At 43.5% G+C, this 42978-nt stretch carries 41 protein-coding genes, 1 pseudogene and 2 riboswitches (1 of these 44 only partly in view); of the genes and pseudogenes, 15 read left to right on the top strand and 27 right to left on the bottom strand.

Annotated features, from left to right (window positions below; translation table 11 throughout):
* Positions 1–55 precede the first annotated feature (55 nt).
* Complete coding sequence (locus J0K78_RS11805; RefSeq protein ID WP_206947216.1) at positions 56–1501, bottom strand: carbon starvation CstA family protein; 1446 nt, start codon at positions 1499–1501, stop codon at positions 56–58.
* A gap of 367 nt (positions 1502–1868) precedes the next feature.
* Entirely contained in the window at positions 1869–2036 is a 168-nt protein-coding gene (locus J0K78_RS11800) for an aspartyl-phosphate phosphatase Spo0E family protein (protein ID WP_206947214.1), read from the bottom strand.
* A 277-nt stretch (positions 2037–2313) separates the two neighbouring features.
* Here J0K78_RS11800 and J0K78_RS11795 point away from each other — a divergent pair, with 277 nt between their 5' ends.
* Positions 2314–2694 carry a RidA family protein gene (locus J0K78_RS11795; RefSeq protein WP_206947212.1) on the top strand — a complete coding sequence of 127 codons (381 nt, stop codon included), beginning with the start codon at positions 2314–2316 and terminating at the stop codon, positions 2692–2694.
* A 100-nt stretch (positions 2695–2794) separates the two neighbouring features.
* Here J0K78_RS11795 and J0K78_RS20095 read toward each other — a convergent pair.
* Positions 2795–3025, bottom strand: a pseudogene (locus J0K78_RS20095) (excisionase family DNA-binding protein).
* A gap of 115 nt (positions 3026–3140) precedes the next feature.
* On the opposite strand from J0K78_RS20095, the gene J0K78_RS11790 reads away from it, so the two are divergent.
* The 5 genes from J0K78_RS11790 (at position 3141) to J0K78_RS11770 (ending at position 7529) form a co-directional block, all read left to right on the top strand.
* Positions 3141–3989: a DUF1206 domain-containing protein gene (locus J0K78_RS11790; RefSeq protein ID WP_206947210.1), complete on the top strand. Its 849-nt coding sequence runs from the start codon at positions 3141–3143 to the stop codon at positions 3987–3989.
* Positions 3990–4218: 229 nt separating this feature from the next.
* Entirely contained in the window at positions 4219–4674 is a 456-nt protein-coding gene (locus J0K78_RS11785) for a hypothetical protein (protein WP_206947209.1), read from the top strand.
* 99 nt (positions 4675–4773) lie between these two features.
* Positions 4774–5523: a VCBS repeat-containing protein gene (locus J0K78_RS11780; protein ID WP_206947207.1), complete on the top strand. Its 750-nt coding sequence runs from the start codon at positions 4774–4776 to the stop codon at positions 5521–5523.
* 179 nt (positions 5524–5702) lie between these two features.
* Positions 5703–6524 carry an STAS domain-containing protein gene (locus J0K78_RS11775; protein WP_160914148.1) on the top strand — a complete coding sequence of 274 codons (822 nt, stop codon included), beginning with the start codon at positions 5703–5705 and terminating at the stop codon, positions 6522–6524.
* Positions 6525–6536: 12 nt separating this feature from the next.
* Entirely contained in the window at positions 6537–7529 is a 993-nt protein-coding gene (locus J0K78_RS11770; protein WP_206947205.1) for a Gfo/Idh/MocA family protein, read from the top strand.
* Between the two features lie 38 nt (positions 7530–7567).
* Here J0K78_RS11770 and J0K78_RS11765 read toward each other — a convergent pair whose 3' ends face one another.
* The 4 genes from J0K78_RS11765 to J0K78_RS11750 form a co-directional block, all read right to left on the bottom strand.
* On the bottom strand, positions 7568–8050 hold the full coding sequence (locus J0K78_RS11765) for a GNAT family N-acetyltransferase (protein ID WP_206947203.1): 483 nt from the start codon (positions 8048–8050) through the stop codon (positions 7568–7570).
* Between the two features lie 102 nt (positions 8051–8152).
* Positions 8153–9454 carry a Na+/H+ antiporter NhaC family protein gene (locus tag J0K78_RS11760; RefSeq protein ID WP_206947201.1) on the bottom strand — a complete coding sequence of 434 codons (1302 nt, stop codon included), beginning with the start codon at positions 9452–9454 and terminating at the stop codon, positions 8153–8155.
* Positions 9455–9804: 350 nt separating this feature from the next.
* Positions 9805–11133, bottom strand: a complete 1329-nt coding sequence (locus J0K78_RS11755; RefSeq protein WP_206947199.1) for an aspartate aminotransferase family protein — start codon at positions 11131–11133, stop codon at positions 9805–9807.
* A 117-nt stretch (positions 11134–11250) separates the two neighbouring features.
* Positions 11251–12633 (bottom strand): YjiH family protein, encoded by a 1383-nt coding sequence (locus tag J0K78_RS11750; protein ID WP_206947197.1) that lies wholly within the window; start codon positions 12631–12633, stop codon positions 11251–11253.
* Between the two features lie 188 nt (positions 12634–12821).
* Between J0K78_RS11750 and cypC the strand changes: the two genes are divergently transcribed.
* Positions 12822–14072 (top strand): CYP152 family fatty-acid peroxygenase CypC, encoded by a 1251-nt coding sequence (gene cypC / locus J0K78_RS11745; protein WP_206947195.1) that lies wholly within the window; start codon positions 12822–12824, stop codon positions 14070–14072.
* Positions 14073–14116: 44 nt separating this feature from the next.
* Here the strand turns inward: cypC and J0K78_RS11740 are convergent, their stop codons facing one another.
* Both J0K78_RS11740 and J0K78_RS11735 read right to left on the bottom strand, forming a co-directional pair.
* Complete coding sequence (locus tag J0K78_RS11740; RefSeq protein ID WP_206947193.1) at positions 14117–15178, bottom strand: AI-2E family transporter; 1062 nt, start codon at positions 15176–15178, stop codon at positions 14117–14119.
* Positions 15179–15329: 151 nt separating this feature from the next.
* A complete protein-coding gene (locus tag J0K78_RS11735) occupies positions 15330–16079 on the bottom strand; it encodes an STAS domain-containing protein (protein WP_206947192.1) in 750 nt (249 codons plus the stop codon).
* Between the two features lie 275 nt (positions 16080–16354).
* On the opposite strand from J0K78_RS11735, the gene J0K78_RS11730 reads away from it, so the two are divergent.
* From J0K78_RS11730 to J0K78_RS11720, 3 genes are all read left to right on the top strand, one after another.
* On the top strand, positions 16355–16510 hold the full coding sequence (locus tag J0K78_RS11730; RefSeq protein ID WP_160914131.1) for a Fur-regulated basic protein FbpA: 156 nt from the start codon (positions 16355–16357) through the stop codon (positions 16508–16510).
* Positions 16511–16538: 28 nt separating this feature from the next.
* On the top strand, positions 16539–16841 hold the full coding sequence (locus J0K78_RS11725; RefSeq protein WP_206947190.1) for a MerR family transcriptional regulator: 303 nt from the start codon (positions 16539–16541) through the stop codon (positions 16839–16841).
* Between the two features lie 152 nt (positions 16842–16993).
* On the top strand, positions 16994–17524 hold the full coding sequence (locus J0K78_RS11720; RefSeq protein WP_206947188.1) for a YceI family protein: 531 nt from the start codon (positions 16994–16996) through the stop codon (positions 17522–17524).
* A 161-nt stretch (positions 17525–17685) separates the two neighbouring features.
* Here the strand turns inward: J0K78_RS11720 and J0K78_RS11715 are convergent, their stop codons facing one another.
* The 14 genes from J0K78_RS11715 to J0K78_RS11650 all read right to left on the bottom strand — a co-directional run bounded on the left by J0K78_RS11715 (position 17686) and on the right by J0K78_RS11650 (position 32463).
* A complete protein-coding gene (locus J0K78_RS11715) occupies positions 17686–18009 on the bottom strand; it encodes a CHY zinc finger protein (protein WP_206947186.1) in 324 nt (107 codons plus the stop codon).
* Between the two features lie 22 nt (positions 18010–18031).
* Positions 18032–18205, bottom strand: a complete 174-nt coding sequence (locus tag J0K78_RS11710; protein WP_206947184.1) for a hypothetical protein — start codon at positions 18203–18205, stop codon at positions 18032–18034.
* 95 nt (positions 18206–18300) lie between these two features.
* Complete coding sequence (locus J0K78_RS11705; protein ID WP_206947182.1) at positions 18301–19494, bottom strand: MFS transporter; 1194 nt, start codon at positions 19492–19494, stop codon at positions 18301–18303.
* Between the two features lie 15 nt (positions 19495–19509).
* On the bottom strand, positions 19510–21156 hold the full coding sequence (locus tag J0K78_RS11700) for an SLC13 family permease (RefSeq protein ID WP_242517840.1): 1647 nt from the start codon (positions 21154–21156) through the stop codon (positions 19510–19512).
* 197 nt (positions 21157–21353) lie between these two features.
* Positions 21354–22634, bottom strand: coding sequence for an exo-beta-N-acetylmuramidase NamZ family protein (locus tag J0K78_RS11695; RefSeq protein WP_206947180.1), 1281 nt, complete (start codon positions 22632–22634; stop codon positions 21354–21356).
* A gap of 67 nt (positions 22635–22701) precedes the next feature.
* The gene (locus J0K78_RS11690; RefSeq protein ID WP_206947178.1) at positions 22702–24804 is read right to left on the bottom strand and encodes a glycoside hydrolase family 3 protein; all 2103 of its coding nucleotides are present in this window, start codon (positions 24802–24804) and stop codon (positions 22702–22704) included.
* 332 nt (positions 24805–25136) lie between these two features.
* On the bottom strand, positions 25137–26540 hold the full coding sequence (locus tag J0K78_RS11685) for a Na+/H+ antiporter NhaC family protein (RefSeq protein ID WP_242517855.1): 1404 nt from the start codon (positions 26538–26540) through the stop codon (positions 25137–25139).
* A gap of 54 nt (positions 26541–26594) precedes the next feature.
* Positions 26595–26702, bottom strand: a riboswitch (SAM riboswitch).
* A 70-nt stretch (positions 26703–26772) separates the two neighbouring features.
* Complete coding sequence (locus J0K78_RS11680; RefSeq protein ID WP_160914321.1) at positions 26773–27846, bottom strand: ABC transporter substrate-binding protein; 1074 nt, start codon at positions 27844–27846, stop codon at positions 26773–26775.
* Positions 27847–27873: 27 nt separating this feature from the next.
* Positions 27874–28647: an ABC transporter ATP-binding protein gene (locus J0K78_RS11675; RefSeq protein WP_160914114.1), complete on the bottom strand. Its 774-nt coding sequence runs from the start codon at positions 28645–28647 to the stop codon at positions 27874–27876.
* 22 nt (positions 28648–28669) lie between these two features.
* Positions 28670–29491 carry an ABC transporter permease gene (locus tag J0K78_RS11670; RefSeq protein WP_206947174.1) on the bottom strand — a complete coding sequence of 274 codons (822 nt, stop codon included), beginning with the start codon at positions 29489–29491 and terminating at the stop codon, positions 28670–28672.
* Between the two features lie 255 nt (positions 29492–29746).
* Positions 29747–30457, bottom strand: a complete 711-nt coding sequence (locus tag J0K78_RS11665; RefSeq protein ID WP_206947172.1) for a hypothetical protein — start codon at positions 30455–30457, stop codon at positions 29747–29749.
* Entirely contained in the window at positions 30454–31200 is a 747-nt protein-coding gene (locus J0K78_RS11660; protein WP_206947170.1) for a hypothetical protein, read from the bottom strand. Before J0K78_RS11660 ends, J0K78_RS11665 begins: the two co-directional genes overlap by 4 nt.
* Positions 31187–32089, bottom strand: coding sequence for an ATP-binding cassette domain-containing protein (locus J0K78_RS11655; protein WP_206947168.1), 903 nt, complete (start codon positions 32087–32089; stop codon positions 31187–31189). The genes J0K78_RS11660 and J0K78_RS11655 overlap by 14 nt, the downstream gene beginning before the upstream one ends.
* The gene (locus J0K78_RS11650) at positions 32086–32463 is read right to left on the bottom strand and encodes a GntR family transcriptional regulator (protein WP_160914098.1); all 378 of its coding nucleotides are present in this window, start codon (positions 32461–32463) and stop codon (positions 32086–32088) included. Before J0K78_RS11650 ends, J0K78_RS11655 begins: the two co-directional genes overlap by 4 nt.
* A 169-nt stretch (positions 32464–32632) precedes the next feature.
* On the opposite strand from J0K78_RS11650, the gene J0K78_RS11645 reads away from it, so the two are divergent.
* Positions 32633–33967, top strand: a complete 1335-nt coding sequence (locus J0K78_RS11645; RefSeq protein ID WP_206947166.1) for a short-chain fatty acid transporter — start codon at positions 32633–32635, stop codon at positions 33965–33967.
* A 132-nt stretch (positions 33968–34099) separates the two neighbouring features.
* On the opposite strand, the gene J0K78_RS11640 is transcribed toward J0K78_RS11645, so the two are convergent.
* Positions 34100–34879, bottom strand: coding sequence for an ion transporter (locus J0K78_RS11640; protein ID WP_206947261.1), 780 nt, complete (start codon positions 34877–34879; stop codon positions 34100–34102).
* Between the two features lie 76 nt (positions 34880–34955).
* Positions 34956–36314 carry a hypothetical protein gene (locus J0K78_RS11635; protein ID WP_206947148.1) on the bottom strand — a complete coding sequence of 453 codons (1359 nt, stop codon included), beginning with the start codon at positions 36312–36314 and terminating at the stop codon, positions 34956–34958.
* A gap of 447 nt (positions 36315–36761) precedes the next feature.
* Here J0K78_RS11635 and J0K78_RS11630 point away from each other — a divergent pair, with 447 nt between their 5' ends.
* Both J0K78_RS11630 and J0K78_RS11625 read left to right on the top strand, forming a co-directional pair.
* Entirely contained in the window at positions 36762–37553 is a 792-nt protein-coding gene (locus J0K78_RS11630) for a CAP domain-containing protein (RefSeq protein WP_206947260.1), read from the top strand.
* Positions 37554–37854: 301 nt separating this feature from the next.
* Positions 37855–38118: a hypothetical protein gene (locus J0K78_RS11625; RefSeq protein ID WP_160914093.1), complete on the top strand. Its 264-nt coding sequence runs from the start codon at positions 37855–37857 to the stop codon at positions 38116–38118.
* A 180-nt stretch (positions 38119–38298) separates the two neighbouring features.
* On the opposite strand, the gene J0K78_RS11620 is transcribed toward J0K78_RS11625, so the two are convergent.
* Positions 38299–38565, bottom strand: a complete 267-nt coding sequence (locus J0K78_RS11620; RefSeq protein ID WP_206947146.1) for a hypothetical protein — start codon at positions 38563–38565, stop codon at positions 38299–38301.
* Positions 38566–38944: 379 nt separating this feature from the next.
* Between J0K78_RS11620 and J0K78_RS11615 the strand changes: the two genes are divergently transcribed.
* Positions 38945–40042 (top strand): oxidoreductase, encoded by a 1098-nt coding sequence (locus tag J0K78_RS11615; protein WP_206947144.1) that lies wholly within the window; start codon positions 38945–38947, stop codon positions 40040–40042.
* 58 nt (positions 40043–40100) lie between these two features.
* Here J0K78_RS11615 and J0K78_RS11610 read toward each other — a convergent pair whose 3' ends face one another.
* Positions 40101–41321 carry a hemolysin family protein gene (locus tag J0K78_RS11610; RefSeq protein ID WP_206947141.1) on the bottom strand — a complete coding sequence of 407 codons (1221 nt, stop codon included), beginning with the start codon at positions 41319–41321 and terminating at the stop codon, positions 40101–40103.
* 351 nt (positions 41322–41672) lie between these two features.
* A riboswitch (purine riboswitch) is annotated at positions 41673–41774 on the top strand.
* A 130-nt stretch (positions 41775–41904) separates the two neighbouring features.
* On the opposite strand from J0K78_RS11610, the gene J0K78_RS11605 reads away from it, so the two are divergent.
* Positions 41905–42978 carry the 5' portion of a NupC/NupG family nucleoside CNT transporter gene (locus tag J0K78_RS11605; protein ID WP_206947139.1) on the top strand. It continues 117 nt past the right edge of the window, so only the first 1074 of its 1191 coding nucleotides appear in the window; it begins with the start codon at positions 41905–41907; the stop codon falls past the right edge of the window.

Below are 42978 nucleotides of genomic sequence, written 5' to 3'. Positions count from 1 at the left end.
TATCTTTAATAAATGGTTAAAAGCCGGTTAACCCATGGGTTAACCGGCTTTAGAATTATCCTGCTTTTGATGTAATGATCGGATCTTCTTTTCTTACTTTTTGTTTAATGACTTGCCATACAAACCATGTTGCGACGACAAGCCAGATGATGGAACCTAAGATCATGGACGTAGAATACTCCAATCCAAAACCTTCAGGAGCGTAGAAAATATAAGAACTTACTACAGCTGTCATGAAAAGAGCTGGAACACTGCAGATCCAGTGGAACTTGTGGTTCTTCAATAAATACATAGCTCCTGTCCAAAGCATGACTGTCGCAACCACCTGATTGGACCAACCTACATATCTCCAAAGGAAGCTGTAATCCATTTGTGTTAACAGGAATGTTGGAATCGCAACCGGAATCGCGAAGAATAGCGGTGTCCACTTTCCTTCAAATTTCTTTTTACTGACCTGACGCGCAAAGTCCACAAGCATCATACGTGAAGATCGCAATGCCGTATCGCCCGTAGTAATAGGCAGGATAATGACACCTAGAACGGCAAGAATACCACCAAGCGTGCCCAGGGTAGTACTGCTGATTTCATTGATAACTCCGGCTGGCCCTCCCTCAGCTAGTGCTGTTTGAAGTCCACCTGTATTACCGAAGAACGTCATGCCGGCAGCGGCCCAGATCAAGGCGATAATTCCTTCAGCAATCATCGCGCCATAGAATACTTTTCTTCCTTCACTCTCTTTTTTCAACGTTCGAGCAAGAATTGGACTTTGAGTACTGTGGAAGCCGGATATAGCTCCGCAGGAAATCGTCACCATCAGCATCGGCCAGATCGGTAATTCATCTGGATGCAGGTTGCTGACCGTCAAATTAGGAATCGGATGCTCAAAGAAGAACATTCCTACTCCGATGGAGACAGCCATGAAAATTAAGATTGCCCCAAAAATCGGGTACACTTTCCCAATAATTTTGTTTATGGGTAAAAGGGTTGCAATAAGAAAATATGAAAAAATAATTAAAACAGATGTGAAAAATCCCAGGGGTGTGATTTCTGCCATTAATTGAGCCGGGCCGGCAGTAAATGCTGCTGCAACCAAGACCATAAGCCCAATAGATAGTAGATTGATCACAGACCGGGCAGGGCGGCCTAAGTATTTTCCGACAAGCGTTGGGTATTGGGCGCCATCGTGACGAAGGGAGAGCATCCCTGAGAAATAGTCATGGACAGCACCTGCAAAAATGGAGCCAACAACGATCCAGATAAAAGCCACAGGGCCGTATAACGCTCCCATTACTGCTCCGAATATAGGTCCAAGCCCAGCGATATTTAATAGCTGGATAAGACTCGCCTTCCACCAGCTCATCGGCACATAGTCAAAACCATCGTTCTTTTCATATGCAGGTGTGTTTGTTCGATCATTGATCCCAAAAATTCGTTCAACCACCTTTGCATAAAAAAGATATCCGACGACAAGTAAAACAATAGATGCGATAAACGTAATCATCGCTGAGCCTCCTTTCAAATTTGAATGTAAGGAGTATTCTAGCGATGATTTTGTCGAATCACAACCCTTTTTCTGAATATTTATATTTTTATCTTTTTTTTCTTAAATATAAAGCGATTGCATGAGGAATTCTTTACTTATATGAATAATTCAAACTCCAATGCGAGGCATAGAAAGGTCAATTGAGCATAAAAAAACTCCTGCGATATACGCAGAAGTTTTCAAGTTTATTATGTAACCTGCCACCCTATAGAAATGGTTAAGTTTCCCGCAGTCGTTTCGATTGCAAGGGTGGCATTGATTTAAAGATACCATAGTGGCTGCAGCGTTTCAAACACCTATGGCCCTATGTACTTTTTATCTCATTTTAATTAGAGCATTGGTATTGTCTGTGTTCACTAAAACGATTCAATAAATCATCTAACTCTTGTGAAATTCTCAATAGTTCAGCATCCGTTGGATTATTGTTGTAAATCTCATACATGCGCGTTCTTAATTCTTCAATTTGCTGTTCTAAACGTTCTTTATAAGGCATGTTTTCAGCTCCTTCACTCGTACCTTACCCTAAATAAACTACTTTAAACTACTATTTCATTATATTTTCTTAAAATAATGATTCTTCCTATTTATCACCTTGTTCTCTACGTATAATATCGGACAAAAATATTCCTGGATAAGTCTTTTTCGCCATTTTTCAGTACTACCACAGAGATTTTTAGATATATTGTCGACATTTCCCGGGGAATGATTCTATTTCTCTATCACAAAAATCATGATAGGATGAATGAAACCTACATAAAGGAGTGGCAGTCATGTTTAAAGCTGTTTCTACAAATCAAGCACCAAGTGCGATTGGTCCATATTCTCAGGCCACAGACCTTGGACATATCGTATTTATTTCTGGGCAGATTCCACTAGACCCTGAGACAATGGAATTTGTTTCTAGTGATATTACAGAACAGACACACCAGGTTATGAAAAACATTCGTGCAATACTGGAAGAAGCAGACCTCTCATTCAAAAATGTTGTAAAAATGAACATATTCTTGGATTCCATGGATAATTTTTCAGTGGTCAACGATGTGTATGCGAGTTATTTGGCTGAGCCGTATCCTGCCCGTGCAGCTGTAGAAGTTAGCAAACTCCCTAAAGGAGCAAAAGTGGAAATAGAAGCCATTGCTACGCGAGAGTGAATATGTATTCATAATATTCGAACATCAACATGTTTTTGTGTCCACTTTATTCCAAAAGAAGCAGAGCTCAAACGGCTCTGCTTCTTTTTTGTTTCATTCATTAATCTTCATCTTTAACATCCGGATCCTCAGGGAGTGGTTCACTTAAATATTCTTGAATCATTTTTCGGTAGTTCTCTATCTGTTCCAAATGATTGTGGAATTGATTCTTATTAATCAAATACTGATGTCCATCATAAATGGCTTTAATTTTATGATTCTAAATCAGATGCCTGAGGTAGTCTTCAGGAAGATCGAGATATTCTGCTGTTTCTTCAACTGTTAAGTACATAACCTGTCACCTTTCTTTCCCTTGCATTATATCACTTCTTTTTTTTGGAAAGTTTCTTTTTCTATAAATGCGGGAAATACATTAGAAAATATATTAACGAAATGAGAGGGATACTATGGCTTCTACGATGGCCACAAACAAAAGCAAGCGTTCAGAAGCAAGTGAAGAAATCAAACCTTGGGTAAGGAGGTTCGGAAGGGTCGGTTACATGGCCAAGGGGATTGTTTATGCCCTGATAGGCATATTAACTCTGATGGCCGCTATTGGCGTGGGTGGAAAAACCACCGGAACGAACGGGTTGTTCCGCTCCCTTGCCGGTGTCGCTTTTGGAGAAATATTACTTTGGATCATTGGTATTGGTTTGGTCGGATATATTTCCTGGCTCGCTACAAAATCCATCATGGACCCCAATAACGAAGGAACGGATGGGAAAGGGTTGATTACTCGGTTCGGTTACATTGTTGGTGCCATCATTTATGGTTCTCTGGCATTCAATGCCATTAAAATCGCGCTCAATGCTGGTTCCAGCAGCGGTAATTCAGAACAGACGCTATCAGCTAAACTCTTATCCCAACCTTTTGGTCAATGGCTTGTCGGACTTCTTGGAGCTATTGTTATCGGGTATGGCCTTTATGAAATTTATCAAGGTAGCACAGGGAAATTTATGAAAAAGATGAATACAGGTGAAATGGACCGTCATAAAAGGAATGTAGCCGAAAAATCCGGGAAATTCGGATTATCCGCACGGGGCATCGTACTCGGGCTCATCGGATTCTTTTTCATTCAAACCGCCTTGACTGCAAACCCTGACGAGGCCAAAGGGCTGGACGGCGCACTTTCTGAAATTGCCCAGCAGCCTTTCGGGCAAATATTACTGGGAATTGCTGCGGTTGGATTAATTTTATATGGCGTCTACCAAATGGTGCGTGGACGTTACGCACGCATGAACTTCGGAAAAAAATAAATACCATTAGAAAAAGCCTTTCCTCAGTGAGGAAAGGCTTTCGATTTTTGTCGCGAATATACCGACGACCACATTCGTCGTTTAGCTTTATAAAAAGCATGTACTTCGTCTTACACAAACAGCTCATCGCTCAAATAATATACCATTATTTTTATCTGAAAGCAACAAAGCGTTTGCGCCTCTCCTTATGCTATACTAGGGCTACTAAAAAACACCTCAGGAGGAGCTTATGCTTACATTTGAAGAAAAACTGAACATCATTGAGGAATTTCCTGAACTTGATAAGAAAGAGATTTCCCTCGGAAGAGTGAATTACCATTATGAAGAGAGCGTCTATGATAAAAAAATTGTCGTCTACCGCCTCCACCCGAATGGCAACGGTTTTGTTTATGCAGGTGAAATGGATGGTTATGATACAGACGACAAAGGGATGGTCAATATAAAGGAGATCGGCCGCGATGAACTCCGCACGTTGATCCGGGATGCGATCGAATCCTTGTCCCTCTCCCCTGCTGAAAAAAATCCAGTCATGGAGGAATGGCTGAACGACAACGACCAGTCCCTGGTTCTTATGCGTGAAGAAGATGGCTTTCATGTGTACGCGGAAGAACAGCTGGAAGGCACGTTCAATTCCTATGAAGAAGCAGTAAACTTCCTTGAACAGGAAGGCTTCAACCGCCTTTAATGATTCCCGAGCCGTTATAAACGGCTCTTTTTTTATATCTTGCAGAATTGTCACATTGCGCCCATTTTGCATAAAGTATTAAAAAAAGGTGGCAGTTTTATGTACACGTACCCCTATTTCTACAGGCAGCAGCAACCCTCTGCAACTTCAAACATTCTTTCCTATGCTAAGGGTGATGTAAATGGAGACTTTATCGAAGATCAAGTTTATCTAGTCGGTGAAAAAACACCGGACAGTCCTTATATTATAAACATCACTCTGATCATTCAGGATGGCCAAACAAACCTTTTTTATAGCGTCCCGTTACAAACGAACATGGCCTATCAACCACGACTTTTTCTTGGGGACTTCACAGGGGATGGCGTCGATGACATCTTGATTAGCATGGACTCTGGCGGAAGCGGCGGTTATGGATTCTATTATTTGTATTCTTTTTTAAACAACCAAGCACTAGTCCTTTTCGACTACGAAACATTTGATGAAACATACGAATATGAAGTCAACTATCAAGACCAGTATAAAGTTGAAGTCCTGAACAAAACTCTTGGTCTTTCTTTCATTATCAACCTTAGCAACAGAGACTCAGACTATCTATCAGAACTTTATAATAAGGACGGAACATTAAAAGCACCGCTCCAGGGCTCCGTCTCCGGATTGAATACCCTTTACCCTGTTGATTTCGACGGTGACGGGGTTTATGAGTTGTTCGCCTTCCAACGAATTATAGGGCAATATAATGCAGATGGATTGGGTTTGGTTCAAACCCCGCTGACGTGGAAAGACAATGGTTTTGTCCCTCTTTTTGATAATCAATATGTGGCAGTTTTAGGAATGAGCACGGACGCCTAAACCTGGCACTAATCCCCCTTGTACCTGGTCCTGCATTCAATCATTCTGGTACCAGGTACATGATTGATTTCCCCGCACTTCAATAACTGAAGAAATTTATGATGAAAATTTCACATTCATCGTTATACTAAGATAAAATGGGGTATAAGAAAAACTAACGTTAATGGAAGGAGAACGATATGGAACGATTAAATGAACGTTTAGCCCAATATTTTAATGATAACCAAACCACATTGGTGAACGAATTACTCCCAAAAACCTTGGACAAGCTTCAAATCAACTATACAGATCAAGATCTGAATTACCATTTTGAAATGCTGCGTCTACTTCTTGACCGCGTAGCCAAAAGTCTTCTGCAGCACCCGGATGAAGCGAATGCAGCTGCCATTGGCTACGACACCGAAAATTACCTCTACTCTAAAGGGGTCCTTTTAAAACAAACCGTAGATGTGTTGAGTGTTTTCCGTCTTTCTCTTATGAAGCACATGAGGAGTTCCAACCTCATTCAGGAGGCAAAAATAGAAGAAGGCTTTGTTGTGGCGGAAGAAGTTGTGAACGCCTTTGATGCTGCGATTCGAGCTACGACAGACAGTTATAATAAAACAAAAGAAAGAGAACATGAAGAAATGGAAAAGCATTTGAATTCCGTTTCCACCCCTGTCGTTCTGATCGACGAATTTCAAGCCGTTCTTCCATTAGTTGGAGAATTTTCGACGGAACGTTTCGATGTGGTCAAGGATCATACGCTACATAAAATCAAAGAGCACGGATTAAGGCTGCTTTTCATTGATTTTTCAGGAATCGCTACGTTCAATGAAGTTTTCATAAATGATTTGTTCAATTTAACCAAAACCATTAAATTACTGGGAACGAGAACGGTGTTGACCGGAATAAGAACAGAAATGGCGATCGCAGCCATCCAGTCTGAAATGAATTTTGAGGAACTGGAGACCTTTAATGATCTTAAGCAGGCTTTGATTACCATCAATGATAACGATTAAGGAGCTGAACTGATGATTCGCGTAGCTTTATTAAGTAAGTGGCACGTGCATGCGGTTGATTATGCACGAGAAGCCTCCGAAAATCCTTCTGTTTCCATTTCGAAAGTTTGGGATGAAGATGTAGAGCGGGGGAAAATCTGGGCGGAAGAACTCGGAGTACCTTTTGATGACCAACTGGAACGCGTACTTTCAGATCCAGAAATTGATGGTGTCATTGTCACAAGTCCAACAAACGCCCATAAGGAAATCATCACAGCCGCCGCAAACCACGGAAAGCATATTTACACAGAGAAAGTCCTCTCCTTAAGTAGAACGGATGATGAAGAAATTTTCTCTACTATTGAAAATGCTGGCGTGAAATTTATGATCTCCTTACCGAGATTAACTTCCCGTTATTGTCTTTATGCTCAAAAAATCATCAATGACGGTACACTGGGAACTGTCAATATGATCCGCTGCCGTGTGGCCCATAATGGAGCGGTACCCAATGAAGACCATAAAAACGGCTGGCTTCCAGACCGTTTTTTTGACAAGGACCAATGTGGAGGCGGTACATTAATCGACCTTGGAGCCCACCCGATTTATTTAGCAAATCGCCTTGCCGGAGAACCCAAGGCTGTGTCTGCCCAGCTGCATTCACTCATGGGGCGCGGTGTGGATGACCACTCTGTCGCCACGGTAGAATATGAATCTGGTATCCTGGCAGTATTGGAGTCAAGTTTTGTATCATCCGGAAGCCCTTTCCAGCTCGAAATTTACGGAACGAACGGGACACTTATGGTGGAAGGAAGCGAAGTGCGGATCAAGAGCCGAACGCACGGAATGGATGAGTGGACGTCCCCTGACCTCCCTCCCGCCATGCACTCCCCTATGCAGCAATGGGTGGACGATATCCTCCATCAAAAGAACCCGGACATTACGAAAGAAGATGCCCTTCGGTTGACCTCCGTCAATGAAGCAGCTGCTCTTTCACACAAAAATGATAAGAGAATGATCATTGAATAAAAAAACGCCTGACCCATCATGTCCGTGATGGTCAGGCGTTATTTCAGCTCTTTTTTTAATGTTACTAATGGTCTTTTCCTACCTCGAAACCATTCCTCTGTCATTTCCCCAGTGGGTCTAAATCCATTCTTTTCAAAAAAGCGTAAGCTTCCCTGATTATCCTCATAAACTTCAGCGAAAACGTTCTCCATGCCAAAAAGGGTCTGAATTTCTTCAAGAAATAAATGCAAGGCCTCTGTTCCAACCCCACAGTTCCTCTTTTCTGCGATCACCATACCGATAAAATCCCTCTCTGGCGTTCGAAACAATTCCACCTTTCCAATTAAGCGGTCATCCAAAACCACAGCTTTCATGTACAAATTCGGTTTTTCACCACTGAAGTAGGCTTCATAAGCATTAAGAAATTGCTCATATGTACGTGGAACATCCACACCTGTCTGCACTTGTAATTTTTCATCCATTTCCCACTTATGCAACACTTCAACGTGACTGTGGTTAATGGCTTCAATGGAAACTTCCATAAATCAATCTCCTCTTTAAGAATAAACCCAGAACACATAAATTCAGTACCAGACGGAACGCCTGGTACTGTGATTATTCCCTATTCTTTTATTTTGAACCCATTAATTTCGGACCGTAAATTTAGGAAAACGAAACACAATAGCCAGAACCCCGGATAGGGCAAGTAGTATGGGATAAAAACAGTAAGGGACAATACTGACAGGTGATAGGCTGGCTACTCCTGCTACGGACAAGATTTGAGCACCATAAGGGAGCAATCCTTGAACAGAACTTGAGAAGATATCCAGTAAACTCGCTGACCTCTTCGAGTCAATCTCAAACCTTTCTGAGATTTGTTTAGCAAGCGGCCCAGCTGTCATGATTGAGATCGTATTGTTGGCAGTCGATACGTTCACGGCACTTACCAACCCTGCAATGCTGAATTCTCCACCTCGATTTGAATGAGCACCTCGACTTATCTTTTGAAGAAGAAAATCAATGCCCCCGTTTTGACGGATCAATTCCACAAGGCCGCCCAGCAGAATCACCAGCAAGGCTAATTCCTGCATGCCTGCAAAACCATCTCCTACAAGGGTCACAAATTCCATCACTGAAAAGTCTCCCATAATGAGGCCGATCAAACCCGCAAAGCCGATACCACCCATAAGGACATAGATTACATTTATTCCCATGATGGCAAAAATAAGAACTCCAAGATACGGCAGTACTTTTACAATATTGAACGGATGGTCCTCCTGAAGCGTGGATGCTGCATCCGTTGTCAACACACCAAAAATAACAGCCGTCACAATCGCGGCAGGAAGCACGATAAAGAAGTTTGCTTTGAACTTGTCCTTCATTTCTGTTCCCTGGGTACGGACGGCCGCAATCGTCGTATCAGAAATAATGGAAAGGTTGTCACCAAACATCGCTCCACTGACAATCGCTCCCATCGTCAGTGCCACCGCAACATCTGTCTGCTCTGCAATCCCCATACCAACAGGGGCAAGAGCAACTATTGTCCCCACAGAAGTCCCCATGGAGATAGAGATGAAACAAGCGATAATAAACAAACCTACAATAAGCAAGTTTCCTGGCAGTATACTCAAACCTAAATTGACAGTTGAATCAACAGCTCCCATCCCTTCAGCGACTGTAGAAAAGGCACCGGCCAATAAGAAGATGATCACCATCAAAATGATATTGGAATGCCCTCCGCCTTCCGTCAATTGTTGCAGTTTCGTTTGAAAAGCTGTTTTTCTATTCATGAAAAGGGCAACGAGAATAGCAGCAAAAACAGCCACCAATACAGGCATTTTATAAAAGTCACCAGTCAATATTCCTGACCCGATGAACAACAGGATGAATACCCCGAACGGAATCAATGCCCATCCATTCCCCTTATTCAAATCTTTCGTTTCCATAAAAATCCTCCTTTGTCAGGATTCGTTCAAAATATCTACTCAAGTAGCAAAATGACCTAGATAAGCTCTTTCATACTCTACAACACTAGAAGATGAGATATCAAGTCTGAGAAGCTTTCCCAGCCTACAGATTCACGATTCTATCCGAGTACAGGACACATCTTCCACTGTTCCTCCCATCCCATGTCAGCCGATCCGATCTCTTACGTTTTTTGATCGATACATTAAAGAACATTAATGACTATCCAAAACCCCCAAAAAGATGAAAGGAAGAGCGAAACCTATCCATGTAATGACCTCCCCTATTGTAAATAAATGAGGCGTAGCTGAATGTTCAGCTACGCCTTTTTTTATCTTACAGATATAGAAGAATGCCCTATCTCTTTTTCGTAGGCAATCAATGCTTCTTCAAACATCTTCAACCCTTCGTCAATTTGATCCTCTGTTACGGTTAATGGAGGGATCATCCTGATGATTTCCGTTTTATTGCCACCAAAATAAAACAGGACCCCCTGTTCCAGTGCTTGATCCAAAATTTTAAAAAGCCCTTCACTGTCGGGTTTCTTCGTTACCGGATCGACGATTTCAATTCCAATCATCAACCCGATCGCTCGAACATTTCCAATCACAGGATGTTTGTCCTGCAGCTCTCTTAACTTATTGGCTGCATGTGCTCCCTGCTTTTTCGCATTCTCTAGCAGGCTCTCCTCTTCCATTACATCGAGAACGGCATTAGCAGCAGAACAAGCGATGGGGTTCCCGCCGAAAGTCGTAGCATGACTTCCAAGGGGCCACTGATGCATCAACTCTTTGGAAGCTACCGTAGCACTCAAAGGCAATCCATTCGCAATTCCTTTAGCAATAGCCATGATATCCGGAACCACACCGAACGTATCAGCTGCGAACCATTCGCCTGTTCTCCCAAAACCCGTCTGAACTTCGTCAAAAATGAGTAAAAGATCATACGTATCGCATAGTTCTCTCAGCTTTTGCAACCACGCTTTCGGAGGTACAACATATCCCCCTTCGCCGAGTACGGGCTCTACGATGACCGCGGCGACCTCCTCAGGAGTTACTTGATGGTCAAACAGCCGCTGAAAGTCTTTCTCTAATTGACGGACCGTGTACTCTTCCGGATCTTCCCCATTAGGACAATCTTCAATTCTTGCAAAAGGAATGTGATAAGAGCCTTGGGGATGCAGATACTGACGATATTTACTCTTTGAACTTGTTACACTCAAAGCTCCCATTGACCTTCCGTGGAAGCCTCCAATGAAAGAAACAATGTACGGTCTCTTCGTTACATGTTTAGCTAACTTGATTGCTCCTTCTACTGCTTCTGTTCCGCTATTTCCAAAAAAGAAACAGTCCAGGTTTCCAGGCATAATTTCAGCAAGGCGATCCGCAAGCTTTAGGATAGATTCATAGATAATGACGCCTGAGGGTCCATGTGCAAGACTGTCGGCCCCCTCTTTGATTGCATCCACTACCTTCGGATGGCGGTGACCGACATTTGTCGTGGCGATTCCAGACGTAAAATCTAAATACTGCCTTCCGTCTACGCCGTAATAGTAACAACCTTCTTCTTTCACTACTGGCAAATTCGGATGATCTTTAGCCATACTTGGAGCGAGTCTCTCTGACATCCGTTCTAATCGATGTGTCCAATACTGTGTCATATGTTCCTCCTGATGTTAAATGCAAATTTCAAGGTGTTTTTTTAATTCCTTAATAGGAATGTTTTTTAAAACTTTTGTTTTACGGTTTAGACATTTTCTCCATTCCTGAGAACATTGTTAAAAGAATAATAGATGAGCCAGCAGAGCGGCAATTGGTAGTGTAATAACCGTACGCTGCAGAAAAATCACAAAAAGCTCGAAGAAGTTGATTGGAATTTTGGATTTAATTAAAAGAATTCCGATTTCAGACATGTAAATCAACTGCGTTAGTGACATGACTCCAATAATGAAACGAGTCAATTCTGATTCAATTCCGCTTCCAACCACTGCGGGTAGGAACATATCTGCAAATCCAACGATCATCGCTGGTGCTGCCTCCGCGGCTTCTGGAATTTGCAACAGATTCAAAAGTGGAACGAATGGATAGGAAAGCCATGTGAATACAGGTGTGAATTCGGCAATGACCAGGGCAATGGTTCCAAGAGCCATCACCAGCGGGATGAGACCGAACCAAATATCCGCTACATTGAAAATCCCTTTTCTCACGATTGATCCAGCGCTTTTCACTTGATCCGCTTTGGCTACCGCCTGGTCAAGACCGAATTTGAACGTCGACGTCCCTTCTGGCACGATTTCATCAATCTGTTTTCCGACCGGCTCATGGTAGGTTTCTTTTTTCAAGGAAAGCGGCGGGATTCTTGGACAAACGACCGCCGCTACAATTCCACAGATCACTACGGTGAAGTAAAAAGATACAAACATATGGTCAATGGATAAAAACTTAGCAATAACCAGACTGAACGCAATGGACGCAATGGAGAAATTACTCGCTACGACTGCCGCTTCACGTTTGGAATAGTAACCATTCTCGTACTGCTGAGTGGTCAACAGCACACCTACCGTCCCGCTTCCCATCCAGGAAGCCATCGCATCTACAGATGAACGACCAGGCAATTTGAAAAGGGGATGCATCACTTTTCTTACGACCGTGCCGATCAAGTCCATCAGACCGAACTCCAGCAACAGCGGCATAAATAAACTCGCAAAAAGAAACCAAACCATAAGCACAGGAATTAAATCATAGAGGACAACGCCCCCTGTCAGTTCGGAACCGATAAAGGAAGGTCCTGCCTCTGTAAGCGTAAGGATAGCAAAAGCTGCTCCCAGGAAACGCAAAACCATCCAGAACGGTCCAACATCAAAAACATTTGCAATGAATGGATGATTTCTTATTGTATTGTTGGCGCCCTTGATTGCAAGACTTCCAATGGCAGAAATAGAGATGACAATGGTCATAAACAAAGGAATCCAGGTACCGATCGCTGCTTGAAGTCCATCTGCCATTAAACCAAGTCCGATTGTCACCCGTCCATCAACAGAGATAGGAACGAGGAATAATAAGACCCCGACCAAAGATGGTAGAAGAAATTTCATCCATTGCTTCATTGTATAGGATGTGGATGTTTGAATACTGCTTACTTTTGATTGTTGAATAGCCATGATTCGTCCTCCTCTGTCATTTTTATGCAAAATAAAGTATAAATACACAACTCATGATAGTTAGTAACTATACATTTTCATGCATGAAAATTCAATAGGTTTTATCAAGTTTTTTAAGACGGTTTATTCTGGTAAAGAAAAAGGAATAAAGAAGATTAGAAGATTGCTAGTATAGGAGGCGTTACATAATGACGGTTAAGGTGCCGAAAGACAAGACAATCGACAATACACTCGCCATTTTTAAAGAGGGCTATAACTTCATACCAAAACGCGTGCAAAATCACCATTTGGATGTATATGAAACGAGGGTACTTGGAGAAAAAGTGGCTCTACTGAGCGGAATCGAGGGGGCGAAACTTTTTTACGACACCAGTCGTATGAATCGAAAGAATGCGCTCCCTAAAAGAGTATTGAAAACTTTATTCGGTGAAGATGCAATTCAGACGATGGATGGAGAGGCGCACACTCACCGCAAATTGCTGTTCATGTCACTAATGACTCCTGAGGCTCTGCAGGAACTGTATGAAATCACGACGAAAAACTGGGCACGTTTCACTAAAAAATGGAGCGGCATGAAAAAAGTGACGCTTTACGACGAGTCCCGTGAATTGTTGTGCCGGACTGCGTGCGAATGGGCCGGCATTCCATTAGAAGAAAAAGAGGTAAAGAAAAGAACCAGAGATTTGAGTAACATGATCGATGGATTCAGCGCGGTCGGCCCGAAACACATTGAAAGCAGAAGAGCGCGAAAACGGTCGGAAGAATGGATAGAAGACCTCATCTTACAAGCGCGACAAGGGGATCTTCATGCAGAAAAGGGAAAAGCTATATATGAGATGGCTATGCATAAAGATTTGGAAGGTCAGCCGTTAGACGCTAGGATGGCAGCCATCGAAGTGTTGAACGTAATTCGTCCACTTGTAGCCATATCCAAATTCATCGCTTTCGGCGGTGTCGCTCTTCATGAACATCCAGAAACTCAGACACGCGTTTCCCTGGATGACGAATATTTATTCCGGTTCGCGCAGGAAGTACGGCGCTACTTCCCTTTTGTCCCTTTTCTCGGAGCAAGGGTGGACCATGATTTCACATGGCAGCAGTATCCGTTTAAAAAAGACCAGCTCGTCTTGATCGACATTTATGGCATCAACCATGATCCTAAAGTGTGGGAAAATCCGGATCAGTTCAACCCTGAAAGGTTCATCGACTGGGATGGAGGATTGTTCGACTTGATCCCTCAAGGTGGAGGCGGATATTATACAGGACACCGCTGCCCAGGGGAATGGCCGACCATTGAAGTTCTGCAGGCCAGTTTCCGGTACATGACTAAACACTTAGGGTATGAGGTACCAAAACAAGACTACAGCCACAGTTTGAAAAAGATTCCGGCCCTACCGAAGAGCGGGTTTACGATAAGCAATGTTCACTTTAAGAATTGAGGAACAAAACCAAAACCGTCCAGGAGACTTCCTGGACGGTTTTTTCAGGTGTGATAAAGACGGTAAAAATCATACCCATGTTTCAGTAATACTTTTATAACAGAATACGTAGGAACAGCGATAATCATCCCGACCACACCATACAAGGGGGCCGCCACTACCAGTAACAGAATGACTGTTAACGGGTGGATATCCAAACGTTCTCCGAAGATTAAAGGGGCCACTAAATTCCCCTCTAATTGTTGAACGACAATGAACGTGATGATGACATAAATGGCCATGGAGGGTTCTTGCATAAGGGCAACCACAATCGCTGGAATCGCTCCTATGACAGGACCCACAAAGGGAATCACACACGTCAACATCACAAATATCCCTAGTATCAATGCATAATCAAGTCCAATGATCACGTAACCGATATAGGTCAAAACACCATCCACAGCTGCGATTGTCGCTTGTCCGATAATATAGGATGAAACCGTATAATCTAAATCCTTAAGCAGCTTCTCTCCGCGTGGTTTATGTTTCTCAGGCAGGGCCCTTTCTAAAAAAGGAACCAGTTTATGGCCATCCTTCAAAAAGAAAAACAAGACGAAGGGAACGATAATAAGGACCGTAGTCGCTCCTGCAATGGTGGAAAAAACACTCATCATGTGTTCCCCAATTTGTTGAGTCAACCCACCGAAATATTCAGTGACCCGCTGCTTAATCGAAACAACGGAGACCATTCCCATATCGTTTTCCTCAAGTTTCTGTCCTGCTTCTTCCGCCGTCTGTCTTAGTTTTTCAGGCAGCTCCGATATATCCGTAATCTGTTTTTTTATCGTACCTGCCAAAAAACGGACTCCCCCGAAAATCATTCCCCCAATTACTGCAAAAACAAGCAGAATAGCCACAGGTAGGGGGAAGAATTTTGATTTTGCCATAGCATTCACGAGAGGCCTCAGGATATAAAAAAGGAACCCAGCAATCAGCATCGGATAAAATAAAGTTCCAAAGATCGTTTTGACCGGATTCAACAGCTCTAGCTTTTCTAAGAAATAATACAAGATAAGAATAAGTATAGCTGCTGTGATGTACTTAAAGAATGAGTGTTTGATCCACATGTTCCCCACCGTCCTTTTACCCCAATATTTCACTAAATGGACGGATCGTAAACTCAATGATCAGACGTACTTAATAAAATCCTTCCATTTTTGATGACTTCCTCAAATTTAAAACACACCACAAAAAAGACCTGCCCATGGGCAAGTCTTTTCAAGAATCGTGTTGGATGATATAACGTAATCCTGCATACGTATTTTTGAATGTTTTCAGGCCCTTGTCAAAGTATTGAAACGAAAGAGCCAGCCTTGGTGTGATCCCAACCACGAGACATTCAGTCCCTACTAGTTGAAGCGACTGATTCAGCTGTTTTAAGTGTCTGCTGAACTGGTCATTGAACTTATGGATACCGCTCAAATCTAATAAAGCGTATTGTATATCACCCTCTGTACATTCTCTCAGTAGAGAAGAAATCAGGTGATCCACTCTTTTTTCATCCAAATCACCAATGAGCGGTACAGCCACAGCATGGTCCCACACTTTTAAAATAGGAATGGAAAGCGTTTCAATAAGATGGTCCTTCCGCTCCTCTTCTTCAGCCTTTGTCGTTACATCCATTAACATGATTGTATAGTAACTTGTTTCTCCCTCTGCATTTTTCATTGGAGTGATCACGGTATCTGCGACAAATCTATTCTTGATGTTGATTCTCACTTGGTGTTTCTTATCCAGTCCTTCCATAAGACTCCGTTGTTTAAACGGATGGGTATGGAACTTATCCATATTTACTCCAATTAAATCATCAGCACTCTTGTATCCGAATAACGGAGCGATATCTGAGAAAAGATCACGGGCCGCATCATTCATCCACACCAGATCATAATTGTGGTCTGCAAGCAAGATGCTCTCTCCTATGCTATTAAGCGCATCTGTCATCGTGAGATCTGAAGTCATTAAAGCCATCGTTGCTCCCACCTTATCCAATTATTTTCCTTTATTATAATCTCTTTTCCTTCTCTGAGGTAGAGGTGAAAAAAGTCGAATGTGTTCATGTTAACAAATATAACAAGTGAATTATTTTATGTTAGATTTTCTAACACATTAAGTGACATATGGATTTTTTTCAGCTATTCTATATTCATCAGATACGAATAGGAGGAGATCATGGTCCCTTTTGCAACCCGACGATCCATTGCGCCAGAGAAGGAAAGATTCTACACATACGGGAGTGAACCTTAATGAAAAACCATTTGAGGACCGCCGTTGAAAGTATGAAAGAACATTACATCCAAAAACTTATTGATGCAGGGATGTATCAAGCCTCTGATGAAATGCTCCAGTCGTTGACATTAACGGAGCTAGAAGCTCTTGCTTCAAGGATTGAACGGCCATAAGGAGGCGCAACATCGAGGAGGAGAAGTGATGTCACCTTACAAGCACAAAAAAGTCATTTCGATTGGTACAGTCAATGAACTCACCGGCCTTTCCCTCAGGCAAATACGATATTATGAAGAGAGGGAATTGATTTATCCAGAACGTACCAAGAGAGGAACACGAAAGTATTCCTTTTCTGATGTTGAAACCCTCTTGCAAATTGCTGACAAACGGGAAGAAGGTGTACAAACGTACGAGATCCGAAAAGATTTACAGTCTTCCCACAAAGGAAAGATGATGGAGCGGATGCTCCGCGGGCAACTGAATGCCCATTTTCGAATGAACAAATGAATTCACTTACAGGCAGCCCGGACACCCCTAGGTCCAGGGCTTTTTTTTGCACATTTTAAATATCTCGACATAAAATATCTTGACTTCGAAATAAATGGAGCGTATAGTTTTATTTAGAATTCAAACTATTTTATTTCAAAGGGGAATGTAAAATGACTAAATTAACGTTAGATCAAGTCCACAGCAGCTTGAACTTCCAAATTAAACATATGATGGTATCCAAAGCGAAGGGTGAATTTGAAACATTCGACGTGGAATTTTCCGGTGATCTCAATGATTTACCTTCTGCCGAAGTGACCGTTACCATTCCAGTGACTTCTATTAATACTGGGAACGAACAGCGCGACGGTCACCTTCGTTCCGGCGACTTTTTCGAAGCCGATCAATACCCGAACCTTGTGTTCCGCAGCACTTCCATCAAGAAAATATCAGATGATGAATTTGAAGTTACCGGCGACTTCACAATCAAAGAGATGACTCACACGGAAACCTTCACCGTTGAATATAACGGAACTTCCAAAAGCCCGCTGGATGGCAGCACAATCGCTGGTTTCGATGTGAGCGGGAAAATCGATCGGGAAGCATATGGATTAACCTATAATGCGGCCCTTGAAACTGGCGGAGTTCTGTTAGGGAAAGATGTTAAATTCGAAGGGAACTTTGAGTTTGTTGTAGGAGAATAACATAAAAAAAAGCTGAGTCCGGTTACAGACTCAGCTTTTTCATGTTTTCAATTTCTTTAACCAAAAAGGTTAAGGGCATAAAATCCCTTGGATTCAAAACGAGGGCCTCTCCCCCTGCCGCCTTGCCGAAGATATGAATACTCCCCCATCAAGATCTAAAGCTACATATCAAAATATAGAGGATAATGCAGGCGGCAGCCTTCATTAAAACCATGCTGACAGACAGGACATTGAGACGATTTCATATATTCATCAATGGTCAACTCATGGTCGCAGCTGCCACAAAGAATCGCCCGCTCATCCCAGGAGCTCTTCGGCCAGCGCTGTGGTTCATGGTCCGCCTCCTCCTGATGACAGGAATAACACGCATAATATTCCCCACAACAGTAAAAACGGATGGCGATAACATCCACCTCACTGTGATAGTGCACACACCTGGTCTCGGTATCTACTTGATTTCCTTTCACGAGAGGTGCGTCTCTCATTCTATTCTCTCCTTTAAATCTTTTATCTATCTTCATGACGGGAAGCTTGATCCATTTTTTCATGAAGTCGTTCCAAGGAAACTTTCATTTCTTGATGATCATACTCCTGCTTTTCAATCATCTCCTCAAGATTCCTTACTTTAAAAAATAAATAAAGCATAATAGCAAACTCAGCCACATAGATGATCCAACCCACACGATTCCTCCTACTATATCCATCTTCACTCGATTATAACACGAGTAATTACCAAAATAAGGTGTACCAGGTCATCCAGAAAATGGATGACTCTATCAATCGTTCTGATAATAGGGCAGAAAGATAAATAGAAGGATGAGCAGGAGAGTTACACTTAAAACACCTATCCAGTGATAGTTTTCCCATAGGGTGCCGATGGCGGTACTGCCGATGGCTACGCCAAGGTAATAGCTGATCAAGTAGAAGCCCGATGCCCCGCTTTTATGATGGGTGGCTGATTTACTGACAAGAGCGGCAGCCATGGAATGAGCAACAAAGAATCCCATGCAAATAAGAGACAATCCCAAGAGCACAAACGTTCCAGATGGAAGGGCGGTTAGGCTCGCCCCAACAATGAGGACGGTCACACCAGTGAACATGACTTTTTTCAGACCAATCACATCAGAGACCCGTCCTGCAAGAGGGGGCGCGAGAACTCCGAAAATATAGGCAAAGTAAGTGAAGGCAATCCATTTCAAGGACCAGTTGAACGGCTCTCCCTGCAAGTGAAAGGGGAGATAAGTCCAAATGGCCGTAAAAACGATTTGAAGCAGCACACCCATTAAGAACAAGACAAGCATAGAACGACTTTTCAAGTGGACAAGCATCCCTTTCAAATCATCCCCAATGGCCTGATCTGTTTTTTCGAAAAAGCGTTCTTTCGGAAAAAGGATGAAAAACAGTAAAGAGGAAAGCAGCCCGAAACCCGCAAAGATATACAATGTCGACTGCCAGTTAAGCAAATCCGTCACGTATCCACCAACTACTCTCCCTCCCATTCCACCGAGGGCGTTGCTGGATATATATAAGGTCATAGCTAGTCCCAGATGTTTATGAGCTACCTCATCTCCCAAATATCCCATTGCTGCTGCCGGAATGCCTGCTAAAAAGAACCCCTGGATCAACCTAAGCACGACTATCCATCCGAATGTCGGAATCAATGGCAATAGGATGAGGGTTCCAGCTGTGATAAACAAAGAAACTTTCATGACAACAGCACGGCCATATCGATCGGCAGAAAAGCCGAGAACAAAAAGGCCGACAACCATAGCCATAACACAGGAAGACATGAGAAAACTGGACTCCGTAGCCGATACTTGGAATTGATCTGTAAACACAGGGAGTAGTGGCTGGAAAACATACAACGTGGAGAATATGGATAAGGAAGCTAACATCAAAGCGATGGTCACACGCCAAAATTCGCTCTGTTCAGGCGTGTACGGTTGTCTGTTTGGTTGTGCAGCTTCCATATCCATCATCCTTTCTTATGAATTAAAACGGTCCGGGAAAGTCGTTAAATCGATCCCCCAAACGAACGGCAGGTAAAAGTAAATGGCGATGGTAATCAAAACGACCGCGACAATATTCAACCAGAGGCCAGCTTTAGCCATGTCCGGAATTCTTAAATATCCACTTCCGAAAACGACGGCGTTCGGAGGTGTCGCAACCGGCAACATGAAGGCGCAACTTGCTGCTACCCCCGCCGCAATCATTAAACTGTATGGGTGAACCGAAATGGCGCTGGCTAAAGAGGCCATAATCGGGAACATCATCGTCGCTGTCGCTGTATTCGATGTGATTTCCGTTAAGAAGATGACTAGCGCTGCAACGATAACAACAATCAAGATTAGACTGACGCCCTCTAAAATCGTCAGCTGCGTACCAATCCATTCAGCTAGCCCTGTTTCCTGGAATCCTGCGGCAATAGCTAGACCTGCTCCAAACAGAAGCAGGATTCCCCACGGCAGCCCTTTCGCTGTATCCCAATCCAGAAGGTAATCCCCTTTCTTGTTCTTGGAAGGAATGAGAAAAAGGAGGATGGCTGCGCTCATGGCGATCATCGTATCATTAATATTTTCATTGATGTGTACGAGTAAAAATGACCGGGAAATCCACGCCACTGCTGTCACAGCGAACACCGTCATGACGATTTTTTCTTCTACACTCATGACCCCGAGCGCACGTCTCTCTTCTCCGATGACTTTTCTCCCACCAGGTAATTCCTTAATTTTCATAGGGAAAGCAATTTTCACTAAATAGAACCATGCGAGTGCCAGGAATAGAATTGTCAACGGAACACCGAACGCCATCCAGCCAGCAAAGCTTATTTCTATTCCGTACGTTTGTTCAACGACAGCTTTGAAAATCGTATTCGGCGGTGTTCCTATCAGAGTAGCAAGTCCTCCAATAGAAGCACTATAAGCGACCCCGAGCATAACTGCTTTTCCGAAATTGAAATTTTCATGGTCCACCGCTTCCCCTTTTTTCTTCAATTGCTCAGAAGCTTGATAAATGACGGCCATGCCAATCGGAACCATCATCATGGCCGTCGCTGTATTGGATATCCACATCGACAAGGTACCCGTTGCGACCATAAAACCAAGGACGATTTGTTCTGTGCTTGTTCCTACGGATGCGATAATGAACAAAGCCATCCGCTTATGCAGGTTCCACTTTTGCATAGCAAGGGCAATGAGAAAACCTCCCATAAAGAGAAATATCGTATTATCTCCATAGGAAGAAGCCGTAATCCCCCCATCCAATCCTCCAGTGAGAGGAAAAAGAATCAATGGCAGAAGGGAAGTCGCAGGTATCGGAATCGCTTCCGTAATCCACCATGTAGCAATCCACACCGTACTCGCCAACACAGCTACGGCGCTTTGCGACAACCCGTCCGCTTCTAAAAACAAAAGTGTAAGCGCAAACAAAATCGGTCCTAAAAAAAGTCCTACTTTTTGACGTGTATCAAAGGACGGACCCGGGTCCTGACCTTCCGTCTTTTGATTCGTTTTCTTCGTTGCTGATGAACCGCTGGAATTCCCAGTGACTGTAAACTTCAATAAATCCTTCGCTTCGTCGTGCATGGCCCAAAGCCGGCTCCATACACTACTTATCAATGATTGCGCACCCATGCAAATTCCCTCACTTTCCATTAGTCAAATATGTATGAATATTTCCAAATTTTATCATAAAATGTCCCCTCTTGTAACAAATCTGCCTCCACTTAAGACTCTGGAATCAGCACCTGCCGATTAATGGTAAAAATATACACACCAGGTCATCCATAATATGGATGACCTGGTGTGCCAAATTCTTCCTTATACCTTTATTACTTCTTATATAAGAGGTAGTGTTTTCTTACTTTGTTGAATTCTTTCAGTCCGCCTTCCCATTGGTCCTTCATGTCTTCTACGGACTCTCCATTTTCAATAGCTTCACGGACCCATCCGTTTCCGATAAGATAATCGAAGAAGGAGACACCTGCTGAGTTTTCCGCACGGAATTGGAAGTCTTCCGGGTACATGTCATGAATCGTCTTCACAAGATGCACGCCAGTCTCTACCGCGTTGAATTCTTCACGATCGATCACATGGATCTGCACGCCATGCGTCAATTCCCCTGCATGCTTCGAGAAGGATGGTGTAAAGGATGCTGCTCTGAACCTTACCCCTGGCAGGTTGTAGGCGTTCATCGCTGCAGCTAAATCCGTACTATTGATGAAAGGAGCACCAATCAATTCGAACGGTCGTGTGGTGCCGCGCCCTTCAGAAACATTCGTCCCTTCGATCAGCGCCGCTCCTGGATAAACGAAAGCTGTATCCACAGTCGGCATGTTCGGTGAAGGAGCGACAAATTCAAGTCCTGTTTCATCATAGTCCATGCTCCGCTTCCATCCTTGCATTTCCACAACCGTCAAATCTGCACCAATATCAAATTCGTTATTGAATAACTTCGCAAGCTCCCCGACCGTCATGCCATGGCGAAGCGGAATCGGATAGTTTCCGACGAAGGACTTGTAATCTTCATCCAATACAGGACCTTCCACTTTTTCTCCACCCAACGGGTTCGGACGATCAAGCACGATGAATGGAATGTCATTTTCCTGAGCTGCTTCCATTGCATAAGCCATCGTGTAAATGTACGTGTAAAAACGTGTCCCTACATCCTGGATATCAAACAGGAGCACATCAATATCTTCTAACATCTCCGGAGTCGGTTTGCGTGTCTTACCATAAAGACTGTAGACAGGAACTCCTGTCTTTTCATCTATATAAAAATCCACATACTCTCCAGCCTGAGCACTGCCCCTCACCCCGTGTTCCGGTCCATATAACGCCGTAAGGTTAACATCCTCATCGTTGTGTAACAAATCAACGATACTGTTCAAATTTTGATCAACACCGGTCGGATTTGTAATCAGTCCTACATTCTTGCCTTCAATCAGATCTTTTTCTTCATCTAAGAGGACTTCCACTCCAAGCTTGAAAGGCTCTGCTTTTTTATTGTGCCCTTTGTGTTTACCAGGATTGCCGTTATGATCTGCGAAAACAACGGAGAATGTCGACCATGTCATCATCAATACCAAGGCAAGCATCAACCACTTTTTCAAAATAAACCTCTCCCTTTTGATTATATTGAAGAAGGGCGTGAAGCCCCTCTTCCTAAAAAGTCATGTACTAGTAACTCAACCCCGTACCATATTCAAACAAAGTGCCGCCATCAGCTCCTGGAATCGTCACAGGGAGCTGTCCAGTCGGGTTGTTCGCACCGAAAATGGTAGCAGCCGTTGCTTCAAAGCTTGCATCTCTGAATCCGTACTGAGCGATATAAGCATCCACTCCTGGATAAGCCATGACGTCATAAGGGTTTCGAATGCCGACTCCGATCACTTCTGCATTGGTATTTGCCATCACATCCTGCATCAGCTGCATTTGAGGATGAGTGGCTGAACGCGTGTACACATTGTAAGTGTACGTACCGAAGATAACCTTGTCTGCTTCTGCCACCGTTTGCTTTTGCTCAGCTGTTAATTCACGTTCCCCTGTTTTGATTAAGGTCGTATTTGAATGATGAGCAGATACAGCCTCTTCAAGATCACCAATAAAGGAGTTTCCAATCACCACGATTTGTTTATCACCCGATGCGTCTGCAGGCAGAACCCCATCATTTTTCACTAGTGTAATGGAACGTTCCGCTGCTTCTCTTTCCACCGCTTTATGTGCATCTGACCCGACGACTTCCTCCGCTTCTGCAATTTTCTCATCAATTGGTTGAGGCATTTCTTCTTTGATGATTCCCCTGTTCAATTTCAAGGTAAGGATCCGTTCAACAGAATCTTCAATCGTAGCCATCGGTATTTCGCCAGACTCGACAGCTTCATAGACACCTGAAGCCACTTCTTCGAGACCTACAGGCATAAGCGCAATATCTGTCCCGGCATTGATCGCACGAATAACAGCATCCACCGGTCCGAAATGGTCAGCGATAGCTTTCATATTCAAAGCGTCAGTGACGACGACTCCATCATAATTCATCTCTTCACGCATCAAACCTGTCAGTACTTTTTCAGAAAGAGTGGCTGGAAGGGCAATTTCAGAACCATCCTTCTGAGAGATTACTTTCGTATCATCGATTTTCGGGAACGTAATATGCGCAGTCATGATCGCATCAATGCCCGCATCCATCGCTTGTTGGAATGGATACAACTCAACTTCCTTCAGCCGCTCAAGGTCGTATGGGACTTCAGGAAGTCCAAGGTGGGAATCTGTCGCTGTATCCCCATGACCCGGAAAGTGTTTTGCCGTTGCGGCTACTCCATGTTGCTGCAGCCCTTTCGTATACGCCACGCCCATTTTTCCAACAAGCTCAGGATCTTCTCCGAAAGAACGAACCCCGATGACAGGGTTGTCAGGATTATTGTTCACATCCATGACAGGGGCAAAGTTCATGTTGATACCAAGAGAGGAAAGTTCAGCCCCGATCACAGACCCTACATCTTCCGCGATTTCTTCGGAACGAGTAGCACCCAGAGCCATGTTTCCAGGCATGTCCGTTCCTGACTGAAGACGAGTCACAATTCCGCCTTCCTGGTCAATCGTCATAAGCAGTCCATATTTTTCAGAGGCTGCTTGATAATCAGAAACAAGCTTCGCTGTTTGTTCCGTTGTCACAACGTTTTCACGGAATAAAATGACCCCACCCAGATGATATTCCTGTACCATTTCTTCGATTTCAGGAAGCATTTCCGTCACGTTTTCACCTTCCCATTTCCTGAAATCAGGCATGAGCATCTGGCCGACTTTTTCCTCCATTGTCATGTTGGAAAGAGCATGTTGGACGAGGTCGTAACGATCACCATCCTGCTTTTTGATGGTCGGTTTAAATTCCGTCCTCCCTTTTTTGGAGTGGTCCGGTTTAAAATCAAGGGCAATCCGATCTTTAAAATCACCGTTCGATACCGTCACCCATGTACGTCCAGGTTTTCCTGTAAAAGTGACCGTACCGTCATCCTCCACAGTGGCAACGTTCGAATTCTTCGATTTCCAAACGAGTCCGTCTTCCACTTTTGTAAAATGTCCGTCTTCATACACATTCAGTGCGGAAAGAGTAAACTCATCCCCTTCCATCGTTAAATCTGCCTGTGGTACGTTTTCAAAGATGATTAAATCCGATAATCCGCCATCTTCAGCGGCTTCCACCTTTGTACCCATCAACCACGATGGCAGCATCATACCCAGGGTCAGTGTAAAGATAAACATCCATTTCCCCGCCATTCTCATTCGCCATTCCTCCTTGATTTATCTATTTGTAAAAGGTGTCTTCCTATCCAAAAAGACCCTTTCGCAAAACGTTTTCTAAAAAAGCAGTTCTTCATAAAGTCGGTATAGGAGAAATATTGTTGTAAACGTTTACATTTTGTAATAAAAGCGTAACGGAAATAGATATAGTCGTCTATACCACTTAAGGCCCGAATCGTCCTTTTTCCCTTCTTTTTCCAAAGCTTTCCTACTATTCCAATCGACTCATTTTAAAATAATATGTCAACCTTTCTTGAAATTAATGTAAAAAAAGTACATAAAAAAAGGAACCTGGATCCAGGTTCCTTTCCCTCTTAAGAAGCACTCCTCATTACGGCTTTCCTTTTTTCTACTGTGAATTTCGGATATCTGAAAGCGATCGCTAAAAGACCGGCTGCAGCTGTGAGTAAAGGATAAATGCAAAACGGAACAATCGCGACAGGAGAAATACCAGCCACACCTGCCACTGCTAAAATCTGTCCACCATAAGGAATGATTCCCTGAACGGAACTGGCAAAGATATCGAGGATACTTGCGGAGCGACGCCCTTCGATGCCGTATTCATCAGAAATCTGTTTCGCCAGCGGGCCCGCTGTAATGATGGAAATCGTGTTGTTCGCAGTAGAAAAGTTGACGGCCGTCACAATCCCTGCAATACCAAGCTCCCCGCCACGATTCGAGTTCACTTTCCGACTCACGGCTTGTAATAGAAACTCTATCCCTCCATTTGCACGGATCAATTCCACAAGACCACCGAGCAAAATCGCTATCATTGCGAGCGTCTGCATATTCGTAAATCCATCCCCTACCATAGTGACGAACTCCATACCAGAAAACTTTCCAAGCAGAAGGCCGACACCTCCGGCGAAAACAATACCACCAATCAAAACATAAATGACATTCACTCCGGCAATCGCAAAGCCAAGCACGCCTAAGTAAGGTAAAATTTCTACAATGTTGTACGCGTAGTTTTCATCCAGGCTAGCCGAGGCATCCGCCGTCATTACAGCAAAAATAACGGCCGTGATGATGGCTGCTGGTAAAACGATAAAGAAATTTGCTTTGAACTTCTCTTTCATTTCCGTGCCTTGCGTACGGACAGCTGCAATGGTCGTATCTGAAATAACGGAAAGGTTGTCCCCAAACATTGCACCACTGACAATGGCACCCATGACCAGGGCAAGGCCAATGTCCGTCTGTTCTGCCACGCCTACGCCGATAGGGGCGAGGGCAACCACCGTACCTGTTGAGGTCCCCATGGAAATCGAGATGAAGCAGCCGATGACAAACAAACCGACGACCATCCAGCCTCCAGGGAGATAAGTCAAGCCGAGATTGACGGTGGATTCAACTGCTCCCATTCCGGATGCTACGGCAGCAAATGCGCCCGCCAGCAGGAAGATGATCACCATTAAAATGATGTTCGGGTGCCCTCCTCCTTTCGTCAACTGGGAAATTTTCGTTTGGAAATCCGTTTTCCGGTTCATGGCTAAGGCGAAGAGAATAGCTGCGAATAGGGCAACTAGAACGGGCATTTTATAAAAATCACCTGTGATGACCCCTGATCCGATGAAAAGCAAAATAAAGACCACAAATGGGATGAGTGCGAAAGCATTGCTGCTTGGTTTTGTCATGATTTGACCTCCTTTTTTATATAACTCATCAGAATAGTTGGTTTTATCCCGAGAAAAGTTCCTGATCCAAAAGAAGGCGGCCAACAAAAAAGAGCCTTCTTACAATAAGAAGGCTCTTGAAACGTATCCGTTCATTCCTTCTTATCTCTCAAGTGATCATCACTTGCTGGACTTAGCACCGGCCAACCGATGTTGGTGGTTGCTGAAGCTTCACAGGACCAGTTCCTCCGCTTCTCTTGATAAGAAATATTCAATTGAGTTAATGGTAACTTTACAATAAAAAAGATCCTCTGACAAGAGATTTTCAGAAAAATTGTTATCGATCGTAGCGCCCGATCATTTCCATCGCTTCTTCAGAAAGAGACGTGTCGATGGCATCATTGAAGTTAATATCTCCACTGATAGCACCGTTCGCATCATACATCTCGAACTGTTTCTTAATATCGTCAATAAACATTTCTCCGTTAGGGTCAAGCCCCGTCACACCGACTTTCTTCCAAACTTCTGCGTCCTTAAGCGCCGTATGTTTGGTCATGATATCAATCACTTCATCAAGACCTTCATCATGAAGGAACGCATCATTATAATCACGGACACCCTTCAGATAGGCAGCCATAAAACGTACAGAAACGTCGGTTTCTTTTTCGATGAAATCAGGGGATCCCAGCACCATCGCAATCTGTGCATCCGGAGCGAAATCTGTAGCGTCACCGAAACGAACGTGCAGGTTCTGTGCTTCTCCCTGAGTGATCAGTGGCTCGATCTGAAGAGCGGCATCAATCGATTTGTTCCCCATGGCCGCAAGCATGTTTCCAAAGTCAGACATGAGAACAAATTCGACATCGTCTTCTGTCAGACCGGCATGTTCAAGCATGCGCTGAAAAATATAATCATCCACAGCATTTCTCGATGAAACGGCAATCCGCTTTCCTTTCAAGTCGCTGTACTCTTTGATTTCATCCTGCAGATCTTCACGAATCACAAAACTGAAATAGGAGCTGCCATCGAAATAATGCCCTTTATCGGCAATGATCTTCACGTCAATCCCCTGGGCGATAGCATTGAAGAAGGAAGCCGTGGAAACACCACCGGCAATATCCACTTCCCCTGCTGCCAGAGCTGGAAGCATATCGTCACTATTGGCGAACGTTGTGAACTTGATATCAATGTTGTAATCGTCAAAGTACCCTTTTTCTTCAGCAATATAAAAGCCGGCCCCTGAAGCTGCTCCATCTTCAGCTATTACTACCGTCGCCTTCTTATCTAATGGAGCAAAATCACCGTCTGTGAGGCCACCGCTACCTGTATCTCCCCCGTCATCACTGGAGGAACACCCGAACAGCACAAAGATAATCAACAAAAAAGAAAACAGATGACATACTTTTTTCATCATGGGATTCCAATCCCCTCTCTTCCTCTATTTACGCGAACGCTGTACTTCTTCCTGAAGATGATTCCAAATCTCCACAAAATGCTCCGCCATCAAAGGGTCCGCCCGTACCTGCTCCATATTTCTCGGGCGCGGCAGATCAATCCGTTTTTCATCGATAATCGTGCCGGGCTGCGAGCTCATTAACAAAATCCGGTCGCTAAGTAGGAGCGCTTCATCTATGCTATGGGTAATAAATAAGACCGTTTTCTTCGTTTCTGACCATATATTTAAAAGTTCCTCCTGCAAAATGAATTTATTCTGCTCATCGAGCGCAGCAAAAGGTTCATCCATAAGGAGGATTTCCGGATCGTTCGCAAATGCTCTCGCAATGCTGACGCGCTGCTTCATCCCACCGGAAAGCTCTTTTGGATAGAGCTTGGCGAATTTCTCGAGCCCTACTTTATTCAAATAATAAGCGGTCCGCTCCTTGATTACATCTGCAGGCATGTGTCTCATCTTTAACCCGAAACTCACATTGCCTTCAACGGTCAACCATGGAATGACTCCTCTTTCCTGAAAAACCATCGACTGCAGCGGCCGTTCTTTTTTACTCTTTGCAATCGTGAAGGAGCCACCACTTGGTTTTTCTAACTCCGCCAGAATCCTTAACAGCGTCGTTTTCCCACAGCCGCTCGGCCCGACGAGACAGACGAATTCACCATCCGCAATATCAAGAGAAATCCCCTCTAAGGCCGTCACGCGGGTCTCTTTTTTATAAAAAACCTTTGTTAAATCCTGAATCGATATTTTAGCCTCCATCCCCTGTCGCTCCTTTCATCAGTTAGCGCCATGGCAGCAATTTGGCCTGCAGGCCCCGGAGAATGACCGAAAACAAATAGCCGAAGAACGAAATGAGCACAAGCCCGACAAACATTTCTTTCAACAAAAAAGCTTTATACGACGTCCAGATCAAATACCCGATCCCTGAATTGGCTCCCATCATTTCCGCTGCGACAATCGTAAGCAGCGCGATCGCCTGCCCCATCTGAATCCCTTCGAGCATGACCGGAAGCGAACCCGGCAATGCAATCTTGAAAAAGAACTGCTTCGAATCGGCCCCATAATTCTTTGCCACATCCAAATAAATGCGGTCAATGTTTACAACGCCCGCTACTGTGTTTATGACGACAGGAAAAAACACACTCCCCGCAATCGTCACCACTTTGGAAACTTCACCGACACCGAATAAGATGATGATGATCGGCAGGAGCGCAAGGGTCGGGATCGGCATGAGTGCCATGATAAGAGGTGAAAGGAAATGGCGGATGGGTCCATAAAGTCCCATCAAAAGACCGATCACAATCGCCGGTATGACCCCGAGCAGGAACCCGGCAAAAATACGAAACAAGGAAATCCCGACATGATGGAACAGCTCCCCGCTCATCCCCATCGCCCAGAACGTCCCGACGATCTCTGTCGGAGGCGGGAAGAAACGGGCATCAATCAATCCCGTTCGTGATAAAAACTCCCATAGCAATACAATGAAAATCGGCGAGGATATTGTCAGTATCTGCTTCAGACGGTGCTGCATCTGCCGCTTTTTCCACTCTTGTTTTTCCATTTGTAAAGGGTCTGTCACAGATTCCCTTCGGTCATCTTTCATACTCACCACCTCTACAGCTAATTTATGTGCGGGTGCCCAATTGTGTGAAAATGGTTAGATCGTTCTCTTTTCGTGTAACTAGAGGATCATTCTGGTAAAGAACCAGATTACGAGAATATGGTTCTTTGAAAAAGATGGTTCCAACAGAAAAGAAGTCCTTGAAAAAGAAACAGGCTCCCCATCATATGATGGGGAGCCTGTTTCTTAATCTCTATCTTATTATTAGTACAACTTCTTACGAAGAAAAGCTGCCTTTTATGATGATGGGTCCACTTCAGTATAGGCACTCTGATCAGCAAATACATCCAATCCTTCAGGAACACGGATATAAAGCGCAGAACCGTTCCAGTGGGAAACGATAGAATCCATCCACATCGTCCCTTCCTCTCTGTTAAACAATCGGAAAGGAAATTCAGAACCAAAAAGTTTATATTTCAGATTCTTTGTCTCTCCTGGATAAACCGTGAGGGTTGTCATGTCCATATGAACCGCCGGCGTGTACTTTTCTTCCACTTCAAACCCGTCAATCATCAACGGCGTCTGATAGTAAGAAGCTTCTATGGTCTCTGTCAATTCTTCCGTATGCTCGACAAAAATATTGATGCTGTTCTCATCATTTTCTGCTACTTGAAGAATCAATTGTTCTTCATTAAAAGGAAACGACCATTCATAGATGAGCCATTTTTCCATTTCGTTTATCTTCCCTTGAAGAACGGCATCATAAAACTCCTGAGACGTTTGTTCTTCCTTTCGCTCGCTCTCCTTTCCTTGCAAATCCGTGTTACCAATAGGAAGCGCAAGGAAAATAACTGCTGACACCACTAACAGGCACGAATAACCGATTAGCATCCAGAGTCCTGCTCTACCTCTCCCAAAACCGAATCGGGAACTTTTATTAATGAGGAGAATCAAACCAATAATAACTGCCAACAATAGAATAATTGGCAGGAACGCTGCAACAATCATCGTTTCACCTCCAGACGATTAGAAACGAGGACAGCCAGTGCGTAGAAAATGGCGGTCACAGCAATCGTTTTCAGAGTAAAAAGCCATGCCTGGTTTTCTTCAAAAATGAATTGAAAAAAATACTCCTCCACTTGAAAGCCGCCTCTGGATAACAAAATCATCAATCCTACCACAACGACAGGCAGAACGATGACAAGCATTTTGTTTAACTGAATGATCATGCCAGCCAAGTAGCCTAAGCTGCTGAACATAAAAACGATAAGAATGGTAGCAAATATTCCTTGCAGCCAAGTGCCCACATCCCCCATCCCTTGAATGAGAAGCATCTCTTCCCCCGGCAGGATGACGTACGCAAGCAGTTTCAAAGCAAAACTGGAGAGCAAAGCGGTCAACGCACCGATGACACAAATCGTAAACAAAAAAGCAATCGTAGACAGTGTACTCGTTTTTCTGTTTGTAACAAATGCGAAGTCATCTTCTCGATAAGCTTTCGTCGTTAACAGAAAGGCCGTTAGAAATCCCCAAAAAATCGTAAAGCCTACAATGATATCTGCAGTAAAATAGGTGATTTTAACATCGTATCCTGTTCTCCCGCTGCCCATCTGTCCTGTTCCGTTCAGGGAAAATAATAAGCCGAGAAGCTGGATAACGACAAGAGATGTGAATACGCCTGTATAAGCCCTCCATTTATATCCGATCTGCCGTTTGACGATTTCAGACGTCTGCACTTCAATCAAAGACATCATCCACACTCCCCTTTCCATTTTGAGATTCAGTCAGGTAGATACATAGATCATTCGCTTTAACGGAGGAGACTTGAACCCCCGATTCCTTCAGGCGCTGATAGTCATCACCCGTAAGATCATTTTTTATCACGGCATAGCATGTATCAAAGGCCTGTTCTTTTTTCCACAGCATCTCTTTTTCTTTCAGAAATGAATCAACCGCATCCTTCTTCCCTGTGAGTCCCACTCCATACTCCTTCAATTCATCCATCGATATGTGCAGCCTCAAAGCTCCCTCATGAATCACGAGTACTTCTTCAAGTAAATCTTCCATTTCCTCCAAATGATGCGTCGATAATAGAATCGTTCTAGGATGCGCCAAATAATCCTTCAGTAACGCACGGTAAAAGTCTTTTCGGACCGCTGCATCCATCCCTGTCGTTGGTTCATCAAAGATGGTAAGCGGCGATCTTGACGCAAGACCTACGATCATATTAAACGTGCTTTCTTTCCCTTTGGATAGTTCATTGTGACGCTGTTTCGGTTCAAACTCGAAAAAATGGAACAAACGGAGGGCTAGTTCATGATCCCAATGATGATAAAAGCGTCTTCCCTCCTCAAGAATCTCTTTTAAGGTGAGCGCCGTGGGGAAATTCATAGCATCATCAATATAAATGGTATTCGCAGACACGAATAAATTGTTAAACGGCCTTCTGCCGAAAACTTCGATGACTCCTGACTTTTCTTTTAATAACCCCGCTAGGATTTTCAGGAGTGTCGTTTTCCCAGCTCCATTTCTGCCGATCACGCCGACAATTTTATTCTCATCCACAGAAAAAGAAAGATCATTCAACGCACGCTTTCGATAGAATTGTTTGTTTACATCCTTACATTTAATGGCCTTCATCCTTGTTCCCCTTTCCAAGCATCCCTGACGAGCTTTAAGATGTGTTCCTCAGAAAGCTCCAGTCTTCCGGCTTCTGTTACGAGATCCTCGACTAATTTTTTCAGCGTCTGATTTTTACGCTTTTCGACAATAATAGCTTTAGCGTTGGTCGAGACAAATTTACCAAGTCCACGTTTGTCATAGAGGACCCCTTCTTCTGCAAGCTTCGTCAGACCTTTGGCGGCTGTTGCCGGGTTGATGTTATATAAGTCGGCCAGTTTATATTGAGAATACACTTTTTCGTCTGCCTGGAAATTCCCATGCAGAATTTCGCTTTCCAGCCACTCAGCAATTTGAATATAGATTGGTTTTAAGCCATCGGTATCGAGAATCAATGAATCACCTTCTCTCTGAATGGGTGCATTAGTGTTGTAATGTAGTATATGACTTTTTCTAACTTTTGACAAGGAAAAAATTTCTCTTGGACCTTGAAATTTCCTCCTCACTAAAGGACACTTAACAAGGAAGGTTGAAAGCGATTACATAATTAGGAGGTTGTTTAGGATGCTTCGAGGAATCACAAACTTTTTTGACCGGATGGTGCAGCGTTTCTTACCAGATGCGTTTTTGTTCGCCATCATTCTGACACTCGTCGTTTTTGGATTAGGGATTTTCTTCACAGGCAGCTCACCAGGACAGATGGTGCAATTTTGGGGAGATGGCTTCTGGAACCTGCTCGCATTTGCCATGCAGATGTCATTGATCGTTGTGACGGGATACATACTTGCAAATACCCCTTTAGTTAAAGCTGCTTTATCTAAAATAAGTACGCTTGCGAAAACTCCGGGACAGGCCATTGTATTAGTTACTTTCGTAGCTGGAGTCGCTTGTGTGATCAACTATGGTTTCGGCCTTGTAGCCGGAGCACTCCTTGCCGTTCATGTAGCGAGACGTGTACCGAATGTGGACTATCGTTTATTGATGGCCAGTGCTTACAGTGGATTCATCCTATGGCACGGAGGGTTTTCAGGATCCATTCCATTGACCATTGCAACAGAAGACCATTTTTTATCTGATTCAATAGGTTCCATCGCTATTACGGAGACATTGTTCAGCAGCATGAATATCTTCATCATTGTGACTTTACTTCTCTCACTTCCTCTACTTAACTTGTGGTTACTGAAATCCAGTGGAGACCTCAGTAAAAACAACCTGGACTTCTTAGAAAACGAAGATAAGGCGGAGCAGCAAATGGCCGCAACAACTGCCGACCTGACCCCCGCCGAAAGGATGGAAAACAGCAGGATCATCTCTTATTTAATTGGGGCGCTTGGCCTGGCCTTCATCGTGTATCACTTTATTAGGAACGGGTTTGACCTCAATATTAATATTGTGAACTTTATCTTCTTATTCCTAGGAATCCTTTTTCACCAGACACCAAGAAGATTTCTGAACAGCGTAAATGATGGAGTGAAAAATGCCGGCGGAATCATCATTCAATTCCCTTTCTATGCAGGAATCATGGGCATGATGGTTGCTTCCGGTTTATCTGAACAGATGTCGAACTGGTTTGTGAGCATTTCAACGGAATTCACGTTTCCCGTGCTCGCCTTCATCAGTGCCGGCATCGTCAACTTCTTCGTTCCATCCGGTGGCGGACAGTGGGCCGTTCAGGCACCGATTATGATTCCAGCTGCCATGGATCTTGGCGTAAGCACAGCCAAAACGGCGATGGCTGTGGCCTGGGGGGATGCGTGGACGAACATGATCCAGCCATTCTGGGCATTGCCACTTTTAGCTATTGCCGGGTTGAAAGTTAAAGACATTATGGGCTTCTGTGTCATCATTCTGATTTGGAGCTTCATCCCAATCTCTATTGCTCTTTTGTTTTTCAACTAAATAGACACTATCCCTTTCCCTCCTTAGAGAGGAGGGGGTTATGTAAGTCTCAGGAAAAAATCAGTGGTTAGAACGTTTATCGGGAATTAAAAAGGGGTCGCTGTCCAATTGCTGGACAGCGACCCTTTTGGGTTAACCTGTTTTATTATTCTTATGATCTTGTTCACGTATCATTTGCTTCAGCTCATCAAGGTCATTCATAATCTTCGCCATATCTTTACTTTCTTCCTCCGCATGTTCAGATAGCTGCTGGGCATTGTTGACAATTTCACCAATAATCAGATTCAAAATGATGAAGGCAGAAATAACAATGAAGGACACGAAATAGACCCAGGACCATGTGATTTCAGCAAAAATCGGTCTAAAAACACCGCTCGCCCAACTTTCCAGCGTAAACACTTGGAATAATGTCAAAGTACTAAGGCCGACGTTTCCAAAGTATTCAGGAGCGATATCTCCAAAAAAAGTGACTCCGATAATCGCATAAACATAAAAGATGATGCCCATTAGGATCATGACGGACCCGATGGCGGGAATGGCAAGGAACAAAGCGCTTGTCAGTCTTCTCAAGGAAGGTACCACTGATATCGTCCTCAATACTCGTAGCACACGCAAAATTCGTAAAACACCAACGAAATGAGTGTTATAGAGCACGAGACTTCCAAATACAATAACAAAATCGAAGATGTTCCAGCCATCTTTAAAAAAGTGACGGCGATAAACGACAAGCTTTAAAATAATTTCAACCGTAAAGATGGATAAAACTAAAATGTCTAGAAATATGAATAACGACTGATAGTTTTGATAAATGCTGTCATCCGTAGAGATTCCGATAATGACAGCATTGATCAAGATAACCGTTAATATAAAACGTGAAAAACTTTTATGTTCAATAAAATGGCGTAACTTGATTCTCTTCTCCCCACTTTCTTCCCAATATGACTCTCTCGTCTTTTATATAGGATTTACGCCCCGCCGTCAATCACCTTTAGGCCCACTTTTGTACATCGACACACAGTTGCTGGTAGGCCTTTGATTCATCCATCATTTGTTTATCCGCATACACTTTCGACAACCACCTCAACGGCTCTGGTGTACTCGGCTTCAGCTCCATTTCCATTTGAAAACATTCGATAGATTTCTCAAGCTGATGAAATTCATAGTACAGTTCTCCGAGCTCCTGCATACAATCGAGGTCTTCGCAAATGTCGTTCATCCGCTCCACTTTTTTCATAAGGGAACTCTTATTCGGAAAAGACTTTAAAGATTCATGGACTTGGACAAGTTCCTGCGTTTCCAGAAGCCTTATGACAAAAGCGTCCAACAGGTCTTTCGATTGCCCCGGCTGTTCGTCTGTGATTCGTTTCATTAAAGGAAGAAGGTTCTCAGGATCCTCCGCAAACCGGTTCTTCTCTAGCAGGGCCTTCAACTGGTTGAATTGTGCTTCATCGAGCTGCAGGCCCCGTTCTATATAGAGCTGTGCTGCTGCATGGACATTTTCATTGACTAGATAGTGTTGGAAAAGATCTTCAATCACTGATTCAAAGGATGGAACAGCTTGAGCCATCTGCTCAAGTAAGAAGGTTCGGCTATCGTTATCGAAATACCTGGAGAGTGAGGCTCGACACAATTGATAGCTTTCAGGGGTCGGTTGGTTATAAAAATCAGCGAACAGATAAGAAGTCGCTTCAACCCAACGGTTTTCTTTTTCCAAGAGACGTTGGTGGTCTTCGAATGAGGCACACGCTTCCTTAAACAAAGGATCGCGTTCCATGAGTTCGTGCGATTGTTCTAAGTATTGATTGGCATGCTCTCGATAAGAAAGATCATTAGCCATTTCTTTAACGAACCGATTATTAGGCGCGAAGTCACGCATCACGCGGATGACCCGATAGGCACCGGACATATTTCCTTCCCGACGGTATTGATAAAAAAGAGATTTTATATCTTGGAATAGTTGTTTTTTAGGAATGAATGATTCAAAAAAGGTGAGGATTTTCGCTTGTTCCTGCCTGGAATACGGTCGTGCAATGTTCTTTTTCAGCTGAGGATAGCTGATTTTTTGTAGGGGATGATTCATTTCTAACAGAGCATGTAAAAAAGGATGCGGAGATTCATATATTGTACCTTCCTTGAATGCACGGGCCACATAGGAATGGAGCTTAAGCCGTGTCGTCTTGACGGCTGTTAGATATTTTTGTTTATAAAAGAAAAGCATGTGGCATTCAGATTGATCATTGAAGGTTTCAACGAGTTGCATTTGCTCGTAAAAGACAACCCGGGATGGAAGAAGCGCTACATCTTTCTTTTGCTGCTTGACGTGAATGGTCATTGGGTTCATTAACATCCGCCTCCCTCTTTCCTTCACTATACCACAACGAACGTTCGTGTTAAAAATATATCTCTGGTTGTTCAGCTGTTCGGCTCCGGTCTTAAGTCTTTCCTGAAGCTTGCCTCGGTTGTAAAGAAGCGTAACGATGCTTTTCTGCAGTCCTTAATGTCCCACTAATCTTTGTAAAGGTGTTGTCATAATCGTAAAAAACAAACCTTTCTCAAAAGTCTGTCAACCCTGGTAAACTAGTAAAATATAAGTGAACAGGATTTATATTCCAACATGGCTTCTATCATCGAATTTTAAAAATCCTTGAATGCATAGGAAAAATGCTTCACCTTTGAATCTATTTCTCTTTTCTTTTAATTATATGGAAAGATCCTCCTCCTATATTACAAAAGTTCGATGGTACGATAGAGTCGTTCCAAAAAACAAAGGTTTCAAGGAGGAATTTTCAACATGATGAAAAAGTCATTGATTGTAACAGGGGCACTTGCTCTATCCTTACTAGCATCACCAGCTACTTCCCTTGCATCCACAGGTGAAGTACAGCAAAACGTACAAGTAGAAACAAAGACCATTCAAATAGATCGCGGTCAATTGAACAACTGGATCACTGAAAATGAAGAAGCTTTAAAGAATAACAATCTTCAACAGGTAGATTTCCAATCTTTCTTTGATCAGTTCGCGCAAAAATATCAACAAGTTCCAACCGAACAACCGAAGCAGGAAGAACCAAAAGCAGAAGCACCTGTAAAAGAAGAACCTAAACAAGAAGCACCTGCTCCACAACCTGAAGCTGAACCAGCTCCAGAGCAGCCTGCTGAAGAAGAAGTTCAAAAAGAAGAAAACACACAGGACGAAGCAACATCTGAAGTATCCGCTTTTGAAAAGCAAGTCGTTGAATTGACGAACCAGGAACGTGAAAAACAAGGACTCGCTCCACTGAAGCTAGACACGGAGCTAAGTGCCGTAGCTAAAGACAAGTCACTCGATATGCAGCAAAACAACTATTTCTCTCACAATAGTCCGAACTACGGTTCTCCTTTTGACATGATGAAGTCATATGGCATCGACTACCGTACAGCCGGCGAGAACATTGCTATGGGACAAACAACTCCAGAACAAGTTGTCCAGGGCTGGATGAACAGTCAAGGTCACCGTGAAAACATCATGAATCCTGACTTCACACACATCGGAGTAGGTCATGCAGAAGACGGGAACTACTGGACACAAATGTTCATCGGTAAGTAATAGAATATAGGGCAGTCGCCACCGGGATGGATCTCCCGGTGGCTTTTTTGTGCACTCCCTCTCCCTTTGGCGCGATTCCCTCTCCCTTTCGCTTCCTTTGCTACAGAAATTATAGCCGTGATGTTCATCTCCCAGCAGCTCTGACATATCTATAATCTATAAAAACATAGGCGTTTTTCACAAATCTGTGAACGAATGACTTTTTTTCTTTTTTATTTGTCCAAAACCTATTGCAATTAGTCTGAATATTCCATAAAATCAATCATAATTTAACTATATCAAATCAGAAGGAAGTGTTCTTTTGAATACAAAAACGGTGAGTCATCTTTACAACGTCTGCCCCCTCTGCCACGGAACCGGGACTTATAAGGAATATGATGACAGCAAAGCAAACATGATCATGGACCACTACAGCCGCGTGAATCATGCCAGTGAAAAGACAGCATGGAAAATGGCGGTAGAAGAAACGAGTTACAGCACGGAATGTGGACGGTGCCATGGAAATGGTCACGTGCTGAACGATGAAGGCGAAGAAATGTACCAGGCCTTAAAACAGTTTGCTTAAACCTTAGCTCCAAACTACAGCATAAGAAAATCCTGTGTGAGTAGCGAACTACACAGGATTTTCCTGTTTAAAACAGTACCCCTGTCTTTTCAATATCTACTTTCACATCCAACTTAACCCCCACATTTTTACATTCACTCTCCCCGTTGATTCGTTTCCATTCCACCGGATACTTCGTTGCTACGTCCATCCCAATTCCTGAAGGATGGCTACAACTTCCTCCATTCTTTTTGTCATCACCTTTTCGGCTTGTGCCGCCATACTCTTGAGATCCGAACTCCTGAGCGGGTTCGCGGTCTGTTCCGTTTTAACCTTTAAAAGAAGGGTGCTTGTAATGGAGTGGTCCTTTGCGACCTTGGTATCAAGCTCCCTTTTCATTCCCATGATGGAATCGATACTATCGATGTGATGCAGAGCCTTCTGATCTATAACCTCTTCATTGTACATGCCATCTCTTTATCTTTAGCGACAAGTGAATCGATATAAAGGATTTGTCCCTCTTTCCCCCAAAAGGTGACTGATTCCACGACTAAATCTTCGGTGTGGAAAAAAGCTTAATGAATAAGCTGGACATTCTGATTCAAATTATCTGTAAGGATCCTTTCTTCGCTCTTGCCCTGCGACATAGTTTCCCCCTCCCATATAAAATTCACTGCTTTTAGCTTGTAACACGAAAGCAAATTTATATGATAAGCAACAGGCTAGAAGCTTGTTGAAGATTCGCATGTCTCAAGACCCAAATATGTGCAACCTGAGCATTTACTTTGAAGGTGAGATAAAAATCAGCTAACCTTTATATCAACATTGGGAGAAAGGTGGATCGATCATGTTATTTGATTCCTATAAACTAGACAGCAAAAAATTGGAGAACCGTTATGTCGTAGCACCTATGACCCGCATCAGTGCCGAAGCGGACGGCCGCGCGAATGACCGTATGAAAAAATATTATCAACGATTCGCTAAGGGTGGATTCAGTACCATCATTACGGAAGGCATCTATCCAGACAGGACCTTCAGTCAGGGGTACAACAATCAACCCGGAATGGCTACAGATATCCACGCAGATGCGTGGAAGCCAATTGTGGACACTGTCCACGAGGAAGGCAGTATCCTGATTGCTCAGTTGATGCATGCCGGTGGACAAAGCCAGGGAAATGCCTATACAGATGAAACCATCGCCCCATCTGCCATCCCTCCTAAAGGAGAACAGCTGGGTTTTTATGGAGGATCAGGCACATTCCAAACACCTCGTGCTATGGATGACCAGGACTTTTTAGAGGTGAAAGAGGATTTTGTTGCAGCTGCGCGCCGCGCAAAGGCAGCCGGTTTTGATGGAGTGGAAATTCACGGTGCCAACGGCTATCTTCTGGATCAGTTTTTAACCGACTATTTGAACAAGCGTGAGGATGAGTACGGGGGATCTGTTGAAAACCGTCTTCGTTTCGTATTGGAAGTCGTGGATGAAGTTCTTGCAGAAGTTGGGGAAGACTTCATTATTGGGATCCGAATCTCTCAAGGTAAAGTGGCCGACCAATCACATAAATGGGCGGGCGGTGAAAAAGAAGCCGAGCAGATCTTCGGTGCATTAGGAAAGACAGGACTGGATTACATCCACGTTACAGATGGGGATGCGACAGCCCCTTCCTTCGGCGAAGGATCCAAGACGCTTGCCGGTGCAGCTAAGACTTATGGCGGCATCACAGTCATCGCAAACGGCCAGCTCCAGGAACAGGAGCGTGCCGAAAGTCTTCTCGAATCAGGAGAAGCCGACCTTGTATCGATAGGTACCGGAGCGCTTGCTAACCCTGATTTACCGAACAAAGTGAGAGACAATGATACACTGAATGCTTTCGATTTCGAAAAAATCCTGCTCCCACAGGCTGAAGTCAAAGACCACGAACTCGAGGCACCAATTAAAGAATAAAAATCAAAAAAGACCCGGTCACATACGACCGGGTCTTTTCTATTTCCTGCACTCAACATCATTTAATAATCTGCACTTTCCTCACCATACGTCCCTCGATTTCCAACACTTTGAACGTTAGATTGTTTTGTTCCAATATATCCCCTTCATCAGGAAAATCATTGAATTCCTTGATCAAATAACCAGCAAGGACATCTTCCTCTTCTGGAATTTCTGTGTCAAAAATAGAGTTCAGACGACGCAGAGTAATTTTCCCATCACAAATCAACTCTGTTTCTGAAATCTTTTCAATGATGGAGTCACTCTCTACGTCCATTTCATCTTCTATTTCCAAGCCTATCATGGCTTCGATGACATCTTCATGGGTTAACACGCCCTCGGTTCCCCCATACTCATCCAAAACGATCGCCATGTGTTTCTTCTCTTTCGTCATTTTCCTAAACACCCATTCGATCTTATGGAACTCATAAACGACCAGGGGATCTTTGTACGTATAGTCCATAAACGGTTTTTCAGGTTCCATCGCCCACGAAATTAAATACTTCGAGTGGAAAACGCCGATGATGTCATCAATGTCCTCCCCATAGACAGGGTACCGGGTGAATGGGTGTTGCACGACCATGTCCCGGACCTCCTCGAAGGAAGCTTCCTGATCAATGGCAATCATGTCGACACGTGGTGTTTTCAAAACATCTTTTACGTTCAGATTATAAAAATCAAGCACACCTTTAATCCGGTGGGATTCCGCTTCATTGAACGTCCCTTCTGAGTCCGCGATGTCAACCATTGTACGGAGCTCTTCTTTTGAAATGGAAGATTCATTCACCTCCCCTTTCGATAAAGCATTTGTAATAAATCCTGTTAATCGATTCAGGACGATAGTAATGGGTTTGAAAAGGATCACAAAAAAACGAATGACTGGATAAACAGTCAAAGCGATGCGATCCGGAAAAGCAGCAGCCACTGATTTCGGAATAACCTCTGAGAAAATAATAATGGTCACCGTCAGGATGGCAGAGGCCAGCCCAACACTGAACCCATATTGGATAGCTAGTGTAGTCACAAGTGTAGGAAGCAGGATATTAGCAATATTATTCCCAATTAAAATTGTAGTGATGAACTCACTGGGGTGTGAGAGTAAATCCAGTAATTTCCCTGCTTTTTTATCGTCTTTCTTTGCTCTCGATTGGAGCTTCATTTTGTTAGCTGCCGTAAGGGCCGTTTCACTTCCTGAGAAGAAAAGCGAAACGAACAGCAAAAAGATGATCGCAATGATCACGGGGCTATTCCTCCTTGAATAATGGACACATTTTTAAGTGAAGAGGGATAAAAAAACAGATTCCCTCCTCTTATTCACGTGAGCTTTTTTTATACTCAAAAAAACTCACACGAAACTTCAGTCTTACCTATTGTACACTACCTCCTTTTCCCTTAGAAGAAATATGAAAACTATCTCTTGCTTCTACTGTAAAAATCATTTTATGAAATGAAAATCTTTGAAGATACTTCTTCATACGGAAAGTTTTCTATGGTACCTTTGACTGTAATGACACATTTAGAATATTCCGCATTTTACAACATTACATCATGGTCTTGTCACACTCTGTTTCATCTGCTAGAATTTCAAACTATCAACTTCATACGGATTCCTTATATAAATGTGGAAATATGGTCCACAAGTCTCTACCCGGCTACCGTAAATGACCGGACTATAAGGAAAGATACACTCAGGCTGTTTATTTATAACCTGTTCTACCTCTTTCCTTTTTTCTAAGGAAAGAGGTTTTTTATTTATCATAGGTTGTCAGACATCCTACCTCCAATGAAAGGAATCCGTAAACTATTCCAAGGAGGAACACATCATGAACATTCTTACAGGATTACTCTCTCTACTCGTCATCGTTGCTTTAGCTTGGCTGCTTAGCAGCAATCGAAAGATGGTGAAATGGCATACCATTCTTGTCGGTTTAGCTTTGGAAGGGATCTTTGTGTACACCATGCTCAATGTTTCTATCGGACAAAAGCTGTTAAAGCAAGCTGCCCTTTTCATACAAAGCGTGATTGATTACAGCTCTGCAGGGATTGAGTTTGTTTTTGGTCCGTTATTTGCTCTTACAGACATCAACTTTTTGTTTGCGATTAATGTGTTAGGCGCACTAATTTTTATATCAGCCCTAATTTCTGCTCTTTATCACATCCGTCTTCTCCCAATCATTGTGAAATTCTTAGGTACCATCATTGGAAAGTTATTAAAAACATCCAAAGTTGAGTCCTTCAGTGCAGTCGGAAATACGTTTCTAGGAGTGGCAGAGGCACCATTGCTCGTGAAGCCCTATTTGGCCCGAATGACTCGCTCTGAAACCTTTGCGATTATGGTCGGAGGAACCGCCTCAGCCAGTGGAGCCATCTTAGTTGGCTATGTAGGAATGGGAATTGATTTAAAATATCTATTAATCTCTATTTTCAGTGTACCATTCGTATCTTTGGTCATAGCCAAACTGCTTGAGCCGGAAGTGGAAGAATCTGAACTTAATGAAGAAATACAGATGTCGGAATCTGGTCACGCCAATGTATTTGAAGCGATTTCTGATGGGGCCGTTAGCGGAGTGAAACTCGCCTTAAATATTGGTGGACTTTTGATTGCCTTCATCAGTATGATTGCCCTTGTCAATGGACTCTTAGGCTTCATCAACACCGACCTATCGACCATTTTCGGATTCTTGTTCTATCCATTCGCCCTTCTCATTGGAATTCCGATCTCAGATGCTTTCCAGGCCGCTTCAATCATCGGAACGAAACTAGCAGCGAATGAATTCATCGCATATGGAAATCTGACAGAGATGGTTGATCAATTGTCTCCGAAGACAGTCGCCATCATGTCTGTGGCTCTATGTAACTTTGCGAATCTTTCATCCATCGGCCAATTGATTGTGGGT

Source organism: Halobacillus sp. GSS1, assembly GCF_017307035.1.
Lineage (GTDB): Bacteria > Bacillota > Bacilli > Bacillales > Halobacillaceae > Halobacillus > Halobacillus litoralis.
Note: the sequence above shows the minus strand (reverse complement) of the source record. Positions and strands in the feature narration are given on the sequence as shown.

What these genes read in the sequence shown, in the direction of transcription:
- J0K78_RS11725 (WP_206947190.1), top strand. Translation starts at nt 16,539, where the DNA reads ATGTCACCTTACAAGCACAAAAAAGTCATTTCGATTGGTACAGTCAAT.
- J0K78_RS11765 (WP_206947203.1), bottom strand. Translation starts at nt 8,050, where the DNA reads ATGGAAGTTTCCATTGAAGCCATTAACCACAGTCACGTTGAAGTGTTG.
- J0K78_RS11670 (WP_206947174.1), bottom strand. Translation starts at nt 29,491, where the DNA reads ATGAAAGATGACCGAAGGGAATCTGTGACAGACCCTTTACAAATGGAA.
- J0K78_RS11730 (WP_160914131.1), top strand. Translation starts at nt 16,355, where the DNA reads ATGAAAAACCATTTGAGGACCGCCGTTGAAAGTATGAAAGAACATTAC.
- J0K78_RS11795 (WP_206947212.1), top strand. Translation starts at nt 2,314, where the DNA reads ATGTTTAAAGCTGTTTCTACAAATCAAGCACCAAGTGCGATTGGTCCA.
- J0K78_RS11785 (WP_206947209.1), top strand. Translation starts at nt 4,219, where the DNA reads ATGCTTACATTTGAAGAAAAACTGAACATCATTGAGGAATTTCCTGAA.
- J0K78_RS11665 (WP_206947172.1), bottom strand. Translation starts at nt 30,457, where the DNA reads ATGATTGTTGCAGCGTTCCTGCCAATTATTCTATTGTTGGCAGTTATT.
- J0K78_RS11680 (WP_160914321.1), bottom strand. Translation starts at nt 27,846, where the DNA reads ATGAAAAAAGTATGTCATCTGTTTTCTTTTTTGTTGATTATCTTTGTG.
- J0K78_RS11800 (WP_206947214.1), bottom strand. Translation starts at nt 2,036, where the DNA reads ATGCCTTATAAAGAACGTTTAGAACAGCAAATTGAAGAATTAAGAACG.
- J0K78_RS11630 (WP_206947260.1), top strand. Translation starts at nt 36,762, where the DNA reads ATGAAAAAGTCATTGATTGTAACAGGGGCACTTGCTCTATCCTTACTA.
- J0K78_RS11780 (WP_206947207.1), top strand. Translation starts at nt 4,774, where the DNA reads ATGTACACGTACCCCTATTTCTACAGGCAGCAGCAACCCTCTGCAACT.
- J0K78_RS11655 (WP_206947168.1), bottom strand. Translation starts at nt 32,089, where the DNA reads ATGAAGGCCATTAAATGTAAGGATGTAAACAAACAATTCTATCGAAAG.
- J0K78_RS11700 (WP_242517840.1), bottom strand. Translation starts at nt 21,156, where the DNA reads ATGGGTGCGCAATCATTGATAAGTAGTGTATGGAGCCGGCTTTGGGCC.
- J0K78_RS11675 (WP_160914114.1), bottom strand. Translation starts at nt 28,647, where the DNA reads ATGGAGGCTAAAATATCGATTCAGGATTTAACAAAGGTTTTTTATAAA.
- J0K78_RS11775 (WP_160914148.1), top strand. Translation starts at nt 5,703, where the DNA reads ATGGAACGATTAAATGAACGTTTAGCCCAATATTTTAATGATAACCAA.
- J0K78_RS11615 (WP_206947144.1), top strand. Translation starts at nt 38,945, where the DNA reads ATGTTATTTGATTCCTATAAACTAGACAGCAAAAAATTGGAGAACCGT.
- J0K78_RS11715 (WP_206947186.1), bottom strand. Translation starts at nt 18,009, where the DNA reads ATGAGAGACGCACCTCTCGTGAAAGGAAATCAAGTAGATACCGAGACC.
- J0K78_RS11720 (WP_206947188.1), top strand. Translation starts at nt 16,994, where the DNA reads ATGACTAAATTAACGTTAGATCAAGTCCACAGCAGCTTGAACTTCCAA.
- J0K78_RS11760 (WP_206947201.1), bottom strand. Translation starts at nt 9,454, where the DNA reads ATGGAAACGAAAGATTTGAATAAGGGGAATGGATGGGCATTGATTCCG.
- cypC (WP_206947195.1), top strand. Translation starts at nt 12,822, where the DNA reads ATGACGGTTAAGGTGCCGAAAGACAAGACAATCGACAATACACTCGCC.
- J0K78_RS11620 (WP_206947146.1), bottom strand. Translation starts at nt 38,565, where the DNA reads ATGTACAATGAAGAGGTTATAGATCAGAAGGCTCTGCATCACATCGAT.
- J0K78_RS11660 (WP_206947170.1), bottom strand. Translation starts at nt 31,200, where the DNA reads ATGTCTTTGATTGAAGTGCAGACGTCTGAAATCGTCAAACGGCAGATC.
- J0K78_RS11805 (WP_206947216.1), bottom strand. Translation starts at nt 1,501, where the DNA reads ATGATTACGTTTATCGCATCTATTGTTTTACTTGTCGTCGGATATCTT.
- J0K78_RS11750 (WP_206947197.1), bottom strand. Translation starts at nt 12,633, where the DNA reads ATGGCTATTCAACAATCAAAAGTAAGCAGTATTCAAACATCCACATCC.
- J0K78_RS11690 (WP_206947178.1), bottom strand. Translation starts at nt 24,804, where the DNA reads ATGAGAATGGCGGGGAAATGGATGTTTATCTTTACACTGACCCTGGGT.
- J0K78_RS11645 (WP_206947166.1), top strand. Translation starts at nt 32,633, where the DNA reads ATGCTTCGAGGAATCACAAACTTTTTTGACCGGATGGTGCAGCGTTTC.
- J0K78_RS11790 (WP_206947210.1), top strand. Translation starts at nt 3,141, where the DNA reads ATGGCTTCTACGATGGCCACAAACAAAAGCAAGCGTTCAGAAGCAAGT.
- J0K78_RS11705 (WP_206947182.1), bottom strand. Translation starts at nt 19,494, where the DNA reads ATGGAAGCTGCACAACCAAACAGACAACCGTACACGCCTGAACAGAGC.
- J0K78_RS11735 (WP_206947192.1), bottom strand. Translation starts at nt 16,079, where the DNA reads ATGGCTTTAATGACTTCAGATCTCACGATGACAGATGCGCTTAATAGC.
- J0K78_RS11755 (WP_206947199.1), bottom strand. Translation starts at nt 11,133, where the DNA reads ATGACACAGTATTGGACACATCGATTAGAACGGATGTCAGAGAGACTC.
- J0K78_RS11770 (WP_206947205.1), top strand. Translation starts at nt 6,537, where the DNA reads ATGATTCGCGTAGCTTTATTAAGTAAGTGGCACGTGCATGCGGTTGAT.
- J0K78_RS11740 (WP_206947193.1), bottom strand. Translation starts at nt 15,178, where the DNA reads ATGTGGATCAAACACTCATTCTTTAAGTACATCACAGCAGCTATACTT.
- J0K78_RS11635 (WP_206947148.1), bottom strand. Translation starts at nt 36,314, where the DNA reads ATGTTAATGAACCCAATGACCATTCACGTCAAGCAGCAAAAGAAAGAT.